At 62.6% G+C, this 57,671-nt stretch carries 47 protein-coding genes, 3 tRNA genes, 1 other RNA gene and 2 pseudogenes (1 of these 53 running past the window's edge); 10 read left to right on the plus strand and 43 right to left on the minus strand.

Annotation, left to right across the window (positions count from 1 at the left end):
• Positions 1-128: 128 nt before the first annotated feature.
• The 10 genes and pseudogenes from GJE22_RS03665 to GJE22_RS03710 all read right to left on the minus strand — a co-directional run.
• A pseudogene (locus tag GJE22_RS03665) lies at positions 129-278 on the minus strand (rRNA adenine N-6-methyltransferase family protein); the annotation flags it as partial.
• A gap of 134 nt (positions 279-412) precedes the next feature.
• Positions 413-3,118, minus strand: coding sequence for a valine--tRNA ligase (locus GJE22_RS03670; RefSeq protein ID WP_144688169.1), 2,706 nt, complete (start codon positions 3,116-3,118; stop codon positions 413-415).
• 160 nt (positions 3,119-3,278) lie between these two features.
• Complete coding sequence (locus GJE22_RS03675) at positions 3,279-4,751, minus strand: arylsulfatase (protein WP_144688168.1); 1,473 nt, start codon at positions 4,749-4,751, stop codon at positions 3,279-3,281.
• 105 nt (positions 4,752-4,856) lie between these two features.
• Positions 4,857-5,327, minus strand: coding sequence for a hypothetical protein (locus GJE22_RS03680; RefSeq protein WP_144688167.1), 471 nt, complete (start codon positions 5,325-5,327; stop codon positions 4,857-4,859).
• A 5-nt stretch (positions 5,328-5,332) separates the two neighbouring features.
• Positions 5,333-5,956, minus strand: coding sequence for a hypothetical protein (locus tag GJE22_RS03685; protein WP_144688166.1), 624 nt, complete (start codon positions 5,954-5,956; stop codon positions 5,333-5,335).
• 87 nt (positions 5,957-6,043) lie between these two features.
• The gene (locus GJE22_RS03690) at positions 6,044-7,561 is read right to left on the minus strand and encodes a sulfatase (RefSeq protein ID WP_144688165.1); all 1,518 of its coding nucleotides are present in this window, start codon (positions 7,559-7,561) and stop codon (positions 6,044-6,046) included.
• Positions 7,562-7,707: 146 nt separating this feature from the next.
• Positions 7,708-8,535 carry a PTS system mannose/fructose/sorbose family transporter subunit IID gene (locus GJE22_RS03695; protein WP_144688164.1) on the minus strand — a complete coding sequence of 276 codons (828 nt, stop codon included), beginning with the start codon at positions 8,533-8,535 and terminating at the stop codon, positions 7,708-7,710.
• Complete coding sequence (locus GJE22_RS03700) at positions 8,535-9,347, minus strand: PTS mannose/fructose/sorbose/N-acetylgalactosamine transporter subunit IIC (RefSeq protein ID WP_144688163.1); 813 nt, start codon at positions 9,345-9,347, stop codon at positions 8,535-8,537. Before GJE22_RS03700 ends, GJE22_RS03695 begins: the two co-directional genes overlap by 1 nt.
• A gap of 91 nt (positions 9,348-9,438) precedes the next feature.
• Entirely contained in the window at positions 9,439-9,918 is a 480-nt protein-coding gene (locus GJE22_RS03705) for a PTS system mannose/fructose/N-acetylgalactosamine-transporter subunit IIB (protein WP_144688162.1), read from the minus strand.
• Positions 9,919-9,933: 15 nt separating this feature from the next.
• Positions 9,934-10,362, minus strand: a complete 429-nt coding sequence (locus GJE22_RS03710) for a PTS sugar transporter subunit IIA (RefSeq protein ID WP_235895809.1) — start codon at positions 10,360-10,362, stop codon at positions 9,934-9,936.
• Between the two features lie 342 nt (positions 10,363-10,704).
• Here GJE22_RS03710 and GJE22_RS03715 point away from each other — a divergent pair, with 342 nt between their 5' ends.
• Positions 10,705-11,463 (plus strand): DeoR/GlpR family DNA-binding transcription regulator, encoded by a 759-nt coding sequence (locus GJE22_RS03715; protein WP_186297408.1) that lies wholly within the window; start codon positions 10,705-10,707, stop codon positions 11,461-11,463.
• Between the two features lie 201 nt (positions 11,464-11,664).
• On the opposite strand, the gene lacB is transcribed toward GJE22_RS03715, so the two are convergent.
• From lacB to GJE22_RS03730, 3 genes are all read right to left on the minus strand, one after another.
• Entirely contained in the window at positions 11,665-12,183 is a 519-nt protein-coding gene (gene lacB / locus GJE22_RS03720; protein ID WP_144688159.1) for a galactose-6-phosphate isomerase subunit LacB, read from the minus strand.
• A gap of 46 nt (positions 12,184-12,229) precedes the next feature.
• Entirely contained in the window at positions 12,230-12,658 is a 429-nt protein-coding gene (lacA, locus tag GJE22_RS03725) for a galactose-6-phosphate isomerase subunit LacA (RefSeq protein WP_144688158.1), read from the minus strand.
• A gap of 68 nt (positions 12,659-12,726) precedes the next feature.
• Positions 12,727-13,497, minus strand: coding sequence for a DeoR/GlpR family DNA-binding transcription regulator (locus tag GJE22_RS03730; RefSeq protein WP_144688157.1), 771 nt, complete (start codon positions 13,495-13,497; stop codon positions 12,727-12,729).
• Between the two features lie 254 nt (positions 13,498-13,751).
• Between GJE22_RS03730 and GJE22_RS03735 the strand changes: the two genes are divergently transcribed.
• A complete protein-coding gene (locus GJE22_RS03735; RefSeq protein WP_154324090.1) occupies positions 13,752-14,792 on the plus strand; it encodes a radical SAM/SPASM domain-containing protein in 1,041 nt (346 codons plus the stop codon).
• A 60-nt stretch (positions 14,793-14,852) separates the two neighbouring features.
• Here the strand turns inward: GJE22_RS03735 and GJE22_RS03740 are convergent, their stop codons facing one another.
• The 9 genes from GJE22_RS03740 to GJE22_RS03780 all read right to left on the minus strand — a co-directional run bounded on the left by GJE22_RS03740 (position 14,853) and on the right by GJE22_RS03780 (position 26,072).
• Complete coding sequence (locus tag GJE22_RS03740) at positions 14,853-16,298, minus strand: chloride channel protein (protein WP_235895808.1); 1,446 nt, start codon at positions 16,296-16,298, stop codon at positions 14,853-14,855.
• Between the two features lie 10 nt (positions 16,299-16,308).
• Entirely contained in the window at positions 16,309-17,121 is an 813-nt protein-coding gene (locus GJE22_RS03745) for a sulfite exporter TauE/SafE family protein (protein WP_235895807.1), read from the minus strand.
• A gap of 96 nt (positions 17,122-17,217) precedes the next feature.
• Entirely contained in the window at positions 17,218-18,675 is a 1,458-nt protein-coding gene (gene clpX / locus GJE22_RS03750; protein WP_144688155.1) for an ATP-dependent Clp protease ATP-binding subunit ClpX, read from the minus strand.
• Entirely contained in the window at positions 18,675-19,301 is a 627-nt protein-coding gene (locus GJE22_RS03755) for an ATP-dependent Clp protease proteolytic subunit (protein ID WP_019128206.1), read from the minus strand. Before GJE22_RS03755 ends, clpX begins: the two co-directional genes overlap by 1 nt.
• 175 nt (positions 19,302-19,476) lie before the next feature.
• A complete protein-coding gene (gene tig, locus GJE22_RS03760) occupies positions 19,477-20,811 on the minus strand; it encodes a trigger factor (protein WP_154324091.1) in 1,335 nt (444 codons plus the stop codon).
• Positions 20,812-20,910: 99 nt separating this feature from the next.
• Positions 20,911-20,994, minus strand: a tRNA-Leu gene (locus tag GJE22_RS03765).
• Positions 20,995-21,224: 230 nt separating this feature from the next.
• The gene (locus GJE22_RS03770) at positions 21,225-21,815 is read right to left on the minus strand and encodes a metallophosphoesterase family protein (protein ID WP_144688153.1); all 591 of its coding nucleotides are present in this window, start codon (positions 21,813-21,815) and stop codon (positions 21,225-21,227) included.
• Complete coding sequence (locus GJE22_RS03775) at positions 21,812-23,770, minus strand: BMP family ABC transporter substrate-binding protein (RefSeq protein WP_144688152.1); 1,959 nt, start codon at positions 23,768-23,770, stop codon at positions 21,812-21,814. Before GJE22_RS03775 ends, GJE22_RS03770 begins: the two co-directional genes overlap by 4 nt.
• 106 nt (positions 23,771-23,876) lie before the next feature.
• Positions 23,877-26,072: an alpha-galactosidase gene (locus GJE22_RS03780; RefSeq protein ID WP_144688151.1), complete on the minus strand. Its 2,196-nt coding sequence runs from the start codon at positions 26,070-26,072 to the stop codon at positions 23,877-23,879.
• Positions 26,073-26,619: 547 nt separating this feature from the next.
• Here GJE22_RS03780 and GJE22_RS03785 point away from each other — a divergent pair.
• From GJE22_RS03785 to GJE22_RS03800, 4 genes are read left to right on the plus strand one after another with little or no spacing between them, the layout of a single operon-like run.
• Positions 26,620-27,684, plus strand: coding sequence for a LacI family DNA-binding transcriptional regulator (locus tag GJE22_RS03785; RefSeq protein WP_144688150.1), 1,065 nt, complete (start codon positions 26,620-26,622; stop codon positions 27,682-27,684).
• 18 nt (positions 27,685-27,702) lie between these two features.
• Positions 27,703-29,256 carry a 4-alpha-glucanotransferase gene (malQ, locus tag GJE22_RS03790; RefSeq protein ID WP_144688149.1) on the plus strand — a complete coding sequence of 518 codons (1,554 nt, stop codon included), beginning with the start codon at positions 27,703-27,705 and terminating at the stop codon, positions 29,254-29,256.
• A 1-nt stretch (position 29,257) separates the two neighbouring features.
• A complete protein-coding gene (locus tag GJE22_RS03795) occupies positions 29,258-31,522 on the plus strand; it encodes a glycogen/starch/alpha-glucan phosphorylase (protein WP_144688148.1) in 2,265 nt (754 codons plus the stop codon).
• A gap of 36 nt (positions 31,523-31,558) precedes the next feature.
• Positions 31,559-33,262 carry a glycoside hydrolase family 13 protein gene (locus GJE22_RS03800; RefSeq protein ID WP_144688147.1) on the plus strand — a complete coding sequence of 568 codons (1,704 nt, stop codon included), beginning with the start codon at positions 31,559-31,561 and terminating at the stop codon, positions 33,260-33,262.
• A gap of 173 nt (positions 33,263-33,435) precedes the next feature.
• Here the strand turns inward: GJE22_RS03800 and GJE22_RS03805 are convergent, their stop codons facing one another.
• The 4 genes from GJE22_RS03805 to GJE22_RS03820 are packed head-to-tail and all read right to left on the minus strand — an operon-like array spanning position 33,436 to position 37,577.
• On the minus strand, positions 33,436-34,281 hold the full coding sequence (locus tag GJE22_RS03805) for a carbohydrate ABC transporter permease (protein WP_019128197.1): 846 nt from the start codon (positions 34,279-34,281) through the stop codon (positions 33,436-33,438).
• Positions 34,281-35,150 carry a carbohydrate ABC transporter permease gene (locus GJE22_RS03810; protein ID WP_144688146.1) on the minus strand — a complete coding sequence of 290 codons (870 nt, stop codon included), beginning with the start codon at positions 35,148-35,150 and terminating at the stop codon, positions 34,281-34,283. The genes GJE22_RS03805 and GJE22_RS03810 overlap by 1 nt, the downstream gene beginning before the upstream one ends.
• 12 nt (positions 35,151-35,162) lie before the next feature.
• Positions 35,163-36,446: an ABC transporter substrate-binding protein gene (locus GJE22_RS03815; RefSeq protein WP_087185666.1), complete on the minus strand. Its 1,284-nt coding sequence runs from the start codon at positions 36,444-36,446 to the stop codon at positions 35,163-35,165.
• A gap of 21 nt (positions 36,447-36,467) precedes the next feature.
• Positions 36,468-37,577, minus strand: a complete 1,110-nt coding sequence (locus GJE22_RS03820) for an ABC transporter ATP-binding protein (protein ID WP_022350051.1) — start codon at positions 37,575-37,577, stop codon at positions 36,468-36,470.
• Between the two features lie 416 nt (positions 37,578-37,993).
• Here GJE22_RS03820 and GJE22_RS10225 point away from each other — a divergent pair, with 416 nt between their 5' ends.
• A complete protein-coding gene (locus GJE22_RS10225) occupies positions 37,994-38,848 on the plus strand; it encodes an AraC family transcriptional regulator (protein WP_144688145.1) in 855 nt (284 codons plus the stop codon).
• Between the two features lie 95 nt (positions 38,849-38,943).
• Here GJE22_RS10225 and GJE22_RS03830 read toward each other — a convergent pair whose 3' ends face one another.
• From GJE22_RS03830 to GJE22_RS03850, 5 genes are all read right to left on the minus strand, one after another.
• Positions 38,944-40,887, minus strand: a complete 1,944-nt coding sequence (locus tag GJE22_RS03830) for an amylosucrase (protein ID WP_235895806.1) — start codon at positions 40,885-40,887, stop codon at positions 38,944-38,946.
• 112 nt (positions 40,888-40,999) lie between these two features.
• Positions 41,000-41,260: a hypothetical protein gene (locus GJE22_RS03835; RefSeq protein ID WP_144688144.1), complete on the minus strand. Its 261-nt coding sequence runs from the start codon at positions 41,258-41,260 to the stop codon at positions 41,000-41,002.
• 210 nt (positions 41,261-41,470) lie between these two features.
• Complete coding sequence (gene gdhA, locus GJE22_RS03840; protein WP_144688143.1) at positions 41,471-42,826, minus strand: NADP-specific glutamate dehydrogenase; 1,356 nt, start codon at positions 42,824-42,826, stop codon at positions 41,471-41,473.
• Positions 42,827-43,108: 282 nt separating this feature from the next.
• A tRNA-Gly gene (locus GJE22_RS03845) sits at positions 43,109-43,182 on the minus strand.
• A 4-nt stretch (positions 43,183-43,186) separates the two neighbouring features.
• Positions 43,187-43,263 (minus strand) — tRNA-Pro (locus GJE22_RS03850).
• A 155-nt stretch (positions 43,264-43,418) separates the two neighbouring features.
• Between GJE22_RS03850 and GJE22_RS03855 the strand changes: the two genes are divergently transcribed.
• Positions 43,419-44,531, plus strand: coding sequence for a diacylglycerol/lipid kinase family protein (locus GJE22_RS03855; protein ID WP_144688142.1), 1,113 nt, complete (start codon positions 43,419-43,421; stop codon positions 44,529-44,531).
• Positions 44,532-44,678: 147 nt separating this feature from the next.
• Here the strand turns inward: GJE22_RS03855 and GJE22_RS03860 are convergent.
• From GJE22_RS03860 to GJE22_RS03870, 3 genes and pseudogenes are all read right to left on the minus strand, one after another.
• Positions 44,679-45,152, minus strand: a pseudogene (locus GJE22_RS03860) (xanthine phosphoribosyltransferase); the annotation flags it as partial.
• A 171-nt stretch (positions 45,153-45,323) separates the two neighbouring features.
• Complete coding sequence (locus GJE22_RS03865; RefSeq protein ID WP_144688141.1) at positions 45,324-46,298, minus strand: alpha/beta fold hydrolase; 975 nt, start codon at positions 46,296-46,298, stop codon at positions 45,324-45,326.
• A gap of 30 nt (positions 46,299-46,328) precedes the next feature.
• Positions 46,329-47,612: an O-acetylhomoserine aminocarboxypropyltransferase/cysteine synthase family protein gene (locus GJE22_RS03870; protein ID WP_144688140.1), complete on the minus strand. Its 1,284-nt coding sequence runs from the start codon at positions 47,610-47,612 to the stop codon at positions 46,329-46,331.
• 237 nt (positions 47,613-47,849) lie between these two features.
• Between GJE22_RS03870 and GJE22_RS03875 the strand changes: the two genes are divergently transcribed.
• Entirely contained in the window at positions 47,850-48,314 is a 465-nt protein-coding gene (locus GJE22_RS03875; RefSeq protein ID WP_144688139.1) for a C-GCAxxG-C-C family protein, read from the plus strand.
• Between the two features lie 7 nt (positions 48,315-48,321).
• Here GJE22_RS03875 and GJE22_RS03880 read toward each other — a convergent pair whose 3' ends face one another.
• From GJE22_RS03880 to fucO, 6 genes are all read right to left on the minus strand, one after another.
• Positions 48,322-48,957 (minus strand): IMPACT family protein, encoded by a 636-nt coding sequence (locus GJE22_RS03880; protein WP_144688138.1) that lies wholly within the window; start codon positions 48,955-48,957, stop codon positions 48,322-48,324.
• 127 nt (positions 48,958-49,084) lie between these two features.
• Complete coding sequence (locus tag GJE22_RS03885; RefSeq protein WP_019128183.1) at positions 49,085-49,708, minus strand: DUF47 domain-containing protein; 624 nt, start codon at positions 49,706-49,708, stop codon at positions 49,085-49,087.
• 112 nt (positions 49,709-49,820) lie between these two features.
• Complete coding sequence (locus tag GJE22_RS03890; protein ID WP_019128182.1) at positions 49,821-50,873, minus strand: inorganic phosphate transporter; 1,053 nt, start codon at positions 50,871-50,873, stop codon at positions 49,821-49,823.
• Between the two features lie 362 nt (positions 50,874-51,235).
• Positions 51,236-51,603: RNase P RNA component class A (gene rnpB / locus GJE22_RS03895), an RNA gene on the minus strand.
• A 109-nt stretch (positions 51,604-51,712) separates the two neighbouring features.
• On the minus strand, positions 51,713-52,339 hold the full coding sequence (locus GJE22_RS03900; protein ID WP_144688177.1) for an HAD family hydrolase: 627 nt from the start codon (positions 52,337-52,339) through the stop codon (positions 51,713-51,715).
• A gap of 757 nt (positions 52,340-53,096) precedes the next feature.
• The gene (fucO, locus tag GJE22_RS03905) at positions 53,097-54,257 is read right to left on the minus strand and encodes a lactaldehyde reductase (RefSeq protein ID WP_022350062.1); all 1,161 of its coding nucleotides are present in this window, start codon (positions 54,255-54,257) and stop codon (positions 53,097-53,099) included.
• Between the two features lie 171 nt (positions 54,258-54,428).
• Here fucO and GJE22_RS03910 point away from each other — a divergent pair, with 171 nt between their 5' ends.
• On the plus strand, positions 54,429-54,965 hold the full coding sequence (locus tag GJE22_RS03910; protein ID WP_144688137.1) for a nitroreductase family protein: 537 nt from the start codon (positions 54,429-54,431) through the stop codon (positions 54,963-54,965).
• 64 nt (positions 54,966-55,029) lie between these two features.
• Here GJE22_RS03910 and GJE22_RS03915 read toward each other — a convergent pair whose 3' ends face one another.
• The 3 genes from GJE22_RS03915 to GJE22_RS03925 form a co-directional block, all read right to left on the minus strand.
• Entirely contained in the window at positions 55,030-55,710 is a 681-nt protein-coding gene (locus tag GJE22_RS03915; protein ID WP_144688136.1) for a PspA/IM30 family protein, read from the minus strand.
• A gap of 105 nt (positions 55,711-55,815) precedes the next feature.
• Positions 55,816-56,880: a hypothetical protein gene (locus GJE22_RS03920; RefSeq protein WP_144688135.1), complete on the minus strand. Its 1,065-nt coding sequence runs from the start codon at positions 56,878-56,880 to the stop codon at positions 55,816-55,818.
• Positions 56,881-57,096: 216 nt separating this feature from the next.
• Positions 57,097-57,671, minus strand: partial view of a DivIVA domain-containing protein gene (locus GJE22_RS03925; protein WP_144688134.1) — the 3' portion only. It continues 106 nt past the right edge of the window; 575 of the gene's 681 nt are visible here — the last part of the coding sequence; the start codon falls outside the window, past its right edge — the gene reads right to left on this strand; the stop codon is at positions 57,097-57,099.

Consider the following 57,671-nt stretch of genomic DNA (forward strand, 5'->3'; position numbering starts at 1 on the left):
TGGTACCGGGAGGGCCGGCTCAAGGCCTTCCGCGAGGGGGGCCTCACCGTGTACGATACGATCAGGGGCCGCAGGGAGCGGCTCGGGCTGGCCGCCTAGGCCCGTCCAAAGAAATGTCCGAGCCCCCAATGCCCTTTACCTGTTCCAATTTCGTAAACGGTATCGGTTTCTTTTAAATTCAATTGTTTTATTATTTGGTTGAGTACTTTTTCACTCGTTAAAAAGTTTTGAGAATATTTTATATTAAAGTTTTGAGAATATTTTATATTTTTGTTCATGTAATCACTCCTTCTTAATTACAAATTTTTAGCATCTAATTTCTAGTGTGATAAACCCGGCCCGGCTGACTTTACCACCAGATGGGTCATTTTGAACACGTCCCAAAATGGCTCATGAGGGACCGCTTAGCATGCTACGCGAAGTCGGCGAGCTGTGCGGCGAGTGCCCCGATCTCGGCCTTGAGCTCCTCGGCACGCTCGCGCTTCTTCGCCACGACCTCGGGCGCCGCCTTGGCGATGAAGCCTTCGTTGGCAAGCGTCTTCTCCGCACCGGCAAGCTCCTTCTCGGCCTTGGCGATAGCCTTCTCGATGCGAGCGCGCTCGGCAGCGAAGTCGACGAGGTCGCCAACGAGGATGTAGGCATCGAAGTCGGCGCCGGCGAGCACGATAGAGCCTTCGGGCTTTTCCGCCACTTCCTCCGTCGTGATGTCAAGCGGGCTCACGCGCGCGAACGCGCAGATGAACTCCGCCATGCCGCGGATGGCCTCGGCGACCTCATCCGAGTTGGCGCGAACGTCCACGCCAAGCTGCTCCTTGGGGCTGATGCGATAGCGGGCGCGCGTGGAGCGCACATCGGTCACCACGGCGCGGGTAAGCTCGAAGGCGCGCTCTGCGGGCTCGTTTATCCAGCGCTCGTACGCCGCCGGCTCGGGCCAATCGGCGACCATGAGCGCCTCGGCGCGCTCGCCGTCCGCATCCAGCCAGCTCGCGGGCATGGTTTCCCAAATGGCCTCGGTCGCGAACGGCATGAGCGGATGCATGAGGCGCAAGCTCGTATCGAGCACGAAGATGAGGTTGCGCTGCGCCTGCAGGCGCGCCTCGGCATCTGAGAGACGGGTCTTCGTGACCTCGATGTACCAGTCGCAGACCTCGTTCCAGAAGAAGCTCTGCAGGCTGCGCGCCACATCGCCAAACGCGTACGATTCAATGCCCTCGGTAACCTGCCCCACCGTCTTTGCGAGGCGGCTGAACATCCAAGCATCTGCCGCGGTCTCGGCGACCGGCTCACCCGGCGTGTAGCCCTCCATATTCATGAGCAAAAAGCGGCTCGCGTTCCAAATCTTGGTGAGGAAGGCCTTTGCCTGCTCGGTGCGGGCGCTCCCCAGGAAGTTCTTCTGCTTGTCGAAATCTGCGTCGAAGCGAACGTCTTGGTTGTTCGTGAAGAGGCTCAGCAGGTTGAAGCGCATGGCGTCGGCACCGTATTTGTCCATGAGGTCCATGGGGTCAACGCCGTTGCCCTTCGACTTGCTCATGCGGCTGCCGTCCTTGGCGAGCACGGTGGGATAGATCACCACGTCGTGGAAGGGAATCTCGTCCAGGAAGTAGAGCGAGCTCATGATCATGCGCGCCACCCAAAGAGCGATGATGTCGCGCGCCGTCACGAGCGCCGTGGTGGGATGATGCCCCTCGAGCTGCTCGGGGTGCTGCGGCCAGCCCTGCGTAGCGAAGGTCCACAGCTGCGAGCTGAACCAGGTGTCGAGCACGTTCTCGTCCTGGTGCACATGGTGCCCGCCGCACTTGGGGCACACGTCGACGTCCTCCATGAGGGCGTCTTCCCAGCCGCAATCTTCGCAGTAGAAGACGGGGATGCGATGGCCCCACCACAGCTGACGGCTGATGCACCAGTCTTTCAGGTTCTCCATCCAGGTGAGGTAGGACTGCTTCCAGCGCTCGGCGTTGAAGCGGACCTTGCCCGAGGTCACCGCCTCCATAGCCGGCCCCTTGAGCTTGTCCACGGCGACGAACCACTGCTCGGAAAGCCAGGGCTCGAGCGTGGAGTCGCAGCGGTAGCAATGCATGACGGAGTGGTCGTGCTCCTCGATGTGATCGAGCAAGCCGTGCTCCTCGAACCAGGCGACGACCTTCTCACGGCACTCGTCGCGCGTGAGCCCAGAGAACTCACCGTAGCCATCAACCACCACGGCATGCTCATCGAAAATATTGATCTTCTCGAGACCGTGCGCCTCGCCCATGGCGTAGTCGTTGGGGTCGTGAGCCGGCGTGACCTTCACGAAGCCCGAGCCGAAGCCCGCATCCACGTGCCAGTCCTCGAAGATGGGGATCTCGCGGTCCACGATGGGGAGCTTCACCGTCTTACCCACGAAGGCAGCCTTCTCCGGATCCTTGGGGCTCACGGCCACGCCCGTGTCGCCGAGCATGGTCTCGGGACGCGTGGTGGCGACAACGATGTACTCCTGGCCATTCACCGGCTCGGTGAGCGGATAGCGCAGGTGCCAGAGGTGACCTTTCTCGTCCTTATACTCCGCCTCGTCATCCGAGATGGCCGTGGTGCAGCTGGGGCACCAGTTGACGATGCGCTTGCCGCGGTAGATGAGCCCGTCGTGGTACCAGTCGCAGAAGACGCGGCGCACGGCTTCGGCGTAATCGGGGTCCATGGTGAAGCGTTCGTCCTCGAAGTCGATGGAGCAGCCCATACGACGAATCTGCTGCTGGATGATGCCACCGTACTCGTGGGTCCAGTCCCAGCACGCATCGATGAACGCCTCGCGGCCCATCTCAAGGCGGTTCTTGCCTTCTTCCTTGAGCTTCTTGTCCACCTTGGTCTGCGTGGCGATGCCGGCATGGTCGGTGCCGAAGATCCAGCGCGTGGAGCGGCCGCGCATGCGCGCCTGGCGCACGATAGCGTCTTGGATGGAATCGTCGAGCGCGTGGCCCATATGGAGCTTGCCCGTGACGTTCGGCGGCGGGATGACGACCGTGCAGTCGCCGGCGCCCGGGCGCTTCTCGGGCCCGCGCTGGTAGTAACCGCCGTTGAGCCACTTGTCCAGCATCTTGGGCTCAGTGACCTGCGGATCGTATGTCTTGGGCATCTCTTCCATGAGAGGTCCTCTCTATATCGCGATATACGATTCAAGAGGATAGCACAGGCAGCCCATCCTGCGGGGACCCGGCACGCGAAGAGCAGGTTTGCACATGCAAGGGGCGAGCACAGCGGCTCGCCCCTCCCCTAGCATGATGTCACACGGTGCCCGCGCCCCGCTAAGCCGAATGCTCGAGCATATTCGTGAGCGGACGGCCCGGCACGAGGCGCCCGTCACACACGAAACCCTCCTCACGGCCCGCGAGCTCGGCCACGAGCGCGGCGCGCAGCTCGGCCACACGGTCGGCATACACAGGATCGGCGATGGCATCGTGCTCCTCGCGCGGGTCGACAGCAAGGTCAAAATACTGTTCACGACCCGTCTGCGAGAACCAGATGTACTTGTCGTGCGGCGTCACGATGTAGTGGTTCGACTGCTCCACGTCGCGCGCGTGCTCGCCGTGGACGTAGGCGCGCTCGATGGCTGGCCCGCCGAGCACCTCCCCGGCCAGCGAGGAGCCGTCCACCGTGTCCGGCACGGAGGCGCCGGCAAGCTCGAGCAGTGTGGGCATAACGTCCATGAGCTCCACTACGCTCTGGGAGCGCTGGCCCACGCAGTCCGGACCGGCGCCGTGCGCGGCGCGCAGCTGCTTGCCCACGCGCACGATGAGCGGGATGTGCGCGGAGCCCTCGTACGGGAGCACCTTGCGGAAGAGCGAGTGGTCGAAGAGCATCTCGCCGTGATCGGCCGTGAACACCACGACCGTGTTGCCGTAGGTGCCATCGTTCTCAAGGGCTGTGATGAGGCGGCCCACCTGATGGTCAATATGCGTGATGCAGGCGTAGTACCCCGCCATGGCCTGGTGGCGCAGTTCGACATCGCGGCAGCCGTGCACGCTGTCGAGCACCATGCCGTCGCGCTCGGTCGCCTCGGTGTCGTCCCAGTCGCCCGACGCAGGCTGCCGCAAGTCGCGCCCGGGGTAGAGGTCGTAGTAGCTCTGCGGCGCATCGAAAGGCGGATGGGGCCGCACGAAGCTCGCCGTCAGGAAGAAGGGCCGCGTGCGGTCGCGTGTCTCCAAGAAGCGAATGGACTCGTCCACCACCCAGTTGGTGGGATGGTAGCGTTCCTCGTAGATCCACGGGTGCGTGATCCAGGAGTTATTCTCCACACCCGACCCGTTCACATCGAAGGACGCGCCCAAGCGGTCGCGCATGTCGCGCATGTAGTCGTCCGAGACCGCCTGATGGTGCCAGTACGGCGTGTCCGCATGGCGATAGTGGCCGATGTAGCCGTCATGCAGGCGAAGCGTCTGGTATCCGCAGGCGAGACGGGGCGGGTGCACGTGCATCTTGCCCACGCAGGCAGTCTGGTAGCCCGCGCTTCCCAGCTCCTCGGCCAGGTAATGGTTATAGGACCAATCCACGCCGTCCTGATAACCCACGCGCCCGTGTGACGAGGGAGCCCGGCCTGTGAGCAGGCCGGCGCGGGCCGGGATGCAGCTCGGGCAGGCCGAGTAGGCATGCTCGAACAGCGTGCCCTCGGCAGCGAGCGTATCCAGATACGGCGTCTTGACATCCGGATGACCGGCCGCGCCCAGGCAATCGCCTCGCAGCTGGTCGCAGACGATCAAAACGATATTTGGCTGAGCCATGGTTGCACCTCATACTCTGCAGCAGCGCCGGTTGAACACCCGGCACCCATCACAGCTTCGCACGATTCCAAAGCGGCGGGCGACAGATGCGCTCTCCGCCCGCCCCTATCCGTGAATGGCGCTCATGTCGCGCAGGAATTCCTCGACAGCGGCGCGGTCGGCATCGGGCAGGTCCATCATGCGCTCGTTGCCCCGCGATGTGAAGTACACCCGCACGACGCCGGCAGCATCCTCCACCCGCGTGCACTCGATGCGCGACCACGGGATGCGAAAGCCCTCGGCGTAGATGCCGCGGCTCCCCATGCCGGCGCGCACGGCGGCAAGCGACACGCCTACCGCTACGAGCACACAGGCGGTCACGAGGTCGCGCGGCTGCATGCCCCTGCCAACATAGGACCCGATGCCAAGCACGGCGAGCACCGCCGCAATCACGAAAGTCGCCGGTTGTCGGGACGCCATGAACCGCATCGAGGTCCGCTGGTCGACCGCAAGGTGGATGCTATAGCAGAACAGCAGGACGCCAGCGATGAGGATCGTCCACTCGAAGACGCCGAGCCCCTGGAATACCTCAGGCATGCCGGTCACCTCCCCTGAGAAGCCTTGGCCATCGGAGCGGCCATGTCGCGCTCCGAGCGCTTAAGATAGCGCTCGCTCGCCGCGTGGTCACCCTTGTTCTCGTACTGCAGCGCAAGTAGCAGCTCCAAGAAGCCGCGGTCGATGCCCGACAACGTGGGCAGACGGCGCTCCATGTCGCCGATATAGCCCCAGCCCTTCTTGATGTAGATGTCGTGCATCATGCGGGCCTCGGTGATAGCATCCTCGTCGTCCCAGGTCTCGATCTCGGCGAGGAGCTTGGTCGCACCCGCCTCGTTCCCGCGCTCGAGGTAGTAGTTGAAGGCCTTGCCCACGAGCTCATGGCGCTGTTTGGCGTTCTGGCGCATTCCCAGCATCCGCTCGATAACGGCATCGGCCTGGCTGTAGGCGTCGAGAGCAAGGTAGCCGTTGAGCTGCATGAAGCAACGGTTCCACGCGGGAAAGATGAACTTCACGAGCGGCTTGTCGAGCAGTGCCAGGTAGGCCTTGGCATCCGCCTGCTCGAGCAACTGGGTCAAGCGCTGCACGTAGGCACGCTTTGCCACCTCAAGAATCACCAGCAGCGCGGTCGCTGCCAGCAAGATCGCGACACCGATGAGTCGCATATCCATGGGTCCTCCTTCGCAACGAACCTGGCTACACTGAGGCGCGCCGCCGACGGGGAGGGTCGGCGGCGCGCTGCGATACGGTGTGGCAGGTTATCGAGCATCTTCCACGGGCTCGAGCCCCAGGCGATCGAACTGCTCGCGCGGCGCCTCATGCTCGATGAGACCACGGCGCAGCAGGGCCACCATGTGCTCTTCGGCCGCAGCGTCCTCGCCCACCAGGTTGTGGGTCTGGCCGTAATCCTCGGCAAGGTCGAAGAGGAGCGAGTCGTGCACCTCTTCCAGGCAGTCCTCGCGCTGGTCGATGTTCGCCGGCTTGCGACAGGGAATCTTGTAGACCGGGTAGTTGGTGCGCGCCAGGAATCGGCCGCACTCAATCTCGTCCGGGCACTCCGTACCCATCTTGTGGCGGATGGTATGCGGAATCGCCGCGTATTCGAAACAAGGCTGGTTGCCCGGCACCGGCGCGCGGAAATAGGTGTAGCGGCCATCGGTCACGTTCACCGTCATGGCGTGCACGCCGAAAAGCCCATAGTCGCGCGTAGGCGCCTCCGCATCTGTGACGAGCGGCATGAGCGATGCGCCGCAGACCTCGGGCGGCACGGGGCATCCATGCGCCTCGAGTACCGTGGGCATGATGTCGATAGCCTGCGTGAGCTGGCCGGCGCGCTCGCCTGCGCGCGCCCCGCCCGGGAAGTGCACGATAAACGGCAGGTGCGCGAGCTCGTTGTACAGGTGCATGTAGTTCTTGCCCAGGTAGTCGCGCTCACCGAGGAAGTAGCCGTGATCGGTGGTGACCAGAACCATGGTGTCCTCGTAGATGCCGCGCTCCTTGAGCTTATCAACGAGCGTGCCGAACCAGTGGTCCGTCATGGTGACGAGCGCCTTGTAGCGACGCTGCACATAGTCCACGGCAGAATCCGGGATGTCGGTGTCGCTCACACGCTTGTAGGGCGGGATCTCGAAGTAGTCACGGTCGAGCCCGTCGCTGCCACCGTAGAGCTCCATGTACGTGTCGGGCACGTCGAAGGGCTCATGCGGATCGAAGGCCTCCACCATGAGGAAGAAATCATCGTCTTGGGCGTTCTCGTCGATGAAGTCGCACGCGGCGCGGAAGGTGCGCGGGCTCGGCATGTCCTCCTCGCGCGGCCAGCGGCCGCGGTTCTTCTGGTACTGCTCACGCACGCGGCCGTAGAAGGTCTCGGGCATGTTGTTCGGCTCGTCGATGCGGCTCACCCAGGGGTCGCCCTCCTGGCCGCGGAAGAGCTCCCAGGTGTTGAAGAGCTGCAGGTAGCCCTCGCCGCCGGTACGGGCGTAGTGACAGTGGTCCGTGGCGATGTGCGTGTAGGTGCCGCCGGCACGCAGGCCGTCCACCAAGGTCACGTCGAAGGGCTCGACGGGGCCCCAGGGCCGCTCCAAAAAGTTATAGCGGCCGCACATGATGTCGCGGCGGGCGGGCATGCACGGCGCCGAGCCGATCCAGTGGTTGTCAAAGACCACGGAATCCTGGGCGAAGGCGTCAAGACAAGGGGTCTGCGCTGCGCCCTCGGGGTTGTAGCATCCCAGTGCGTCGCGGCGCAAGGTGTCCATCAGGACGAGTACGGTTCTCATGCGGGTACCCTTCCTCGTGAAATGGGTATAAGGACTCATGTTCCACAAGATGCCAGGGATCGCGATGAAGCCCGGGCATGTTGGGAAACACGGGTGCCTGGACCCGCCGTGCGGCAAACCGACGGGTCCAGGCCGGCTTTGTTCGCTTACGCGAAGATCTTGATGCCCGTGTAGTAGCCGAAGGCGGCGAACACGAGCGCGAACACGATGAGGCCGATGATGACCTGGGCCGTGTTCTTACCGTTGCCCTTCTTGATGAGCTTGTAGCACACCAGGGTGAGGATCACCGGGAGCATGTAGGGCATGACGGCGTCAAGCTGGTTCTGGATGACCAGCGGGTCGCCCTCTTCGAAGGCGAACTGCAGGCCGGTGGTGAGCTTGACCGTCTGCGGGATGAGGCAGCCCACGACGATGACTCCGAGGACGTTGGCCAGGTTGCCTAGGCGCTCGATGAGGGCCAGGCCGCCCTTCTCGATGAGCTCCATACCCTTGCTGTAACCCATGTGCACACCGAAGTACTTCATGGGCCAGTACAGCAGGTTGATGAGCAGGAACATCACGATGGGGCCGATGAGCGAACCGTTGTCCACGCAGAGCGAAGCACCGATGGAGCCCGCGATGGGATACCAGGTGAGGTTGAGCATGGAGTCGCCCAGGCCGGCGAAGGGACCCATAAGCGAGGTCTTGACGCCGGTGACGGCATCCTTGTGGTCCTCGTCCGTGCTCTCCTCGAGAGCGGCGCAGATGCCGAGGATCAGCGGGATCGCCAGCGGATGCGTGTTGAAGTACTCAAGATAGCGCTTGAGTGCGGTGACGCGCTCCTCCTTGGGACGGTCCTTGTAGAGCTCCTCGAGCACGGGCGAGAAGCAGTAGGTGAGCGAGAGCGACTGCATACGCTCGTAGTTGTGCGCAAACTGGCAGCCCTGGGTGCGCAGCAGAACCTTGTTCAGGGCATGCTTGCTAACGTGAGCCATTACAGATCATACTCCTCTCCATCATCGTCGCCTGCAGCGGTGGCGATGGCCGGAGCGGCCTGCGCGCCCTTCTGGCCCTCGATGACGAGGTCATAGAAGCCAGCGATGGCGGCGGCGAGGATCGCGCAACCGAGCGTCGGGATGCCCATGTAGGCGTTCAGGACGAAGCCAATGAGCAGGAAGATCCACATGTTCTTCTTCATCATCATGGTGAGCAGCATGGCGAGGCCCACGGCGGGCATCATGCCACCGGCCGTGCTGAAGCCGGACAGCACCCACGGCACATCGTTCTGCAGGAAGGCCATAATGCCCTCGATGACGTAGGAACCAATACCGGTGGCGATGAACACCGGCACGGCACGCGTCAGGAAGAAGCAGATGGCGCCGCCCCAGAAGTACTTGTTGATGGAGCTGAACTTACCGGACTCCGCAGCCTTATCGGCTCCGTGCAGGAAGGTCACGTTGGTGGTCATGACCAGGATGTTGAGCTGCTGCACCAGGGTGGCGGTGGGCACGCCGATGGCGACGGCAAGCGCCGTAGCCTCGGTCACGCTACCGCCGGACATGATGCCCAGCGAGGCACCCACGATGGTGCCGGAGATGACATCGGGCGGAACGTACGCGCCGATGTTGTTGACGCCGAGCCACATGAGCTCCATGGTGGCGCCGATGATGATGGCAGTCGTCATGTCGCCCAAGATGAGGCCGACGCCCACCGAGGCCAGAAGCGGCTTGCGGAAACCGAGATGGGGTCCCAGCTGATCCCACTCGCACAGGCCGGCCCACAGGGCAAGGAGCAGTGCTTGAAGCATTCCTTTTCCTCCTTTTCCGTTTCTATCTTTGCCTCCCGCTTGCGCGGTCGGCGTTGCCGCTGAACTGAAGCTCCGGATGAACCGGAGACGCCTACTGGACCTTGGCGAGCAGGTCCATCACGCGCGCCTTCTCGTCGCGCGTGGTCGGCTGCATCCACAGCTCGACGCCCATCGCGTCGAGTTCCTTGAACGCCTCACGCTCTTCGGGCGTGACGGACATGTTCTTGTGGACGCGGGTGCGCTGGTCGTTGAAGCGCATGCCGGAGACGTTGAGATAATCGAAATCGAGCCCGTTCTTACGAAGCTTGAGGGCGTCGATGGGGTTGCCCACGATGACGAGGGTGGTCTTCTTGAGGGTGGTCTTCGTGAGCACGTCGATGAACTTGTCGACGGTGAAGACGGAAACCTTGATTCCGGGAGCGGCGAGGCCGGCGACCGAGCGCTGCACGGGGTCGTTCGCACACTCGTCGTTGGCGATGATGACCGATTCGATACCCAGATCGGGAATCCACGTGCTGGCGATCTGGCCGTGGATCAGGCGATCATCGATGTCGATAAGCTTGAGTGCCATGGTTGTTGCTCCTTCCTAGAGGTCGAGGTCGTCCTCGTCCTCTGCTGCTAACTCCACTTTGATTTCCTGGACCGACGTCGCGGCCTGCTCGGCGACATGAGCGCGCACCTCGTCGGGCGTGAGGTCGCCCGAGAACAGGAGGTCGATCACGATGGGCAGGTTCACGCCAGTGAACGCGGTGAGCTGCTTGCCCGAGAGCTTGGCGCGCGACGTCACGTTGAACGGCGTGCCGCCGTAGATGTCGCACAGCACCACCACGTGGTCGTATGCTGCGGCAAACTCGTCATAGGCCTCATTGAACTCGGCTTCGAACTGGGCGACGCTCTTGTTCTCCGTCAGCGCGAGCGCACGGGCGCGCTCCTGCTTGCCAGCGAGCATCTCGGCACCCTCGAGCAGTGCGCAGCCAATCTGCGCATGCGTCGCGAGGATCACACCAAACGACATCTCGGTCCTCCAACCACATCGATTTGCCCGGCACGGCGCTTCATCCTGCCTGCTGGGCCCTCCCCTAGCCATCCTGACAAACTTGTACCTACAGATGTTCTTATTTGTTCGTTTCTGAACATTGCTGAGTCGGATAGCGAACACTGTGCTGCATGCATCTCGTTCTACATTGTGCGAGATAAACCAAGGTGTTCAGCACGCTGATATGATAGCAAGAGTTGCGACAGTTTGTGCTGAAGTGTGGAAATTTTTCCGTTCAGCGACAAATACTGACCGTCTGCGAGATTTATTGTTTTCTTTTGTTCTTTTATGTTATTTTTAAGCTGGCGAAGGGAGGCCGGAATGCTCAAAGTTCAGCGCCAGGAAGAACTCGTCCGCTTATGCAACACCACGGGACTCCTCACGGTCAACGAGGCCGCGGAGATTCTGGGCACCTCGCCCATGACCATTCGCCGCGATATGGAGGAGCTAGCGAAGGACGGGCGCATCGAGCGCGTGCGTGGCGGCGCCCGAAGCATCGTGCCGATGGCGCAGGCGGAGCGCGAGTACCCGCACGAGAAGAAGCGCTCACAGCACTCCTCCGAGAAGCAGCATATCGCCCAGATCGCCGCCGGCCTCATCAACGAGGGCGACGCCGTGTTCCTGGGCGCCGGTACGACCTGCGAGCTCATCACCCAATACCTGGGCGAGAAATCCCTCAGCGTGGTGACGAACAGCCTGTCCGCCTTTGAGCTGCTGAAGAGCAACCCCAACATCGAGCTCTACCTGCTGGGCGGACTTTATCGCCCCAAGACGAGCGTGCTGTACGGACACCTCACTGAGGAAGCCCTCTCGTCACTCAGCGTGGACAAGGTGTTCTTCGGCGTGAACGGCATCTGCGCGCCGGACGTGATGGGCCATAACGTGGACATCTCCAACCTGCAGCGCATGGCGCTCGATAAGGGCCGTAAGCGCTACATCCTGGCCGACTCCTCGAAGTTCTTCCGGCGCGACCTCTTCACCTTCTACAGCCTGGAGCAGATCGATGCCGTAATCACCGATCCCGGCATCACCCCCGAGCAGCGCGCCGCCTGCGAGGAATACACGCAGGTCATGTGCTAGCGCAGGAATGCTGGCACCGGCCCGCGAGGAAAGGCGATCGGCCCGCTCCCCTATTTCCGCTAACAAGAAGCCGCCCGTCTGCTGCTATGCAGACGGGCGGCTCTTTGCTTCGCCGACTGGATGCGTGGCGGGCTCCCCCGGGCACGGCTGTCGCAGGAACTGGGCGGCAGGGCGCGTTACAGGTGTCCGCTGGAGCACGTGCTAGTCGTGGTACTCCCCGCGGTCCCACTTCTCCAGGAACTCGTCGAAGAAGTGCGGGTCGGCCTGCGCCTCGGGATCGGCCTGGTTCACGGCGTCGAGCTTGGCGACGAGGGCGTCGTGCTCGGGCGTGGGCTCATACGAGGCATTGATAAAGGCGAGCATGGTGTCAGCCATAAGGAACTCGCCGGTGATCTTGCCGCCGAATCCGACGACGTTGGCGTTGAGGACGCGACGGGCATAGAGCGCGCTCGTCATGTCACGGACGAGGGCGCAGCGGGCACCGGGCACCTTGTTGACGGCGTTGGTGATGCCGATACCGGTGCCGCAGAGCACCACACCCAGGTCGGCGCGGCCGCTCGCCACGGCCTCGCCCACGGCCTTACCGTAGATGGGGTAATGGGTTCGCGTGTGGCTGTACGGGCCGAGGTCCAGCACGGTATGGCCGGCCTCCTCGAGGCGGTCGTGCAGATAGGTCTTCTCATCGGTCACGATGTGGTCGCAGCCCAGTGCGATGATCATAGTTCCCTCCTTGGGATTCAAGCAGACAGGGTGCCTGCGGGCGGTCTTAGGCCATCTTGTTGAGCATGTCCACGCGGATCTGGTGGCGTCCGGCGGCATAATCCGCCGCCAAAAACTCGTCCACGATGCGCAGGGCAAGCTCGGGGCCGACCACCTTGGGGCCCATGCAGACCATACGGGCGTTGTTGTGCTCGCGCGTCATGTAAGCGCTGCGCTCGTCGGAGATATTCGCGGCGACCATGCCCTTCACGCGCGTGGCGGCCATGTAGCTGCCCACGCCGTAGCCGTCGAAGGCAAAGCCCTGGGAGCCATCGTGCTCCAGCAGGTCATGCGCCACCGCGGTCGCGGAATCGACGAAGTCCGCGGCGGGCTCGGGGCTCAGGTCCACGACCTCGTGCCCCAGCTCGACCAGATGGGCGGCCACGAGCTCTTTGAGCTCCATGCCTGCGGCATCGGATCCAAGTACAACCCTCATGCTCGTTCCTTTCTCCTTGATGCGGGCTATTCCCGCTATCTCCTGCGCTTGCGCGCTGGTCCACAGAGTTATCGCTCGACGCGCGTATACTGCTCGAGCTCGAAGCGCTGCTCGCCGGTCAGTGCAGCATCGGTGAAGATCGCGTCGATATTGCCGAGGTCGAAGAAGCCGTAGAAGTCGCGGCGCCCCACCTTGCTGGAATCGGCGAGCAGATAGCGCTCGTTGGCCTTCCCGAAAACCAGGCGCTGGAAACGCCCCTCTTCGGCGTTGGAAGTGAAGATGGAGCCGTCGGTCACGCCGTTCGCGCCGATGAACGCCTTATCAATACCGAGCGATGCAATGGCGTCTTCGGCCATAGGGCCGACGAAGGCATGGGTCCGGGTCCGGTACGTGCCGCCCACAAGGCACAGGTCGCATCCCTCGCGCTGCTCGAGCAGGCTAAATACTGCCAAGCTGTTGGTGACGATGCGGAAGGGAACCTCGGGCAGCGCGGACACCATCTGCTCGATGGTGGTGCCGGCGCCGAGGAAGACCGTGTCACGCGGTTCGATAAGCGCCGCGGCGCGACGAGCGATATCGCGCTTCTCGACGGCATGAAGGCGCGCCTTCTCACCGTGGGTAAACTCGCGTTCCACGAGTGAGCCATGCTTCGCAGTGCCATGGCGCAGACGTGCTCCGCCGTAGACCCGCTCGACCACACCGCGCTCGGCAAGTTCCTCGAAGTCGCGACGGACCGTCATCTCGGACACCGCGAGCTGCTCGGCAACCGACCGCACCGATGCGGTGTGTTCATCACCCAGCAACTCTAGGATGCGTTCCTGGCGCTCTGCCTTGAGCATAGGGCTCCCTCCTCCGCGCATGCACCGCTCTACTACGTAGGGTATGTTTGAATCTGTTTGATTTTGGAGCTATATGTTATAGTACATCATAATCGCACAATATCAAACAGATTACTTGTTATATTTTGAGCGATACACACGCCGTACGCATGCCATAGACGGTGTACCATCGTAAGAGTTACCGAGCGACCATATCGGGGGCAGCCGTGAAGCATATCGGGTTCCTTATCAAACCTGCGTCAGCATCGTGCAACATGCGTTGCCGGTACTGCTTCTATGCCGATGTGGCAGAGCACCGTTCTGTACCGTCTCACGGCGTCATGGGCGAGGACGTCATGGATGCGCTCATCGACCGCGCGCTTGCCGTGGGCGCCGATGCGAGCGTGACCTTCGCTTTTCAGGGCGGCGAGCCTACGCTTGCAGGCCTGGAGTTCTTCCAGCGCTTCACAGATCTTGTTGAAAGCAAACGCAACCAGCAGCAAATCCATTACGCCATCCAGACCAACGGCTACCTCGTGGACGATGCCTGGGCGGAGTTCTTCCACGTGCATCGGTTCCTGGTGGGGATCTCGCTCGACGGCGACCGCGAGCTGCACGACTGGCTCCGGCCGGATGCTCAGGGAGCGGGCACCTACCAGCGCGTGATGGATGCCATCGGTTTGCTTAGGACCCATCAGGTCGAGTTCAACGTACTCACCGTGCTCACCGGACAGCTTGCCCGGCATCCGCAGCGCCTGTACCGCTTCTACCGCAGCAACCATCTGGACTACGTGCAGCTCATCCCCTGCCTGCCGGGCCTGGACGATAACGTTGACGAGTTCTCGCTTACGCCCGAGGCGTTCGCGTCGTTCTATAAGACCTTCTTCCGGATGTGGGTCGAAGACTTCAGGCGCGGCGAGCGGTTTTCGGTAACGCTCTTCGACAACGTCATCCCCCTCTTCGCCGGCATTCCGCCGCAGCAATGCGGCATGCTGGGACGCTGTGCCCCTCAGTTCGTGGTCGAGAGCTCGGGCGACGTATATCCATGCGACTTCTACGTACTCGACCGCTACCGGTTGGGTAACGTGCTCTCTGACAGCCTTGAGCAGATGGCGACGAGCAACACGCTGCACGCCTTCCTCGCCGAACCACGACGCGCTTGCTCCGCATGCGCCGACTGCCCCTTTGAGCGCATCTGCCACCGCAACTGCAAGCGCTTAAACATCGCATACTATCGCGAGAGCTACTGCGGCTACCGTGACTTCCTCGAGTACGCCGCGCCGCAGATGGCCGCCATCGCGCGCACGTTGCGCTAGGAAGCCTTAGCTCGCACGTAATCGGACAGCGTATCCCGGCGCCTTACGGCCGCTCCAAGGCTACGCTCCCTGCTCGCCCTCCCCATCGCGCACACCGGCGTCATGGTGCTCGATGGCGTCTGCCACGGTGAAGCCCTGGTCCTCGCCGAGCGAGCGCCACTTGGGCGTCACGATGCGCTGCGCCGGGTACACGCCGCGGTGCCCCGCCACCAGATAGCTCACAAACGAAACAATAACGAAGTACGGAGCCGCCAAACCCCCGAAGAGGTCCACGCCGAGCAAGATCGTCGTCATGGGCACGTTGAGCGCCGAGCCGAAGACGCCCACCATACCGAGTGCCGCGCCGAACGCCGGCGTAACGCCGAGCGAATAGCCAAGCGCCGCGCCGAGCCAACCACCGAGCGAGGCCCCTATGCCGAAGATGGGCGTGACCTCGCCGCCCTGAAAGCCCGCCCCCAGCGTAAGCGCCGTCATGGCGAGCTTGAGCAACGCGTCGACGGGCGTCGCGGTCCCCGTGAACCCTGCCTCCACAAGCCACGAAGAAAGTCCACCGTAATCGTATAAGCCAAAGACCACATAGGTCCCGAGCACCACGAAAGCGCCAACCAGCGCCGCAACCACGTAGTTCGTGATATGGGCGGCATAGAATCGCTTGACGACGCGAATCGCCCCCGAGAACATGCGCGCCGCAATACCAAAGACCACCGCGGCCAGCACCGCGAACGCAAGCGAGGAAGGCACGAGCTGCGGAACCATGCCGATGTCGTAGCTCTCGCGCGGGGCTCCGAGCGCCGTCGTCACGGCATCGCCGACAAACGAGGCGAGCAAACAGTACACGCCAGCGCGATATTGCAGCTTGCCCACGAAGCACATCTCCATACCGAAGAAAGCACCCGCAAGCGGCGTGCCGAACACCCCGCCGAACGCAGCGGAGATGCCCGCCATGAGGAGATCTTGGTGATCGTATTCATCAAGCTTGAAGAGACGCGAAACGGCATCGGCAATCGTCCCGCCGATCTGGACCGCCGTGCCCTCTCGGCCCGCCGAACCGCCGGCAAGATGCGTGGCAACCGAGCACACAAAGGTGAACGGTGCCATAACGGGCGGAATGTGCCTGCCAGAGACCGTGCAATCAATCACCAGGTTATTGCCGCGCGCAGCATCCTTGCCGTACCTGCGATAGAGCCACGCCGTGAAGACGCCAACCGCCGGCAGCAGCGCGAAGCAGATGAGATGGGCTTCGCGAAAACCCGTAACCGCGTCAAGGCACGTGAGAAACGCCCAAGCAGCAACGCCCATGAGCGCTGCGACAAGCGCGACGAGCGAGAAGAGACGCAGGCTCTGCCATGCGTTACGAGCCCCTCGAATCGTATCCTCGGCGAACACATGCTCGCGAGCTCGCAGGTAGCCACCGATAGCGGCAGATGTCCGAGCAGGTGCCCCGGCTCCGTCGAGCTCAGAGACGGATCGCTCTTCCATACCGACCGCGGTGTCGCTCTCCTTCATTGAAGCACCCCTAGAAAACGAGGTGCTTGGCTGCGTTGTACACGCAGATGAGCACGATGACGACCATGAGCCCGCTGAAGAGCTTGTCCACATGACGTTCATCGATGTGCTTGTTAATGGCGCGCCCGCAGATACCGCCCAAGATGCCGCAGCAGATCATGCCCGCGATGAGCAAGGGATCGATGACAGAGAAATCGACGGTAGGAATGCTCGTGACGGTGCTCGTCGCCTGCGAGCACAGGATGATGAAGAGCGAGTTCTGCGCCGCCTGCTTGGTGCCCATGCTGAAAAAGAAGTAGAGCACGACGAGGTTGATGGGGCCTCCACCGATGCCAAGGAACGACGACATGACACCGAGCGCGAAACCAATAATCACGCAGGCGACCGCGCCCGAGATGCTGAGCGTGGAGATACGGCTCTTGTTGAGGTTATAGACGAGCGTCCCGATCGTGATGATGCCGAGGGCGACTGCTTGAACGGCGCCCGCGAGCTCGGGCGTAGGAAACAGTCCCTCCACAATATCGAAGAGCTGCTTGCCCGCGAGGCCGCCCACCGCCGCACCGATGGCGAGCGGCACCGCCGTCTTGCCCTCGATGGAAGTTGCGCCCGAGAGGCGGTTACGCAGCACCGAATAACAGGTCATGGCCAAGACCGTGCAGCCCGAGAGGAAGTTGATGGTACCGGGCAAGAGCGCACCCGAGGCATCGAGCACGGGCTTGATGATCACGCCGCCGCCGATGCCGCAGATAGCCCCGATGATCGAGGCGCCGAAGCTGATGATGAAGAACAGGGCGTACATGAAACCTCCCGTTACCCGAGCCATACGGTTTCCCAGTATAGCGCGGATAACGGGAGGTCCAGAAACTTCGTCCTACGCAAAATGAGGACAGAGGAGATTTTACCCGAGCAGACCAGCTACCTATGCGGCGCGGTAAACGCGGCGTGGCTGCTCCTCGCCGCGGACGGCGGCGGCGGTCACCACGACCTTGGCCACGCCCTGCTCGCTCGGCAGGTCGAACATCGTGCGCTGCAGGACATCCTCGCAGATGGAACGCAGGCCGCGGGCACCGGTCTTCCGCTCGAGCGCGAGCTTGGCCACGGCGCGCAACGCTTCGGGCTCAAACTCGAGCTCGCAGTCCTCGAGCTGGAACATCCGGCGGTACTGCTTCACGATGGCGTTCTTGGGCTCGGTGAGAATCGAGACCAAATCGTCTTCGTCAAGCGCCTCGGTGTGCGTGATCACCGGCGTGCGTCCGATGAACTCCGGAATCATGCCGAAGCTGTTGAGGTCCTGCGGCAGAACCTGGCTCAAGAGGTCGTTCTCGTCGGTGGAGGTGGGACCGGCGAGCTCGGAGTTGAAACCGATGCCCTTGTTGCCCACGCGGTCCGCGATGATCTTGTCGAGCCCCACGAACGCGCCGCCGCAGATGAAGAGGATGTTCGTGGTATCGATCTCCAGGAGCTCCTGCTGCGGGTGCTTGCGCCCGCCCTGGGGCGGCACACTCGCCACGGTACCCTCGAGGATCTTGAGGAGCGCCTGCTGCACGCCCTCGCCGGACACGTCGCGCGTGATAGAGAGGTTCTCCGCCTTGCGCGCCACCTTGTCGATCTCGTCGATGTAGATGATGCCCACCTGGGCGCGCTCGATGTCGCCGTCGGCTGCGGTGATGAGCTTCAGGAGGATGTTCTCCACGTCCTCGCCCACATAGCCTGCCTCGGTGAGCGCTGTGGCGTCCGCGATGGCAAAGGGCACCTCGAGGATGCGCGCGAGCGTCTGCGCTAAAAGTGTCTTGCCCGTACCCGTGGGGCCCAGAAGCAGGATGTTCGACTTGGCGAGCTCGACATCGGCCAGATCGTCCGCCGGAGCAGCATGCTTTCCGAGCGGCGCCTGGGGGCTGCGCCCGTCGCTCGAGTCGAACGCCCCCTCGGCAGCCCCGCCCTCGAGCACGCGGCGGTAGTGGTTATAGACCGCTACCGACATGGCGCGCTTCGCGTCCTCCTGGCCCATCACGTACTGCGAGAGCTCATCGTAGATCTCGTGCGGGGTGGGCACGCGGGTGATAACCTGACGGCCCGAGCCCTCCGCCTCCTCATCAACCGCCTCAACCTCAGGCGTAGCGAAGGCATCCGCGCCGAAGGCGTTCTCCCCCATCATGTAGGGATAGCCGGGATTCTGCTGCATGAAATCGTGGGCAAGCGATTCCTCGAGGATCTCGACGCATGCCGAGACGCACTCATCGCAGATAAAGGTGTTGTTGGGCCCCTTCACGAGCTTGCGCACCTGCCCCTGCTCCTTCCCACAGAAGGAGCAACGGATGGTGCCGCCTTGCGATTCGCCCTGGTTGCCGGTCATGCCGGAGCGGGGATCCATGGCCATTATTCTGCACCCTTCGCAGCCTCGGAGCGGTTCGCGATAATCCGGTCAACGAGGCCGTACTCGAGGGCGTCGGTGGCGCGCAGGTAATGGTCGCGCTCGGTGTCCTGCTTGACCTTGTCGAACGGCTGACCGGTAGCATCGGCAAGAATCTGGTTCAAGTTCTTGCGGATGCTCTTGATCTCCTCAGCCGCAATCTCGATCTCGGTCTGCTGCCCCTGAGCGCCGCCGCTCGGCTGGTGAATCATCACCATGGAATTCGGCAGGCAGAAGCGCTTGCCCTTGGCGCCGCACGCGAGCAGCACCGCCGCCATGGAGGCGGCCATGCCCACGCAGATGGTGGAGACGTCGGGCTTGATGAAGTTCATGGTGTCGAGAATGGCGAGACCGGAGTACACCTCGCCGCCGGGAGAGTTGATGTAGAGCGAGATGTCCTTCTCGGCATCCTGGCTCTCCAGGTGCAAAAGCTGGGCGATCACGAGGTTCGCGGTCACGGAGTTGATCTCTTCGCCCAGAAAGACGATACGGTCGTTCAAAAGGCGGGAATAGATGTCGTAGCTGCGCTCGCCGCGCGGGGTCTGCTCGATGACATAGGGCACGAGCGCGGAATCGGTTCGAAGTAGCGCCATGGGGCTCCTTTCTTCATGCGTTTCAAAGACGTACGGTGCCCGGCCTGCTTGCGGGCCTGGCACCGTACGGAAGACGCCGGTTTACCGGTATGATACTGTACCCAGAACACGGGCGGCTACACCAACGGGCGGCTCGCCGAAAAACATCGGCAAACGCCCCGGCAGCGGAAGCGAGCTACTCGGCAGCGCTCTCGGACTCGTCGGCGGTATCGCCCTCGTCCTGCTTCGCGCTCTCGTCGACCTCGGTAACCTGGGCGTTCTCGACCAGCCAGTCGCAAGCCTTGGAGCGACGGATGGAGTCGCGGATGGCGGGCATGCGGCCCTCGGCGATGAAGCTCGCCTTCGAGGCCTCCACATCCTCGACGCCGGCGTTCTCGAACTCCTTGTCCACGTCCTCGTCGGTGACCTCGACCTTGAGCTCGCGGGCGAGAGCGTCGAGCGCGAGGGACTCGCGGGCCACGTCGTTAGCCTGACGATGCAGGTCGGCGATGAACTGGTCGGAGGTGATCTGCGAGGCCTGGAGCCACTGGTCAAGGCTCATGCCGCGCTGGGCAAGGTTGTTCAGGAAGGTCTGGCCGAGCTCCTGGAAGACGGACTGCTCGTAGTCGGCGTCCATCTCCTCGAGCTCAAGGCGCTCGGCGAGCGCGGCAACGGCGCGGTTCTCCTTGAGGGACGGCAGGCGGGAAGCCTTGTCCTGCTCGATCTCGATCTTCACGGCATCGCGCATGGCGGCGATGTCATCGAAACCGAACGCGCTCTTGGCGAGCTCGTCGGTGAGCTCGGGCACCACGCGGGCCTTGATGTTCTTGACGGTGAACTCGGCGCTGGCCTCCTCGGGCTCCTCATCGCCCTCGGCCTCAGGCGTCCAGCTGATCTCCTTGACCTCGTCAACCTTCATGCCCTTGAGGGCCTCCTCGACAGCCTCGGGAAGCACGCCGGAGCCCATGGCGAACATGCGGTCATCGCCGGCAAGCTTCTCGGCACCCTTCACGTCCTTGACGGAGAGGGTGATGAAGTCCTCGGCATCGATGCCGCGGTCCTCGACGTCCTCGAAGCGGGTCTGATAGCCCATGAGCATCTCGACCTGCGCGTCGATCTCGGACTCGGTGACCTCCGCCGGGGGCATCTCGATCGCAACGGGCTCATAGGAGCTGAGCGCGGGCGTGGGACGGAGCGCGTACTCAACGGAGAAGGTGTACTCCTCGCCGTCCTTCACGATCTCCTCGACCTTGAAGTCGCCGTCCTTGACGGGCACGATATCGAGCTCGTTCAGGATGGCGGGAGCTGCCTCGTTCACAACGGCCTCGGTGGCGTTGGCCAGGGCAAACTGCGCGCCAAGCGTACTGTCGATGACGGGGCGCGGGGCCTTGCCCTTGCGGAAGCCCGGGAAGCGATACTGCTTGGCAGCTTCCTTGTACGCCTGCTTGATCGCGCGGTCGACGTCTTCAGCGGCGATGGTGACCGTAGCGGTGAGCTTGCCGTTCTCGACATCAGATGCAGAGATGTTCAACGTTCCTCCTCTTACCTTGCCAGCGTATCGTTGGGTGCTGGAAACCCTGGTATACCTAAAATAAGCCGCCTGCGGCCAAAGCGCGGAGCGCCTGCGCGCTGGTGCGGGCGAAAGGACTCGAACCTTCACGGGAAGCCCACTGGAACCTAAATCCAGCGCGTCTACCAATTCCGCCACGCCCGCAATGTGCGCACAGCCTTAGCATGATACCAGATAACGCCTGCTTGCAACTGATGAACGTGAAGCTGCACAAATGAGACGGTTGCGGGGCGCGCGTTCAACCGCCGCTCCCCCGTTCGGGCGCCCTTCACGCATGTTCGCCGCATGTTTCGGCCCTAGATGCGTAAGAGCGCCCGAACGCAGGGACGTATCACACAAGAGCTTCCACACGGGGGCATACCGCTGGCACAGCGCTACAGGTCGAACATATAGGAGCCGCACGCGTTGACGATACGCGTGCCGGCAGGATGCTCGATCACGCGATCGATGCGCCCGTACTCCATATGGATGTGCCCGTGAACGAGATAAGCCGGCCGCAGAATCTCGATCGCGGCGTTGAAGGCATCGAAACCGGTGTGCGCGTAATCGTCCATGTCGCCATAGCCATACGGCGGCGCATGGGTCACCACGATATCCACGCCGCCGGTGAGCTTCGCCTGAAACGCAAGGCGTATCACCCTCCGGCGCATCTCCTGTTCGGTAAACCCGTAGACGCGCTCGTTATAGCGCATGGACCCGCCGAACCCCATGATGCGCACGCCCGCCACCTCGCGAATGCGACCGTCGATGCCATCGCAGCCCTCGGGCGCGTGCGAACGATAGGCGGTATCATGATTTCCCGGTACGTAGAGAAGCGGGAGATTGGCCATCGTGACCACATGCTCGAGGTATCGTGCCGGCAAATCGCCGCATGAAAGGATCATGTTCACGCCGCGCAGGCGCTCCGGGTCAAAGCCCGTCGTCAGCCAGCTCTGCTCAACATCTGCGATGGCGAGGATCTTCATGCGAGCGTTCCCTTATGCGGCAGCTTCGCGATATCGACGGGGATGAGCCCGCTGACCTCGACCTTCTCCAAGCCTTCCTCGGAAAGCTCTCGTTGCTCGGGCAAGCGGCCCACCACATTCGCATTGAGCCAGCTCATGCGCACGATCTCTTCGCTCGAAAGGCGGCCCGCCTCGGCGGCCTTCACCGGGCCCTCCTGGCTTGCAAGCTCGCCGGCAAAAGGATCGATGCGCCGCGTGAGCACCGACTGCCGCAGCACCTCGATGAGCGCCCGCTGACCATAGGGCAGCCCGTCCGAGAGCCCCACATCGAGCACGCCAGAAGACATTCCCCACCAGTAATTGAGCGCAAGGCCCGAAAGCTCGCTCTGTTCCTTGTGCCACGTCTCGCTGCGGATAGACTGCACGATGAGCTGGTAGTAGCGCCCCCATTTCAGCACGGGCTCGGCAAGGTGCGTGGTCGCTCCGTCTTCCTCCACGCGGTAGAGCCCCCATGCCTCGTCCGGGTCCGCCGGGCTGGGATAGTCTCGCGCCGAGACGATCCGCACCTCGTCCTCGGCAAGCTCACGCTTCCAATCGTAATCCTTCGCCGAGAACCACTTGAGATAGACGGTCACGAGCGGGTCGACCATGGCCGCGCCGATGGCGAAGGCGTTGATCTCAGACACGCTGCCGAAGACCGGGGTCTCGGCAACATACCCGACCTTATGGTTTTCCGCCATGCTCGCTGCGAGCGCTCCGAGCAGGAACTTCGCCTCGTACAAGCGGATGCTGAACGTGCGCACCGCGCTATGCGAGAGGCTCACCGAGCAGTTGATGAACGTGCATTCCGGATGCGCCACCGCGGCACGCAGGCTGTCGCGCATCTGGGTGGGCGCGATGGTCACGATGAGATCGGACCCCTCGGCCAGTGCGTCGTCCACGGCAAGGTCGAAATCGGTCGCATCGACGCAATCGCGGTAGGCTCGGGTCGAGATGGTCGCCCCCAGGCGCCGCTCAAGCTCGAAGCGCCCCTGCTCATGGAGGGCCGTCCAGCCGTCAACGAGCGGGTTTTCCCCGTAGATGAACGAAGCCCGGAACGGCTTCGAGCACACCGCCTCACGGTACAGGTTCTTGAGCTCGGGAATGATGGCAGCGCGGCTCGAGCGCGGGTCTTCCAGATAGGCCACCTTGCCGCCGTCGCGCTTGACGACGAACTCGCCCCACATGCGCTTGACGTGCCGATCGACCTCGCTCGGCAGCGCGCGCACCGCCTCGTCGTAGCCGAAGACGCCAAGGTAGGCAAGGAAGGCCTCCCCCGCCGTGAGCCCCAGATGCTCGCCCCCGCGCTTGCGGAAGGCACCGAGGAACGTCTCGAACGCGGAGCGGAAATCGCGCACGACCTCCTGCGGCCAGGCATGCTCGAGGTCCTGCCCCGCAAATGCCGCCAGCCGCACGTAGTCGCCCTCGCGGGTGAACACGATGCCGTAGATGGGCGCTACGCTGAAGAAGCGCATGAACTCCTGGTAGATGCGATAGGCCTCGGTATCGGAGGGCATGGGCACCACGCGCGTAACGGACGCGAGGATCGTCGGCTGCCCCAGATAGCGCAAAACGGAAACGCGCTTGTTGCCCTCCTGCACGTAGAAGCGCTGCATGAACTCATAGACGACGATGGGGTCGCGTATACCCTCAGCGCGCTGCGAGTCGATGAGGTCGCTCCACTTCATCGAGAACTCGGAGCCGCTCTCGGGCAGAGGCATGAAGTTCGTCGCGAAGGTGTTCTGACGCCCGCGCGTGCGCGTGCCCGCGATGAGGTCGATATCGATCTCCATCGTGCCCATAGGGACCTCGCCTTGGTACCCCTCGCCCTTGAGGATATCGTCGAGGGCGGGCAGGTACGGGTAGCGGCCCGCAGAAACGTCCGTCTGAAGCTGCTTATGGCCGAGCTTGCGCGCACGGCGATAATCGTCGAGCATCTTCCCCACCTCACTCGTTTCGCGGTCCGGCATCACCGGCGGCAGCGCCCCCACCGATTAGCGCGCTCGAACAGCCCGCAGGCAGACGGCGCGCAACCATCCCCTGCTAGGCGTCGACACGCTCGAAGCGATACATCACCGCAGCATTCGCGTCGAGCCCCACCGGCAAGGGGAATCCAGCATCCATGAGGGCGTCGGCCGGGTAGACCACGCCCGTGTCCAGATTCCGATAGAGCGCTCCCGGGGTGAGGCCGCGCGGAACGACATAGTTCGCTACGCCGTACCCGTTAACCGAGAGCAGCACTGCGCTCACCACGGCACGTGACCCATCCTCGGCAACGTACTCCCACGCGCACACGGCATCCGTAAGCGGTGAGCTCAGACGATAGAACAGCCCCTCGCGCACCAGGTCCTCGACCTCGTGATAACGCTTCACCTGATTGCGGATGTGCTCGCAGGCGCGCTCGGGCAGCTTGAGCAGATCGAGCTCGTAGCCGAAGCCGCCCCCCTGCATGGCAACGATGCCGCGCGTCGTGATGGGCGTCTCGCGCCCGTTGACCTCGTTGGGGCATGCCGAGACGTGCGCGCCCATGGCAGACGCCGGGAACCCGAACGAGGTGCCGTACTGGATGGTCAGGCGATTGATGGCATCAGTGTTGTCACTCGTCCAGATCTGCGGCGTGTAGTAGAGCATGCCCGCATCGAACCGGCCGCCGCCCGCAGAGCAGCCCTCGAAGAGAATCCGGGGATAGCGCTGGACGAGACGCTCGAGCAGGTCGTACAGGCCGAGCATGTAGTCGTAGAGCACCTTGCCCTGATCGTTCGATGCGCGGGAATAGGTGTCCACGATGCTGCGGTTGTAATCCCACTTCACGTACTCGATGTTGGCCTGATCGAGCACGGCGCAAAGCTGCGCATAGAGGTTGTCGCGCACCTCCTCGCGCGAGAGGTCGAGCACGAGCTGGTCGCGGCCGAGCACGGGACCCTTCCCCGGCACCGCAAGCACCCAGTCGGGATGTTCGCGGTAGAGCTCGCTGTCCTCGCTCACCATCTCCGGCTCCACCCAGATGCCGAACTTGAGCCCCAGGGCGTTCACGCGGTCAACGAGCTCCTTCAGGGTGCCGCCGAGCTTCCCCTCATTCACCGTCCAGTCGCCGAGCGCCCGGAAATCATCGCGCCGCGTGGAGAACCAACCGTCGTCCATGACGAGCATCTCGATACCCAGGCTTGCGGCCTGTTCGGCGAGGCGTACCAGGCTCTCGCCCGTGAAATCGAAATAGAAGGCCTCCCAGCTGTTGAGCAGCACCGGACGCGGACGGTCGCGCCACGTACCGCGGCATACGTGCTTGCGGATGCAGCGGTGGAAGTTTTGGGAGACGCGCTCGATGCCCGCATTCGAGTAGGTCATGATGACCTCGGGCGCGACCAGCTGCTCGCCCGGAGCAAGCGGATAGGAGAACCGATCGTCGGAAAGGCCCATCTGCATGCGCGTCTGGTTGTACTGCTCGCATGTGACCTCGGCCTCGAACCCACCGCTATAGACGAAGTTCATGCCCCAAGCACGGCCCGTAGATTCCGTTGCCCGCTCATCGCAGAGCACCATCACCGGGCTGTACTGGTTGGAGGACATGCCGCGACGGCTTCCCACCGAGAAGGTCCCATGGCCAACATGGTGGCGGTCCGGGGTGCGCTCCATGGCATGGCGTCCATAGAAGGAGATCACGTCGAACTTACCGTGCACGAAGTCGAGGCATGCCGTCTGGGCGCGGTCGACCGTTACGACGCCGGTGCCTTCGTTCTTGATGACCGCGGCGCGCGTGATGATGTCTATCTCGGGGAGCACGCCGTATAGCAACTCGACGGTAATGCCCACACGCTCGTCGGAAAGACGGATCACGAGCGTCTCGGCTCCATCCGCCTCATCCTCGCTATAGACCGCGGGAAGCCCGGGAAGACCATACTTGCCGGGGCGAATCTCGTAGTCGCGGTAGCGAAGGTCGCAGCCGAAGGCGCCGTGGTCGTCGCGAACGACCAGCAAGGGGCTCCTCATGTCGCCCGCGCCCTGGAAGGGGTACTCCTGGGGCAACACGTCGAGCGAGTACGTGCGGTCGTGCACGTCGTAGGGGCAGCCGCACATTCCGCTCCGGTCGGCGTAGGTCACCAAATAGGCCATATAGCCGTCCGTGCGCGCTCCATAGTACAGATGCAGCAAAAAGCCGTACGAATCGGCCTGCATCTGGTACGTCGAGTTCTTGGTATTGATGGTGAAGATCTTTGTCTCTTCGTCAACGACGATCGGCATGACCCCTCCCCTGTATATGATGCTCACGCGATGCGGGCGCCCAAGGGGAGACAGCCGCAGCCGCCACCCGAACGACACCTCGGTCAAGCAGGCAAAACCCTGCCCGTTGCATTATAAACGCGCATACCTCGCAATAAATCGCAGAGTAAACCACCACAAGCTTAGCAAACTTATCGGTGCTGGCGCGGCCCGACGTTCGGCGAGAGGTGACTTGGAGGGCGGCGAGAACCGGCGCAATGAGGACATAAAAGGCCCGAGAGACAGCGCTCGAGCGGGCTGGGCGCACGAACGGAGTATGGATGGTCGGCACGGGCGTGGGCCCGGCAAGACCAAGCTCGATCAAATCGTGGAAATGCAGCGCGAGGGCAGCGCTTGACAACGTGCGGAAAGTCGCGGGTCGCGGCGTGGCAATTCAGTCCCGCCACTCGATATGTAATGAAACTGTGACTAAGTTATGGAACCGTTTCCATTGGCTATCTACCAACGTTATTTAGCCTATAGTACGGATTCATGGAACCGTTTCCATACCACAGGTATAAGGAGGGGCATGAACATCAGGGACATCGCGGAGCGTGCCGGCTACGGCGTCAGCACGGTCTCGCGCGTCATCAACGGCCAATCCAACGTGAGCGACCAAGCACGCGAGCGCATCCTCGCCGTGATGGACGCCTGCGGGTACGAGCCCAACACCAATGCGCGCTACCTCAAGATGCGCTCGCCCTCCCCTGTCGCCGTCTTCGTCATGGGAACGAGCAACCGGCTCTTCGGCGACATCCTCGCCCGCATCCAGGCGCGATTCTGGGCCCTGGGCGAAGAGGTAGCCGTCACGCACCTGGAAGACGATGCCAACGAGGTCCAGTTCGCCATCAGCTACCAGCAGACGCGCCATCCCAAGGCGATGCTGTTCCTTGGTGGCGAGCGCACCTACTTCCGCGAGGCCTTCGGCCAGATTACGGTTCCGAGCGTTCTCATCACCAACACCGCAGAAGGCCTGGGCTTCGAGAATCTCTCGAGCGTTACGATCGATAACGAGGCAGCCGCCGCGCGCGCGATCGATTACCTCCATGCCGCCGGCCACCGCCGCATCGGCATCCTCGGCGGCACGCGCTCCCCGGAACAGATCGGCGGACGCCGTCTCGGGGGCGCGGAGAGCGCGCTCATGGCCCACGGCATCGTCTTCAGCCGCGACCAGGATTATGAGCCCTGCGACTTCACCGAAGAGGCGGGATACCGCGCCATCGGAAGGCTTCTCTGGCGCTCCCCGGACCTTACCGCCGTCCTCGCGCTTGGAGACGTCATCGCCTTTGGCGCCATTCGCTCCATCTACGACCGAGGGGGCAGCGTTCCCGACACCCTCTCCATCATGGGCTTCGACGGCACCGCGCTCTCGCGCTACTCCGTCCCTCGCATCACCACCGTGCGGCAGGATACCGATGCCCTCGCAGACCGCAGCGTGGACCTGCTCCTCCAGGGCATGCAGGGGCCCGCGCAAGCCCTGCACGAACTTGCCCCCTTCAACATCCTCGAGCAGGAGAGCGTGGGCGCGCCCAACACCAGCGGCGTCGCGGACCTTCTTGCCGCCGCTCACGATACGCACCGGCCGCACTGCTAGGAGAAGGGAACCGTCCTCATGAGAAAAGCCGGAATCCTCATGCCCATCACCGCGCTTCCCTCGCCATGGGGCGTGGGCACCATGGGTGCAGAAGCGCGCTCGTTCATCGACTTCCTCGCCGAGGCAGGCGTATCGGTCTGGCAGGTTCTGCCCATCGTGCCCACGAGCTTCGGAGATTCGCCCTACCAATCGTTTTCCACGTATGCGGGCAACCCCTACCTCATCGACCTCGACGACCTCGCCGCCGAGGGGCTTCTCGACCGCGCGGAGTACGCCGGCCGCACCTGGAGCTCCCAGGCCGACCGCGTGGACTACGGCGCGCTGTACGAGGCGCGATTCGATGTGCTCGCCTGCGCAGCGCGGCGGCTTACCAGCATGCACCCCGACGAGTTCTGCGCCTTCTGCAAGCGCGAGGCCTCCTGGCTGGATGACTATGCCCTCTTCATGGCCCTCAAGGAAGCCCATGGCGGCGCCTCGTGGAACACCTGGGAGGCAGCGCTCCGCCATCGCCAGCCCGTCGAGCTCGCTCGCGCGCGCATGGAGCTCGCCGACCGCGTGCGATTCTGGCAGGCGGTCCAGTGCCTGTTCTTCCGCCAGTGGGAGAGCCTGCGCATCTACGCCAGGACTGCAGGCATCCGCATCATGGGAGACCTCCCCTTCTATGTAGCCCTCGACAGTGCGGACGTCTGGGCGCACCCCGAGCAGTTCCAACTCGACGAAGAGCTGCGCCCCACCGAGATCGCCGGCGTTCCCCCCGACGGGTTCTCGGCCATTGGGCAGATCTGGGGGAACCCGCTCTTCGCATGGGACCGTATGAAAGCGGAAGGCTACGCTTGGTGGATCGACCGAATCTCGTTCCAGCTGCGCCTCTACGACATCCTGCGCATCGACCATTTCCGCGGCTTCGACTCCTATTTCGCCATCCCCACCGGGGCGGCAACCGCTGCGAGAGGACGTTGGCGGAAAGGCCCGGGCAAGGCGCTCTTCCAAGCGCTGCGGTTTGCCGTGGGCGATGTGAGCATCGTGGCGGAAGACCTGGGATACCTCACCCCGTCGGTGCGCCAACTCCTTGACGACACCGGGTTCCCCGGCATGAAGGTGCTCGAATTCGCCTTCGACACGCGCGATTCCGAGGCCGGAGACGACACCTATCTTCCGTTCGCGTATCCCGAAAACAGCGTAGCCTACGTTGGAACCCACGATAACGACACCGCGCTCGGATGGCTCGCCAACGCGCCCGCGCCCGATACCCGCACGGCACGCGAGTACCTCCGTCTCGACGACCGCGAGGGCGAGGGCTGGGGCATGATGCGCGGCATCTGGGCGAGCGCCTCGGAACTCGCCGTCGTGCAGATGCAAGACGTGCTGGAACTCGGCAGCGAGGCGCGCATCAACACCCCTTCAACCCTTGGAGGCAATTGGACTTGGCGGGCGCGCCCCGGCTTTGCGAGCAGATCGCTCGCAGCGCGCCTGCGCCACCAGCTTCACCTCTACCACCGCATTCCCGCTGATGAGGCGCGCGTGGCAACCGCCGCAAACGGCGCCGCAGAACCCACGAGCAAGGAGGACTGACATGAACCTCGAAACCAGCCTGGCAAGCACGCTCGAAGCCATGGGGACGAACCTCGACCAAGCAAGCCCGGAACAGCTGTTTTGCGCGCTTCTGCGCGTTACCCGCGACGTCGAGCTCAAGCAGAAACCGGCGCAGGGCGACCGAAAGCTCTACTACTTCTCCGCCGAGTTCCTCATCGGCAGGCTCCTCCGGGCCAACCTGCAGAACCTCGGCTTGCTCGACGATGCCGAGCGCATACTCGCCGAGCACGGGACCTCACTTGCCGAGGTCGAGGACCGCGAGCCCGAGCCCTCGCTCGGCAACGGCGGGCTGGGGCGCCTTGCGGCATGCTTTCTCGACTCCATCGCCTCTCTGGGCCTTCCCGGCGACGGCGTGGGGCTCAACTACCACTTCGGCCTCTTCCGCCAGGATCTTTCGCAGGGCGTGCAGCTCGAGAAGCCGAATCCCTGGATCGAGCCGGATTCCTGGCTCATCGAGACGGGCTCCTCGTTCACGGTGCCCTTCGGCTCGGGCGACCTTTCGGCCCGTATGTTCGACATCCAAATCCCCGGCTACAAGAACGGCGTGTGCAACCGCCTGCATCTCTTCGATGTCATCGACCCTGCGCCCGCACCCGAAAACGGCATCGCGTTCGACGCATCCGATGTGGCGCATCAGCTCACATCGTTCCTCTACCCCGACGATTCCACCGAGGAAGGGCGTCTTCTGCGCATATACCAGCAGTACTTCATGGTCTCGGCGGGGGCGCAGCTCATATTGAGCGAGCTTGCGGAGCGCGGGCACCAGCCTTCGGAACTCGACCGCTACGTGGCAATCCACATCAACGACACGCACCCCTCGATGGTCATCCCCGAGATGATCAGGCTCCTCATGGAAGACGGCATGCCATTCGACCAGGCGGCCGATGTGGTCGAGCGCACCTGCGCCTACACGAACCACACCATCCTCGCCGAGGCGCTCGAAACATGGCCCATGCGCTTCATCGAGCAGGTTGCCCCCGGTATCGCGCCCATCATCCGCAAGCTCGATGAGCGCGCTCGATCCCGCAGCAACGACGAGCGCGTTGCCGTCATCGATTCGAGCGACTGCGTGCACATGGCCCATATGGACGTTCACTTCTGTCATGCGGTGAACGGCGTGGCGGCGCTCCACACCCATATCCTCACGAGCTCCGAGATGCGCCCCTTCGCAGAGCTCTATCCCAGCAAGTTCTCCAACAAGACCAACGGCATCACCTTCCGGCGTTGGCTCCTCGACGCCAACCCCGCACTCGCCCGCTGCATCACCGAGCGAATCGGCGATGGCTGGGTAACTGACGCCCAGCAGCTGAGCGACCTGCTCTCGGTTGCCGATGCCGACGCGCTCACCGGCGAGCTCGAAGCGATCAAGCAGCACAACAAGCGCGCGCTCGCATCCTGGCTGCAGCGGACGCAGGGCATTAAGGTCGATCCCGAATCCGTCTTCGATATCCAGATCAAGCGCATGCATCAGTACAAGCGCCAGCAGATGAACGCCCTCTATGCCATCTGGAAGTATCTGCACATCAAGCGTGGAAACGTTCCCGCGCGCCCCGTCACCATGATCTTCGCTGCGAAGGCCGCACCCGCCTACGAGCTCGCCAAAGACACCATCGCGCTGCTGCTCGCACTCTCGCGCCTCATCGAGCAAGACCCCGCGGTCTCGCCCTGGCTGCGCCTTGTGATGGTCGAGAACTACAACGTCACCGCTGCCGAGCACCTCATCCCTGCCGCAGACATCTCCGAGCAGATCTCGCTCGCGTCGAAGGAGGCCAGCGGAACCTCGAACATGAAGTTCATGGCAAACGGCGCCGTAACGCTCGGCACGCTCGACGGCGCGAACGTCGAGATCGCCAACCTCGTGGGCGCAGAGAACATCTATCTCTTCGGTCGCTCGTCCGAAGAGGTCATCAAGCTCTACGAGACGGACGGCTACCACCCATGGGACCTCTGGCAACACGATCCCGAGATGGCCGAGGCGATCGACTTCATCGTCTCGCCTGAGCTTCTCGCATGCGGCAATGCCGCCGCGCTCGCTCGCGTGTACAGAGACTTCGTGGCGAAGGACTACTTCATGGCCCTGCTCGATGCGCGGGACTACGTAGCCACCAAGGAGCGCTGCCTCGCCGACTACGAAGACCGAGCGGCATGGGGGCGCAAGATGCTCATGAACATCGCGACATCCGGTTTCTTCTCGTCGGACCGAACGATTCGCGAATACAACGACGAGATCTGGCATCTGGGTTAGCCGGGGCGTGCGCCCAACGGTTGAAAGGAGTTTTTCATGACCAACGCACATGCTGATTGGTGGAAGCAGGCGGTAGTGTACCAGGTGTACCCGCGCAGCTTCTACGATGCCAACGGGGACGGCCTGGGCGACATCGCGGGCGCCACGGCAAAGATCGATTACCTGGCCGCTCTTGGCGTCGATGCCATCTGGCTCTCGCCGTTCTACCCGTCTCCCCTTATCGATGGCGGATATGATGTGGCGGACTACCGCGACGTAGACCCGCGCCTGGGCACGCTCGAAGACTTCGACAAGATGGCTGCAGCCGCCCACGCCGCCGGCATGAAGGTGATCGTGGACATCGTGCCCAACCATACGTCTACCGAGCACGAATGGTTCCGCGCAGCGCTCGCAGCGGGCCCCGGCTCTCCGGAGCGCGACCGCTACATCTTCCGCCCGGGCCGGGGCGAGCACGGGGAGCTGCCCCCCAACGGCTGGAAGTCGACCTTCGGCGGCCCGGCGTGGGAGCCGGTTGGCGACGGCGAATGGTATCTGCACCTCTTCGCTGTAGAGCAGGCCGACCTCAACTGGAAGAACCCCGAGGTCCACGAGGACTTCAAAACCACTCTGCGCTTCTGGAGCGACCGCGGCGCCGACGGCTTCCGCATCGATGTGGCCCATGCGCTTGCCAAGGATATCGACAGCCGCCCGCTTGAGGACTGGCCCGACGACCCCGGCCAATCGAGCCTTGCTCAGAGCGGCAGCGGCGACGAGAACCCGCTCTGGGATCGCCCGGAGGTCCACGACATCTACCGCGAGTGGCGCCAGGTGTTCAACGAGTACGAGCCGGCGCGCTTTGCCGTCGGCGAAGCATGGGTGGCGCCCGAACATCAGTGGATGTACGCCTCCACCGATGAGCTTGGCCAGGTCTTCAACTTCGAATTCGCCAAGAAGAACTGGTTCGCCGCCGACTTCCGGCTCGCCATCGAGGAGGGCCTCGATGCTGCCGAGCGCTCGAAGTCGACGACCACATGGGTCCTCTCCAACCACGATGTCCCGCGCCACGCAACCCGGTTCGCCCTTCCGCAGGTGCCTTCGAGCACCCACCACCAGATTGCAACCGACTGGCTGCTGCGCGACGGCACGACCTACTACGAGGATCGCGAGGCGGGCACCCGGCGCTCTCGCGCGGCACTCCTCATGGAGCTCGGGCTCCCTGGATCGGTCTATCTCTATCAGGGCGAGGAGCTCGGCCTCTTTGAGGTTGCTGATATCCCGTGGGGGGCGCTCGAGGACCCGCAGGCGCAGATGACCGCCCACGGCGACGCCATCAAGGGCCGCGACGGATGCCGCGTCCCGCTCCCGTGGACATCGCTCGATGCGACAGGCGACTTCGGCTTCTCCGGCCCTGCCGACCACGCCGCCCCGCACCTTCCGCAACCGGCGTGGTTCGCCCAGTTCGCCGTCGACGTCGAAGAGGGCGACGAGGCTTCGATGCTCAGCTTCTACCGCGCCGCCCTCGCGCTTCGTCGCGCGTTGATCGTGCCCACGGGCGATACATCGCTCGCGTGGGACGAAGCCAACGCAGGCGACGTGGTTGCCTACCAGCGCCCGCTTGCCGACGGCCGCACACTCGTGAGCATGACGAACTTCGGAGCGGCGCCGGCAGCACTGCCCGCAGGAGAGGTGCTCATCGCCTCCGCTGAGCTCGTCGACGGCAAGCTCCCCCAAGACGCTTCCGCTTGGATCGCCTGCGCCTAGAGACGCAGACGATACGCCGCGCGCCGGCAGGCATAGCACAGGCGCGCTCAACCCCGGGCTGCAAGCCGCTATCCATATGGCTCGCAGCCCGGTTTTTTCTGCCCAACGCAAAGCGCGCCCGCAGCTTCTCGGAGCTGCGGGCGCGCTGCATGAAGCGAGCGAATCTGTAAGCGCTACTTCACGGCACCGTTGGTGACGCCGCCGATGATCTGCTTCTGCGCCACGATGTAGAAGATGATCATGGGGAGCATGGCGAGCAGGTACGAGGCGAACGCGAGGTTGTAGTTCGTCGCGAACGCGGTCTGGAAGTTCATCTGCGCGAGCGGCAGGGTGTTCACGCCCGAGCCGCCCATGATGACGAGCGGGGTCATGACGTCGTTCCACACGGCCAGTCCGGTGATAACGGCGACGGTCGCATGCATGGGCTTCATGAGCGGGAAGATGATCTTCCAGTACGTCGTCCAGGTGCTCGCACCGTCCACGCGCGCGGCCTCCTCGAGCGCCACGGGGACGTTACGCAGGTAGCCCGTGTAGAGCATCATGTTCATGGGCATGTAGAAGACCACGTAGAGCACCATGACGCCCACCATGTTGTCGAGGTGCATCACGGCGGTCTGCTTGACGAGCGGCATCATGAGGATCGCGAACGGCACGTACATGCCGGCGATGATGAAGTAGTAGGAAACCTTGAAGATCTTCTTGCGATCCATATTGCGCCCGATGGCGTATGCCGCGAGGCTGTGCACGAGAATCGACACGACCACGGCCGCAACCGTGATGATGAGCGAGTTCATGAACGACCGGAAGAAGTCGGTGACCCGCATGGCCTCGATGAAGTTGTCGAGGCTCCACGTGCTCGGCAGCGACAGGATGCCCGCGATGTCGTTGGTCATCTCGGACGGGTCCTTGAACGCGATGACGACCGCCATGTACAGCGGGAAGACGATGGTGATGAGACCCACGATGAGCAGGATGGTCACAGGCCAGTTGACCCGCTCCTTGACTTTTGCCTTTGCCATTAGAGCTGCTCCTCCTTACTGTTCAAGAACTTGGTCTGCAGGATCGAGACCACAGCGATGAGGATGAAGAAGATCACCGCGTTGGCGCACTGGAACCCGAACTGGCTGTTGTTGAGACCGTTCTGGTAGATAAGGTACGAGATGGACTCGGTGGACTGCGCCGGGCCGCCGGAGGTCATGGACACGATCTGGTCGAACACCATGAGCATGTCCTTCATGACGAGCACCATGTTGGTGGTGATGGAGGGCATGATGAGCGGGAACGTGATGTAGCGGAACTTATCCCAGCCGGTCGCGCCGTCAAGCGCGCCCGCCTCGTACACGTCTTCGGGCACTGAGGAGAGGCCGGTGATGTAGATGATCGTGGTCTGCGCGCACGCCTGCCACACCAGCACGACCACGATCGCGACCCAGGCCCACTCGGTGCTCGCGAGCATCGACGTGGTACCGGTGAGGGCCGGCAGGATGTATGTGAAGAAGTAGCTGAAGACGTAGCCCACGACCAAGCCACCGAGAATGCGGGGCACGAAGTACACGCCGCGGAGCGCGCTCTTGAACTTGATCTTGCTCGAGAGGCCTATCGCGAGCGTCAGGCTGATCACGTTCGTGAGGATCGTGGCCACGATAGCGACCTTGAACGTGAAGAGATACGAGTTGAGCACGCGCGTATCGGTGAACAGGTCGATGTAGTTCTGGATGCCCACGATGCTGAACGAGCCATAGCCCTTGGAGTCCGTGAAGCTGTAGAAGAAGCCCGTGATGAGCGGGATCGTATTGAAGAGAACGAAGATCACCAAGACGGGGATGAGAATCGCCATGAACGTGCGATTGCGCGCCGACCCGATCTTGGCCTTTGCGGTTTGAGCCATGTGTATACCCCCTTACTCCTGCGCGGCTTCCTGCACCTTGCGGATGACCGTCTTGTTGTAGCGCTGCCACAGCGAGTCCCAGTTCTCCAGGAACGCGTCCACGTCGCCGTCCATGAGGAAGGCCTGGAGCCGTGCGTCGCACGCCATGCCGGAGGGATACGAGTGGTCGGGATAGTCGATGACCTTGCCCGCATCGAGGAACTCCTGGATGTCGTCGAAGAGCGGGTCAAGTGTGAAATCGCCCTCGATGCAGGGGATGGCCTTCTGGTCGTCGCAATAGGTCTGGAGGTTGTCGGGCTCGTTCAAGAAGTCGATGACCTCATAGACCAGCTCGCGGTGATCCTCGTTCGCCACCGTCATGTTCCAGCATAGGTCCACGCCGGAAACGACGAGACGGTCCTCGGGATCGTCGGCGGCGGGCATGGCGAAGAGGCCCACGTTCATGTCGGGGTTGGCCGAGAGAATCTGCGGCACCGCGAACGAGCCGCAGGGGAACATGGCGCTCTGGCCGCGCGCGAACGCGGTGCAGGCGTCCTCATAGCTGTAGGCGAACGGGCCTTCCTCACCATACTGCAGCAGCTGGTAGAGCTTCTCAGCGGGCTCGCGATAGTAGTCGGCGAACTTCGCCTCGCCAGCGTTCACCTTGCGGATATGGTCTTGCGGCACCAGGTCGACCAAGATGGAGTTCCACGGCGAGAGGATGGTCCACGTATCGAGGAATCCGAGATACAGCGGCAGCACCTCGCCCTCCGCCTTGATCTCTTCGCACAGCGCGATGAACTCGTCCCAGGTCTCGGGGATGTCCCAGCCTTTCTCGGCGAACATGTCCTTGTTGTAGAGCATGCCCGCGGCGTTGGCGATGTAGGGCACGCCGTAGATGCCGTCCATGGGAACGTAGGTGACGCTCTTCATGATGTCCTGATAGGCCTGCTGCACCTGCGCCATGCCCGGATACTCGGTCATGTCGGCCAGGATGTTCGAGTCCACGAAGTCGGCGTACGAGGCGTCGCCGCCGATGGCCACCACGTCGGGGTAGTCCTCGCGCACGAAGCGCGTCTTCATGATGGTCACGGCATCGTTGGGGCTGGTGAAGTTGAGATAGATATGGTCGTTCGACTCGTTGAACTCCGCCATGAGCGCCTCGAAGATGCTGACCGCCTCGCGCTTGTACGAGACGAATTCAACCTCGGTCTTGCCGTCCGAGCGCGTCTCGGAACAGCCGCCGAGCATGAGCGACGCCGCCCCCGCAGCCGAGAGCCCCAGGAGCGAGCGGCGCGAAATTGGCTTGGTAAGCATGCTTTGCCCTCCTCCTGAATGCTAGTGAACGATGGCGAGCTCGGTGTCCTTGTCGAACACGTGCAGCTTATCGACATCGAAGGCGACCTTGATGCGGCTACCGGTGCGAACGGGGTTGGTCGCAGAGATGTGCGCGGACACCTGGCCGCCGTCCACATCGCCGTAGATCATGGCCTCGGAGCCCAGGAGCTCGTAGACGGTCACCGTCGCATCGATCTGCTCGGAGAGCGCCTTGCCCTCGGCATACTCGTGCTCCTCCACCACATCCTCCGGACGGATGCCCATGACGACGACCTTGCCCACATACGGCTTGAGCGCGGCTGCCTTGGCATCGGGCAGGGTGACAGCGTTCGATCCAAAGGCAAGGGCCACCGCGCCGTCCTTCTCGACCACCGTGGCATCGATGAAGTTCATCTGGGGCGACCCGATGAAGCCGGCCACGAACAGGTTGCAGGGCTCGCTATACAGCTTGGACGGGGTGTCGACCTGTTGCATCACGCCGTCCTTCATCACGACGATGCGGGTGCCGAGCGTCATGGCCTCGGTCTGGTCGTGCGTGACGTAGATGATGGTGGCGCCCAGGCGATCATGCAGCTTCGAGATCTCGGCGCGCATCTGCACGCGGAGCTTCGCATCGAGGTTGGAGAGCGGCTCGTCCATGAGGTAAACCTTGGGGCGACGCACGATGGCGCGGCCCATGGCGACGCGCTGGCGCTGGCCGCCGGAAAGCGCAGACGGCTTGCGGTCGAGAAGCTTCTCGAGGTCAAGGATGCGCGCGGCCTCGTGCACGGCCTTGTCGATGTCGGCCTGCGGGACCTTGCGGAGCTTCAACGGGAACGCCATGTTGTCGTAGACCGTCATATGCGGGTAAAGCGCGTAGGTCTGGAAGACCATGGCGATGTCTCGGTCGGCCGGCTCAACGTCGTTCACGACCCTGCCATCAATCTTCAGCGTGCCGGAGGTGATGTCTTCCAGGCCGGCAATCATGCGCAGCGTCGTGGATTTGCCGCAGCCCGACGGACCGACGAAGATGATAAACTCCTTGTCCTCGATCTCGAGATTGAAGTCCTTCACCCCCTCAAAGCCATTTGGGTACGTCTTGCCAATGTGTTCGAGCGAAAGTCCAGCCATCGAGCGACCCCTTCCATCGCAAGTCCTTGCTTTGTACATGGCGACAGACAAAGCGTTCCATGCAGCATGGTAAAAAAATATCTTTTTGCTAGGAAGTCCATGTATTTAGGTATATTTGTATACAATCTTATTGTTCGCGCAGGTATATCGCACTAAATAATTGTTGACAATATGCTAAGTTTTCGTTAAGTGGTAGCTATTATTACGTGAACGGCATAGCAGAAAGATTTGGCGCAAAGAATTGCCGCAGGTTATCTATCCTATCGAGATAAAACCGTCTATGATGGGGACGGAGTATCTCAATATAAGTCCGTATACCAAAGAACAGTTTATATTGCGATATTATATATCATAATACGCACTGTATAGCATTATGATATGTTACTAAGCAAGACCGTGAGCCAGGAGGCGAGACCGTGAGAGCACATGAAGTCGAGTTCTCGACGTTTGAAGGCGGTATTTTTACCGATCTCGTCCCGTATCAGTACGGACGCGAAGTATGCGAACCCGGCCACGCCTTCGGTCCCGCGCGCCGGAGTCACTATCTCTTTCATTACATCATCCAAGGATCCGGCTCGCTTACCGCAATCAACGAATCGGGGAGCCAGGCATTCTATGACATCAAAGCCGGTGAAGGGTTCCTTATCTTTCCCGGGCAGACCACGACCTACGTTGCCGACCTCATCGACCCTTGGGAATACATCTGGATTGAATTTGACGGCTCGCATGTAAAAGCTTCGCTCGACCACATCGGGTTCTCCCCTACGGGCCCCATCTATCGAATGGCCGACCCAGCGGCTCGCGACGAGATGCTCGGCGCCATGAGGCGCATACTCGAGCACAGAAACGACTCGCCCCTATATCTCGTGGGGTACACATACCTCTTCTTCGACGCATTCTTGCGGTCCGCAGAGTCGCATCGCATCCCTCAAACCACCAAGTTGCATGGCTTCTATATCGACAGCGCTCTTTCCTTTATCGAGAAGAACTACCAGTCAGATGTGAGTATCGAAGACATCGCCCGGTATATCGGGCTCAATCGAAGCTACTTCGGCAAGGTCTTCAAAGAGGGCATGGGCGTGTCGCCGCAGCAGTTCCTCATCGGATACCGCATGGAAAAAGCATGCGAGCTCCTTAAGCTCTCATCGCTTTCCATCGGAGAGGTCGGGCGCTCTGTGGGCTATCCGAACCAGCTGCACTTCTCGCGGGCGTTCCGCAACACCTACGGCACATCCCCGCGCACCTGGCGCCAGCAGCACACCGTTCGCTAAGGTGTAATTCCCTCTGTCCTGATTTGCAAAATTCCCTCTGTCCTGATTTCACATGGCGGGGCGAGAGAAGACCTCTCGCCCCCGCTGCGTGCTGCCTACTGGCGCTCGTACCAGGCAAACCCCCAGGCGGGAAGCTCGAATGTCTCGAGTTCCGCCTGTTCGCCGGATATGAGGTTCCTATACCGCGCGCGCTCGGGCATCCAGATGGTCTTGCTCGCACCACTGAAGTTGAACACGGCATGGAGCGTTTCCTCGCCGCACTCGCGCACAATCCAAAGTACCGCCGGATCGCTATAGTCCTTCGGATACCATGCTGCCTCAGACCCGAAGACGGGGTCCTCGCGCCGGATGCGTTCGAGCTCGTCGAGCCCGGCGAAGATTTGGCTCTGAACCGTTCCCGCCTGCTCGATGTTCGCAACCAGCTCCCACGAAAACTGTCCGCGATGGATATAGCGCGAATCATCCGCTTTCTCGGGATCGTCCCGATAAGCATAGTCGTTGACCTGGCCGACCTCGTCTCCGCTGTAGATGATCGGCAAACCCGATTGCGTGAACATATAGGCATGGAGCATGAGGTCCTTGCGCACGGCAACCTCCATAGCCTCGGCATTGCCCTCGAAGCCCGCGGCCTCGATGCCGCACATGGAAGCCGTCGTGGCGCAGAAGCGCGCGTCCCCCGTAACCGGATCGGCGTTGTAGAGTGCCCCACGGCTCGGGCTTCCGGGGATGTTGCCCAAGAAGTAGTCGTTCAGGTACCGCTTATGCGGCACCTCCTCTTGGCCCCAACCTCTAAGCGTCTGGTAATCGAGGCCCCACCCTATGTCGTCGTGACAGCGCAGGTAGTTAAGGAAGGTGTACTCCTTGGGCAGGGTGCAGACCGCATCGAGCTGCTGGCGCAGGAGGCGCGTATCTTCTGTGGCTACGGTATGCCAGGTAGTCGCCATGGTCGTCACGTTGTACAGCATGTGGCACTCAGGCTTTTCAACGGTACCGAAGTACGGAACAACCTCGACAGGAGCCATCACGACCTCGCCCAACAACGCAACCCCGGGGCACACGACCTCTCCGATCATACGCATCATGCGCACGAGCGTATGGACCTGCGGAAGGTTGCGGCAGTTGGTGCCAAGCTGCTTCCAGATATAGGGAACCGCATCGAGGCGCATGATATCGATGCCCTGATTCGCCAGATACAGGAAGTTGTACATCATCTCGTTGAAGACGCGGGGGTTCCTGTAGTTGAGGTCCCATTGGTACGGGTAGAACTGCGTCATGACGCATTGCCCGAGCTCAGGCAGATAGGTCCAGTGACCCGGCGCCGTGGTGGGGAACACCTGCGGCACATCGCGAGAGTACTGGTCAATCACCTCTTGATTGGATTCGAAGAAGTACCTGCTCATGTACTCGCCCTCGCCCGCCCGCGCGCGGCGGGCCCATTCGTGCTCTTCGGACGTATGGTTCATCACGAAGTCCATGCACAGGCTCATGCCCCGCTCATGACAGGCGGAGGCGAGGTGCGCGAGCTCGTCCATCGTGCCGAGCCCCGGCTGCACGCGGCGGAAATCCTTTACCGCATAGCCGCCATCGGAACGGCTTTTGTCGGACGGGGTATCGAGGAACGGCATGAGGTGGATGTAGTTCACATGACAGCGCTCGAGATAGGGAAGCTTTTCCTCGACGCCCTTGATGGTGCCGGCGAAGTTGTCGATATACATCTGCATGCCGAGCATGTCCTGGCTCCGATACCACGCGCCCTCCTGTTCGCGCGCGATATCGAGCTTCCGGAGCGCTTCTGAGCGCTCGTCCGAGAAGCGTCGCATACGGTCGATGAGCTCAGCGAACATGTCGCCGTTGTCGTAAAGCTCCATGTAGAGCCAGCGAAGCTCATCATGGTGGCGCGCGAGCCGGGATTCGAACGAGGAATCGCGCGCGGGCCGCGCGGGCGACTTCGTGGGCGCCGCCTTGCCGCGTGCGGCGGGCGCATTCGATGCGGTCATGGATTTCGGTGCGGCAATGGATTTCTTCGATGATGACGACATACGCTCCCTCGAAAACGAGACAGGGCGGCCTGAGCGTGCCGCCGGTTACAACGTCGAAGCGGTTCGAGCTTTCGAACGCGTATGTTTGTCGCCGCTAATTACTATAGCGCCCTTAGCCCGCGGCAAGCAAGATGATTTGCCCAACGAGATAGACGACGGGCGTAAGAAGGCACAGGACCACTCCGGCGATGGACGCCACCGTTCCGATGGAGCACGTCAGGTCGCGCCGATAGTCCTCTCGCCGCGCCTCCCGCGCGAGCCGGAATCCGACAACGGCGGCAACGGCACCGATGAGCTGGATCGGAATGAACGGGCAAAAGGAGACGGCCATCGCGGCAACTCCGATAACGATCGAGGCGATATCTTTTCGCATAGCTACCTTCCTCTGTGCCGAACCGAGCGCGATCGGAGCAGGCAAACGAGCGAACGCATGGCCCATTATACGACGCGAGGCCCAGATTGGGGCATGTCCGTCATAACCGCTGCTCGCTTTGCCTCCCCGGATGCGAGGTGCCGAAGAAAAAGGCTGGCACCCCTTTCGAGGTGCCAGCCGAGACGAAAAGCGTGTCGAAAACCTAGGCCTTTAGCACACGCCCTGGGCCATCATGGCATCGGCAACCTTCATGAAGCCGGCGATGTTGGCACCCATCACGAAGTTGCCCTCATGGCCGTATTCACGTGCCGTGTCGTCCACGTTGTGGAACATACCGCGCATGAGCTCCTCGAGCTTGCCATCGACCTCGTCGAACGTCCAGGAAAGATGCTCTGCGTTCTGGCTCATCTCGAGGCCAGACACGAGCACGCCGCCGGCGTTCGCCGCCTTACCGGGCATGAAGGCAACGCCGTGCTCCATGAGGTAGATGGTCGCATCCGGCGTGGTGGGCATGTTGGCGCCCTCGCCCACAACCTTGCAGCCATTCGCCGCGAGCGCCTGAGCGTCCTCGAGCGTCAGGGTGTTCTCGCGAGCGCACGGCAGAGCGACGTCGCACGGAAGCTGCCATACGCCGCGACCTTCTCCCTCGTGCCAGGTGGCACCAGGACGCTGGTCGACGTACATGGCAAGGCTCACGCCCTGATCATGGCCGGAACGCTTGGCGTTGTAGATGTCTTCAAGCACCTTGTAGTCGATGCCCTCGGGATCCTCGACCCAACCCTTGGTATCGGAGCATGCAATGGTCTTGCCACCAAGCTGGGCGACCTTCTGGATTGCATAGATGGCGACGTTGCCAGAACCATGAACGACAACGCTCTTGCCCTCAAACGAATCGCCCTGGCTCTTCAGATACTCATCCACGAAGTAGACCAGGCCGTAACCCGTGGCCTCGGTGCGCGCGAGCGAGCCGCCGAACGTCAGACCCTTGCCGGTCAGCACGCCCGACCACTCGTTGCGAAGGCGCTTGTACTGCCCGAACAGGTAACCGATCTCGCGACCGCCCACGCCAAGGTCGCCAGCAGGAACGTCGGTGTTGGGACCGATGTGGCGGAAAAGCTCGGTCATGAAGGACTGGCAGAACGCCATGATCTCGCGGTTGGATTTACCCTTGGGGTCGAAATCCGAACCGCCCTTGCCGCCACCCATGGGCAGCGTGGTGAGCGCGTTCTTGAAAATCTGCTCGAAGCCCAGGAATTTAAGCATGCCGACGGTCACCGTTGGGTTGAAGCGCAGACCGCCCTTGTAGGGCCCGATCGCAGAGCTGAACTCGACGCGATAGCCGCGGTTGACCTGCACCTTGCCCGCATCATCGACCCACGGTACGCGGAACATGATGACGCGCTCGGGCTCGACCAAGCGGTCAAGCAGGCTCGCCTCCTCGAACTCGGGATGCGCCTCGACGGCAGGCTCGATGGTCTCGAGCACCTCGATCGCAGCCTGCAGAAACTCGGGCTGGTCGGCATAGCGCTCGCGCAGCTCGTCGATCACACGCTGGGTATAGCTCATGCGATTCTCCTATCGATGTGTTTCCCTCGCTACCGTTGGAAGCAACGGCAACGTTGTGGCCGCAGGAATTGTACTTCAACCGGGTTGCCGTACGGTCAATGCGCTGAATCGTAACGTGTCCGCAACACGCTCAGCACCGACACGAACCGGGCGCCCTTCTACTTTTCGTACAGCAACGAAAGCAAAGCAGGAAACAAAGGCCGCACGCCGTTCATCAAGAATCCACGAAGGCGACGAAAAAACGAGGCCGGCACCAAAAAGATGCCGGGCTCGAACGATTGCTGGAGCGGGCGACGGGAATCGAACCCGCGTCATCAGCTTGGAAGGCTGGGGTTCTACCATTGAACTACGCCCGCGATATGGTCGGGACGACAGGATTCGAACCTGCGGCATCGTGCTCCCAAAGCACGCGCGCTACCAGACTGCGCCACGTCCCGACGTCCAGAGCAAGCATTATAGAGGTTTCTCTTCATCTGGGCAACGCCCAGTTCGCGCTACCCCAAGGAACGCACGCGGTGTACATGAGTCGCTCGGACGTATACTGTGAATGCAACCAACCCCGAGACCGCCTACCGCGCGGCTAAGGAGCACCATGAGCGAACACGACAGCAACCGTCGGAACGCGCCGGGAGCGGCGCTCGGCCGCACGCTCATCATCGCCAACCCCGTCGCGCAATCTGGCGCGGGAAAGCGCATCGCTGGCCAGCTGCAGCGTTTCCTCGCACTCTATCACCACGACAGTGCCTCGTTCGAGCTCGTGTATACCGAGCACATGGGCCATGCCGTCGAGCTTGCTGAGGCGGCACGGGGCTACGACTCGGTGCTCGCTCTCGGCGGTGACGGCGTGGTGCACGAGGTCGCAAACGGCATCATGCGCATCGGCGCGGAGCATCGGCCCGCGCTTGGCGTGGTGCCCGTGGGCTCGGGCAACGATTTCGCGCGAACGCTCGGCCTCGACGATTATGGCGGAAAGGATTTCGCTCGCCTTCTCACATGCGAGCGCATCTCCCTCGACGTGGGACGCGTAACCTACATTCCGGCAACGGGAAATGAAGGCGCCGAGCCCCAGGGCTGCGGGCAAGCAGGGCAGCATTGCACCCCCAACCCAGCCGAAAGCTCCCCAGCGCCCATACCGTCGGACATCCTACCTGCGGGAGAAATCACAGGCACCGCCAACGATACGGTGACCGAATACTTCGTCCAAACGCTCTCTTTCGGACTCGACGCGGCGGTCGCGATCGGTACCGTCGACCTGCGAGCCACGGTGGCGCTCACCGGGGCGCCGCTCTACCTCATGAGCGGCGCGGGCGTTTTCCTTCGTTCCTTCAAGTCCTACCCCGCCCGCGTGTCCATCGACGGAGGAGCAGCCCAGGAGCTATGCACGTTCCTCATGGCCATACAGCTAGGGCCCACCTATGGCTCGGGCTTCCTCATCTGCCCTGAGGCAGATCCTACAGACGGACGCTTCGATCTTTGCTACGCCAGCGGCAAGGCCACCCGCGCGCATGCACTCGCCCTGCTTCTGCGCGCGAAGAACGGCCACCACCTGAGCTCTCCCCTCATCCACACCGCCACTGCCCGGCATCTCGAACTCGCATTCGAGCGCGACGACTACCCCATCCAAGCCGACGGGGAACGCATACGCGCTCGCAGCATGACGGTCGACCTTCTCCCCGGAGAGCTCACGGTGCTGCGGCCGCTCTAGGCGGCACCCTCCGCGATCAACGTGCCAAGAATGCCATCTTATGCGGGAAGGAACTCTATCGTTCCGGCACCGGCATCCATCGACCCCACGCGCGAGCGATTCGACACGGTAGCCGCGGGCGCGTAGGCGGTCTCCCCCGCCCTGAAACGCCTTCTCGATCGCGATGCCAATGCCCTGCACCTGGGCCCCTGCGAGCTCGCAGATTTCAAGCAGGCCCTCGAGCGCTTTGCCGTTGGCAAGAAAGTCATCGAGAATGAGCACACGGTCCTTGGGCCCGAGGAAGCGCTTCCCCACGATAACGGGAAACTCGCGCTGCTTGGTGAAGGAGTAGATCGATGTTGCGTACTGCTCGCCATCAAGATTGATTGACTGCGCCTTCTTGGCGAACACCACCGGCACGCTCCCAAAGTGGCGTGCCGCAACGCACGCGATGCCGATACCCGAAGCCTCGATGGTCAAGATCTTGTTTACAGGAACCCCCATGAAGCGCTGTGCCCACTCGGCGCCCATGGCGTCGAAGAGCTCGACATCGCATTGGTGGTTCAAGAACGCATCAACCTTGAGAACATCACCATCCTTGATGATGCCGTCGCGGCGAATACGCTCCTCCAGCTCCTTCATGGCGCCTCCTTGCCCTTGGTACGTTCGAGTACATCCATCCTACCGCATGCCGCACGCGAGGCGGCGAACACGCGTAGGTGGCCTATCGCGCACCGATGCGCGCTCGGGGATCATTCCACCTCGTGCGCGAGGCAGACCCCAGCGCCGGTCGCACCGATGCGCGCTCGGAGATCATCGCGAGCCGTCGGCATTGCCCAGCACGGCATCGAACCACGCGAGCACGTCGCGATAGACCTGCGCGCGGCCGGGCTCGTTGAGAACCTCATGGCGCATGCCCTGGTAGATCATCTCATCCACATGAACCATGCCAAGATCGCGGTACTGCTTTACGGCCGCGCGCACGCCGCGCCCGCAATCCCCCACCGGATCGTTTGAGCCCGCGATGAAAAGGAGCGGCAACTCATGCGGAATCATACGAGCAAGGTTGCGCTGCTGCGATGTTGCGGCAAGCTCCGTCACCGCCGCGTAGCCGCCCACGGTAAACATCTGGCCGCAGAGCGGGTCGCGCCGGTACGCCTCGACCACCGCAGGATAGGTCGAGAGCCAGTCATACGGCGTACGGGCGCCCTTGATCGCTCGGCCATATGCACCCACCACGAGCTCGTGGATAAGGCGGCTTCTGAAATGCTCGCCCCGCAGGCGCGCAAGCACACGGCAGAGCGCGTTGCCCGCCCGGGCGAGCGCCGGCGGCTGCTGGCCCGTTCCACAGATGACGGCCGCAGAGACGCCCTCCGCGTGCTGGGTGAGGTACACGCGAACGATAAAGCTCCCGAGCGAGTGGCCAAAGAGGATGTACGGAATGCGGGCAGAAACGCCCTGCGCATGCAGGCGCCCGATGACGCGGCTACGCAGGGCGTGGACATCGGCAAGCAGGATGTCCACGCCGTCTGCGAGCGGAATGTGGCCGAGGTCGCAAGCGGTGGCGGTGCGCCCATGACCCACATGGTCGTTCGCGCAGACGAGGTATCCCGCCGCGCAGAGCGCCTCGGCAAAGGGCGCATAGCGCTCGGCGTGCTCGGACATGCCGTGCACGAGCTGCACCACGCCTCGCGGCGCGGCGCTGCCGGAAAACGCGGGCGCCCAGACAAGCGCCCGAACGGTCGAGCACCCATCTGCACTCGGATAGGTCAACGTCTCCGTGCGCACCGCGCCCCCTTCCCCAAGTATCAAGCGGCGCTACTGCAGCGCGTCAAGGGCCTGGGCCACATCGGCGATCAGGTCGTCGGTATCCTCGATGCCGCAAGATAGGCGCACCATATCGGGTGCGATGCCCGCAGCGACGAGCTCCTCATCCGTCATCTGGCGATGGGTGGCGTTGGCTGGGTGCAGCACGCAGGTGCGGGCATCGGCCACGTGCGTCGCAATCTGCGCCACATGGAGGCTCTTCATGAACTGCTCCGCCGCCGCTCGGCCACCGGTAAAGCCGAAGCTCACCACACCGCAGCAGCCATTCGGCAGATATTTCTGGGCGAGCTCATGCCACGGGTCGTCGGGGAGGCCCGGATACTTCACAAAGCGAACCTTGGGATGATCATGCAGGAACTCCGCCATGGCCTGGCCGTTCTTCACATGCTGCGGCATGCGAACGTGCAGGCTCTCGAGGCCGAGGTTGAGCAAGAAGGCGTTCTGCGGGCTCTGGATGCAGCCCAGGTCGCGCATGAGCTGGGAGGTCGCCTTCGTGATGTAGGCCGCGCCCTGGCCGAACTTCTGGGTGTAGACGACCCCGTGATACGTCTCATCCGGCGTGGTGAGGTCGGGGAACTTGTCCGCATGCGCCTCCCAGTCAAAGTTGCCGGAGTCCACGATGGCACCGCCCACCGCAGCTCCGTGACCGTCCATGTATTTGGTGGTGGAGTGCGTCACGATATCGGCCCCCCACTCGAAGGGGCGGCAGAGCACGGGCGTCGGGAAGGTGTTGTCCACGATGAGCGGCACGCCATGGGCATGGGCGGCCGAAGCGAAGCGCTCGATATCGAGCACGTCGAGCGCAGGGTTGGCAACGGTCTCCCCGAACACCGCCTTCGTGTTGGGACGGAACGCCGCCTCGAGCTCCTCATCGGTGCAATCGGGCGAGACGAACGTGCTCTCGATGCCCATGCGCCCCATGGTGTGGGCGATAAGGTTGTACGTGCCTCCATAGATGGCGGAGCTTGCCACCACATGGTCGCCCGCACCGACGATGTTGAAGAGCGCAAAGAAGTTGGCAGCCTGGCCGGAGCTCGTAAGCATGGCGGCGGTACCGCCCTCGAGCTCGCAGATCTTCGCCGCCACGGCGTCGTTCGTGGGGTTTTGCAGGCGCGTGTAGAAATAGCCCGACTCGTCGAGGTCGAAGAGCCGCCCCATGTGCTCGGACGTATCGTATTTCCATGTCGTCGACTGATAGATGGGGACCTGGCGCGGTTCCGCATCACCGGGACGATAGCCGCCCTGGACGCAGGTGGTGCCGAGATGCTCTGCCATATGAAGCTCCTTTGCACGTTCGTTTCGATGGGCGCGAAACGCCGCTGGGCGCCGCGCATACGTTCATAAGCTTACTCGCCTTCGCGCTCCCGCGTATGCCTGCATCTAGTTTTTACAGAGAGTCAGCAGGCGCGCTCCGGCGGGGCAGCGCTATCATGAGGGCGAAAGCCAGCGCCCGACTCCGCACGCTCGCACCCAGCAGCGAACGCTCGCAGGCGCCCGAGAGAAAGGAACCCCATGCCTTCCTGCGACCTCACAACCCTGTCTGACGAGCTCGCTGCCCGCGCGGTCGCACTGCGCGCCGAGCTCGGCTACAACTGCGCCCAGGCGGTCGCATGCGCGCTCGCCCCAGAGATCGGCGCGGACACGGAAGCCTGCTACGTGCTTTCCGAGGGGTTCGGCGGCGGCATGGGAGGCCATACGGAGACCTGCGGCGCCATCTCGGGCGGCGTCATGGCGCTCGGCCAGGTGAGCAGCGGGGGCACGGCGCTTTCTGGAACCACGAAGAAGCGCACCTACGAACTAACCCGGGAGCTCGTCGAGCGCTTCGGCGCAAAAAACGGCTCCACCATCTGCTGTGAGTTGAAGGGTGCGGGATGCGAGCACGGACCGCTCCGCAGCTGCCCGGGATGCATCGAGGACGCGGTGAAGATCACGGCCGAGATCATCGCGCGCCAAAGCGCTCCGGAAAACGCCGCATAAACGCCGCTTAAAACTCATCGAACCGCGGGCCCGAGACCTCCACGCGCTCCCGCCCGGCCAAGCGCTCACGAAGCGCGGTGAGAAACGGCTGCTCATCCCCCGCCTTAAACACGATCGAAAGAGCAACCTCGTCGGTATACGCGGTGTCGGAAACCTTTCCGCCCGCCTGTTCGACCATATGAAGAACCTGCTCGTACTGGGGGTACGCGACGGTCACGACAACCGAGACGACTGAAGTCATCTCCACCAGCTTGCCCGCCTCGCGCGCCGCATCGATCGCAGCCTGCACCGCCGCACCGTAGGCGCGCACCAGGCCGCCGGGGCCCAAGAGCGTACCGCCGAAATAGCGAGTGGTCACGCAGCACACATCGCGCAGGTTGGCACCGCGCAGCACCTCAAGGGAAGGCATGCCGCTTGTGCGCTGCGGCTCGCCGTCATCGCTCGCCCGCTCGCGGCCGTCGGCCAGAATCCAAGCTGGCACGTTGTGGCGCGCATCGAAGTGACGCGAGCGAACCGCCGCGATGTGTTCCGCGGCATCTTCCTCACACTCCACATGCACGAGTTGCGCGATGAAACAGCTCTTGCGATCGACGACCTCGCCAACCGCCTCCTCGCCCGCGCGCACCGTACGATAGCTCTCCATGCTCGCCTGCCCTATGCCATCTTGCCATTCGCTTCCAGGCTATCCTATCAGGAATACAACGAGCGCGCCCGCCTGCAGCAAGGAGCTGCGTCGGCGGGCGCGCTAAGAGAACGAAGATACCGTGCGCTTACGAGTTCTTCATCACGATCGTGTCGATCGTGTCGGCAACCTGCTCGCAATAGTCGACGCAGTACTCGAGGAACGAGTAGGTTTCGTGCCACGTGAAGACAACGATCGGGTCCGTACAGGTCGTATGCAGGTTGCGCATGGACCTCATGTAGCAGTCGTCGGCCTCCTGCTCGATGGTGTTGAGCTCAACGACGTACTGGCGCAGCTTCTTCGACTTCTTGAACTGGGAGAGCTCGCCCACGAGCGAGCGCATGAGCTCGCAGCTGCGGACCACGATGTCCACAAGCTCGAGCGCATCTGGGCGCATCTCGCGAATGTTGTTGAAGTACAGCCGATGCAGCACGCCCTCGATACGGTCGGTCACGGTGTCCAGGTACTCGCTGAGCTCAGCGATGTCCTCGCGCTCGATGGGCGTCACGAACGCCGTCACCAGCGCGTCGAGCACCTCGTGGCGCCGCTCGTCGGCCGCCTGCTCGATAGCGTGCATCTCATCGATCGCCTCTTCCAGGCGGTCGGGATCGAAATTGTGCATGATCTTCGAGAGCAGCTGCGCCGCCTGATACGAATAGTCCGCGCTTGCGCAGAACGCTTCGAAGTAGAACGCGTCGTTTTTCCTTGCCATGGAATCCTCCGATTCTCGTTGTGCATCGCGTTTGCGATCTCAGCGCGGAACCAGCCGCGCGATCATACCGAACACCCTGGCTGCGCCGAGGGGTGCAGCCGTCAAACGGCCGCTAGAACACCATCATGAAAACCTTCGCCATCACGAAGCTGATGAGGCCGCAACCGGGGAACGTAAACACCCATGTGAGCATCATGTCCTTCACCACCGAGAAGTTGATGGCGGACAGACGCTTGACCGCGCCGACACCCATGATGGCGCTCGTCTTGGTATGCGTCGTGGAAACGGGAATGCCCGTGAGGGTCGAAAGCAGGATGCACACCGCACCGGCGAGGTCGGCCGAGAAGCCCTGGAAGGTCTCGAGCTTGACCATATCCATGCCGACGGACTTGATGATCTTCTCGCCGCCCACGCTCGTGCCGACGCCCATGGTGATGCTGCAGAGCATCATGAGCCAGATGGGGATGGCGGCGTTCACGAGATCGGGTTGGCCATTGCAGAAGGCCACGCCCAGCAGCAGCACGCCGATGAATTTCTGACCGTCTTGGGCGCCGTGCATGAAGCTCATGGCGGCAGCACCGAAAATCTGTGCGTACTTGAATGCCTTGTTGGTGCGTCGCCGGTCCATATTCGCGCAGATGATGGTCAACGCCTTGCAGATGCCCCAGCCCAGCGCGAAACCGAGGGCGAGGCTGAGCACCAAGCCGTAGATGACCTTGATCCACTCCTGGCCGTTTACGCCGTCGAGGCCGCCCTGGACGGCAAGCGCAGCACCGGTGAGGCCCGCGATGAGGCTGTGGCTCTCACTGGTGGGGATGCCAAAGATCGAGGCGCCCACGCTGTAGACGACGATCGAGAAGAGCGCGGCGCACAGGGCGACGAGGGCCATCTGCGTGTCCGTACCGAAATCGACCATGTTCGAGATGGTCGACGCCACCGACGAATTGATCATCGTCATGAGTAGTACGCCCAAGAAGTTGAAGACGGCGCTCATGATGATGGCGGGGCGGATATTGATGCTTCGGGTCGTGACTGCCGTCGCGATCGCATTGGGGGCGTCGGTCCAGCCATTGACGAAAATGACGCCCAAGGTGAGCAGAACGGTAACGGCCAAGATGGGGTTCGAGACCACCTGCGCGACAAATTGCGCGAGCGAGACATCCAACAGAGTTCTCCCTATTCAGCTTCACAGGAACGCTCCAGCGGGCATCCCCGACACGTACGTCGCCATTTTACCGTTTCTTAACGGTTTCTTGATGCATTTATGCAGATTTATCAGCCTCGCGTAAACGAGCTTCATGCCGAGTACGCCTTTGAGCTGGCATTTTATATCTGGATGTAAAAAGACCTTACGTTAGCTTTACATTTCCCTGATACAGCGCTTGCGCCATGGACACAGGATGCACCTCATCGCGGGCGACGCGCTCAAAAGGCATCATCGGGACCGTAAGCCTCATAGGCGCCGTATCATCGTTGACAGGCACGACGGGAAGGAGCGTCCGCCGTCGCGAGCGCGCGAGAACAAAAGGGCGAAGCGGGCCTATAAGCCGGGTTCTGTCGCGGACGGTCATTTATCTTGGCACGCACGTCACCGTGCGGCTCCTCGCACGCTACCCGGGCGCAGGCCGGGCCGACCCATAGCGCCCCTATTTGCGCTTGCTCCGGATGGGGTTTACCAAGCCGCCGCGTTGCCGCGACGCTGGTGGTCTCTTACACCACCGTTTCAGCTTATCCCTTTACGCGCCGAGTCAGCACGCAGGTGGGAGTCTTCTTTTCTGCGGCACTTTCCGTCGGGTTGCCCCGCCTGGCCGTTAGCCAGCATCCTGCCCTGTGGAGCCCGGACTTTCCTCACGCCTGCGCCGGAGCGCAGGTCGCGCGACCGTCTGGCCCGCTTCGCGCGAGGTATTGTAGCATCTGACGCAAGCTGCGGCGCGCAGGCCTCAAATCCACACGAGGCAAGCGCGACCCGTCGAATGCGAAATTACCTCTGTCCTGATTTCTCACTCAGTCCTGGTTTTTCAAGATAGCGGTAAGCGAGGGGCCGTCGACGCATCGGGTGGCAGCCGCACGCGCAGCAGACGACCCGTTGAAAGCGATGCTTTTGCCCACCGCAGCGAAGAGCGGTAGATCCGAGCGGCTGTCCCCCACGGCGATGCACCGCGCGGGGTCGATGCCGCGCTCAGCGCAAACCCCAAGAGCGTAGTCGCGCTTATCGTATTCATCGAAAACGCGCTTCACCCGGCCGGTAAAGACACCATCTTCCTCTTCGAGCACCGGGCCACAGCACCCCGCGAACCCAAACCGGCGACAAAGATACTCCCCCACGACCGTCCAAGCCAGCGAAGCGAGATGCGGCTCCATACCAGCGCCGCGGCATGCGTCAACCGTTTCACGGATGCCCGCGATCAAAGGCAGCTCGTCTAGCCACGACTCGACCTCGGCACGGCGGTAACCGCGCCACGCGGCCGCATCGATCGCGCAAACCTCGCTGTTATCGATGCGCCCCTCCTCGTAGGCGCGCTCGGCAGCCGCCATCTGCTCGAGAGACCCCAAGCGCTTTGCGATAAACGAACCCGTGCTTGTATCCGGCACGAGCGTCCCGTCGATGTCGAAGAATATGAGCCGCTCCACCATCATGATCCTTCCAACCTTTACGCAAACATGCCCTGCCGAACGCATCAAAGCGCTGCAACCACCATAGCTCGAGTCTCGAATCGGCGCTTTTGTAAAAACTCAGCCCGGTATCTGAATTACTATACCCCCTGCATTCCTGCGGAAATGCTTTCAATGCGGGATGGTCTGCTCAACAGAACCAAAAAAGGCACTGATTCGAGGCTCAAGCTACCCCGTCGGCTTTTTTACTGCCGCATAGCAAGAATAGCCCAGTCACCGCGCGCAACTGCGCGCGCGAAGCCTTCGTTGCAGCTCGAAATATCCTCGTGATCTCTTAACCGGAACAAAACTTCCGTCAAAGGACTTGATTTTGGGATACCTTCTAACTATCCGCTCCAGACCCATCGCGTCTACCAGCAGTTTTCATGTTGCATCTAGCGGGAGTACTCGGAAGGTCTCCAAAAATTCGATCCTTTGACGCAAGTTTTGCCCTTGGCGCCGCGCGAGTGCGCCAATATCGCGAAATCCGCCGTCCCACACCCCCAACCCGCGCACAACCGGACGGGCATTCCATCCAGCCGCGGGAGCAAGAAACGAGCTGTGCGCTACGGCGGCGGCCCGCACGGCCACGCGTTACAGCAGCGGCAGCTCAATCAGTCACGCGCTACAGCGGCAACCCGCACAGCCACGCGCTACGGCACCACGCGCTACGGCAGCGGCAGCCCACACAAAAACGGGGCCGCTGCCAAAGCAACGGCCCCGCCCAAACGATGCGCTACATCAGCTTGCGGAAGAGGTTCTTGATATCCTCGACGCTCGCATCGCGCGGATTACCGGGTGCGCATGCGTCGGCATGAGCGGACTCGGAGAGGAAGTCGAGGTCCTCTTCCTTGAGGCCGTCCACCTTCGTGGGGATGCCCACATCCTGCCCGAGCTTGGCCACGGCAGCCACAGCGGCAGCGCGGTACTCGTCCTGCGACATGTCGTCAACGCCCGCAACGCCCATAGCGCGAGCGATCTCGCGATACTTCTCGCCCGTTTCGGAAGCGTTGTACTCCATCACGATGGGCAGCGCCATGGCGCAGGCAACACCGTGCGGCGTGTCGTAGACCGCGCCGAGGGTATGGGCCATGGAATGCGCGATGCCAAGCCCGACGTTGGAGAAGCCCATGCCCGCGATGTACTCGGCAAGGGCCATGCCCTCGCGGCCGCTGCCCGGCTCACCGCTCTTGGCCTCGGCCACGGCGTCGCGCAGGTTCTGAGCGATCAAGCGGATGGCCTCGAGGTGGAACATGTCCGTCATCGCCCATGCCGCCTTCGTGGTATAGCCCTCGATGGCGTGGGTGAGCGCGTCCATGCCGGTCGCAGCCGTAAGGCCTACAGGCATGGTGGCCATCATGTCGGGATCGACGACGGCAACCACGGGCATGTCATGCGGGTCAACGCAGACGAACTTGCGCTTGCGCTCAACGTCGGTGATGACGTAGTTGATCGTAACCTCGGCCGCGGTACCCGCCGTGGTGGGAACGGCAATGATCGGCGTGCACGGGTTCTTGGTGGGAGCAACACCCTCGAGCGAGCGCACGTCTTCGAACTCGGGGTTGGCGATGATGATACCGATGGCCTTCGAGGTGTCCATGGACGACCCGCCACCGATGGCGACGATGCAATCGGCACCCGAAGCTTTGAAGGCCTCGACGCCATGCTGAACGTTCTCGATCGTGGGGTTGGGCTTGATATCGGAGTAGACCTCATAAGGGACCTGGGCGGCATCGAGGAGGTCGGTCACCTTGGCCGTGATGCCGAACTTCACGAGGTCGGGGTCGGAGGCAACGAAGGCTTTCTTGAAGCCGCGGGCCGCAATCTCGTTCGGGATCTCGGCGATTGCGCCCGATCCGTGATACGACGTCTCGTTGAGCATGATGCGCTGAACCATTGGAGTCTCCTCTCTACGCCGACGTACGATGCGCCGCGCCGGCAAACCTCAGGGCGTACCCGCGCCCCGCACACGATTTCAATCTACCCGAACGCTCCTTTGCCTATTCCGCCGCGCCGGGCTACGAGCGCTACAATGAGGCCGTTGGAAACGCGTTCATAGGAGGTACCCATGTCCTTCGCCGACCTCACCCGCGCGCGCTATTCGTGCCGCTCCTACGAGGACCGCGCCATCGAGCCCGAGAAGCTCGCTGCAGTGGTGGAAGCGGGCCGCATCGCCCCTTCCGCCCACAACAACCACCCTACCCGTATCGTTATTTGCGACACTCCCGAGCTAAAGGAGAAGGCAGCGCACGCAGCTCACAGGTTCGCCAAAGACGGCAGCGTCTTCGGTGCGCCCGTGGTCATCCTCGCCTGCGCGCGCACCGAAGATGCCTGGGTACGCAGGAACGACGGCATGAACTCGTCGCTCATCGACACCTCGATCGTGGTCGACGAGATGATGATGCAGGCGACCGAGCTCGGCTTGGGAACCTGCTGGGTTTGCATATTCGATCCTGAGATCGCACGCCAGGAGTTCGGCCTTCCCGAAGGGGTCGAGCCAGTATCGATGCTCACCATGGGCTACCCAGCGGACGAAATCGCCGAACCCGAGAAGCGAGAAGCCCGTTGCATCTCCCTGGAGCAATTCTGCGACGTGACGCGCTAGCGCAGTCGAAGGCTGGCAGGGGGCCGGAGGAAACCGCCGGCACTCCGTCCCCCTGCCGGTGGGCCTAGAGCCCCATCTCTTCCTTAAGGCGGGCGAGCTCCGCGTCAACGGCTGCCGTCGATGCGGAATCGGCATACTTCTTCTCCAGCTCGGCGGCAGCGTCCGCCGGCTCCGAAGAGAGCTCGCTCATGGCGTTGGAGCGGTCGAGCATCTCATCGGCCTTCGCCTCCATGCGGTCGAACGCGCTCATGGCACCGGCCGCGCGGTCGCCTGCGGAGGACATCTTGTTGACCTTGTCCTGGGTCTTCGCCACGGCGACCTTCGCCTTGATGGCCTCGCGCCGGCTCTTCAACTGCTCGATATCCCCCACGAGTTTGTCATGCATCTCGCGCATCTTGGTTGCATTCTCGCGCGCGGCCTCCGCGGCAGCGCGCAGCCCCTCGCCCTTCGTTACGAGCTGCTGCTTCTTTGCCAAGAACGTTCGAGCATCGTCTTCATTGCCCGCCTCGAGCGCCGCGCGAGCGAGGCCGTCGTACTTCGAGATGTCGGCCTCGTTCTCCTTGACCTGCCGCTCGGTGCGCGCCTCCTCCGCCATGACGCCCGCAGTCTCCTGCTTGACCTCGGCAAGCGACTCGGTGAGGTCGCGGAGGTACTGGTCGACCATCTTGGATGGATCCTCAGCTCGGTCGAGCAAATCGTTCACATTTGCCTTGATGATATCGGTAAAGCGGTCGAGCATGCCCATGTGCACTCCTTTGACTCTTCGCCGGGCCCACCCCGGCGCTTCGGCGCCCATGGACGCCGTCTTGTACCTTCTACCCCCAGAGCGGGCACAGCATCACGCGCCGTCTCAGTCTTTCGGGTCCTGGTACTTCTTCTCCAAATCTTCGAGGTCCTGATCGCCGAACGTCTCGAGCGGTGTGTTGAGCACCTCTTCCATGCGCTTGGCTTCCCGTTCCTTCGAAGCGCGGTAGTTCTTCACCCCAAAGAACACGAGCCCGGCCACGATGACCACCGCTGCGCAAACGGCAACGTACACCATAGGCGATGTCGTGCGGCTCATGATGCGCGCTCCCGTGTCTTCGAAAGCCCGCGCGAAGATCTCGTCTTCGGATATCGAATAGTCTTGGTAGTACCTGTCGAGATAATCGGCGAGAATCCCGATCGCTTCGTCATCCATCACGGTCTTGGCTTGGCTGCCAACCGTATAGCCGCAATTGAATGACCCGCTGCCGTCGTCGCAGAACACGAGGAGGAAGCCCGCTTCGTCGTCGAAGACCTCGTCGTACAGCTCATCGGCGCGCTGAGAGAGCGCCTCGGTCGAGGTCTCGCTCCCATTGGGAAGGATCCACACGAACGGCTGCACGCCCGTCTCATCCTGGAAGGCGTCAAGCCCGCGCTCGATCGTACCCGAACTATAGATCCAGCCCCCATCTTCATCCCGATAATGCTGAGTAAGCTGGGTGGTAACCGCGCTTGCGGGCAGCGCCTCGCGATCAACCGTTGATGCGGAGATGTCTGCGCTCATGGCGGTAGACGTGCACGATGTCAAGCGAGTCGCAACGGTACCGAGTAGCGCCATGAGCACGACGGCTGCGAGCGCCGCCACGATGATCGAAGCGCAACCGCATCCCGGGCCACCCGAATCCCCGCCAGAGCCCCTCCCGGAGCCCCCGGAACCGCGCCCCATTCCGTAGCCGGCCATGAACGGCCAGAAGCTACCGCCACCGTAAGAGTGCGGGCCATGCCAACGCGGTGCGCCGAAACCGCCCCCGAATCCGCCGAAGTGAGGGCCGCCCGAACGACCGCTCCTGCCGTGACCGCCTCCCCCGGAGAAGCCTCCCGACGACCTGCCTCCGCCGGAGAACCCTCCGCTGCGGCCACCGCCTCCCGACCTGCCGCCAGACCTGCCCATACGCATCCCTTCGCCGTCGTTCTTCATGCAATGCCATTGGTTCCATTATGCCCAAAGGGAGCGGGAAGGGCGCAATCGAACGTGCATCCCTTTTGGCAGGCAAGCGCCCCTAGCCACGACATGGAACGCTCGCGCCCCGCGACATGAAAAAAGGCACCGTCCGATGGGCGGTGCCTTTCGTCTGCGAAGCGCTTACCTCGCAAGTTGAAGCATATGCTAGTCCAGATCGTCCACGCCGAAGTTGTCGAGCGGGGCGAAGGGATCGGCGACCGGGGTGACGGGCGCGGGCTCGGGAGCCGGGGTAACCACCGGGGCAGACTGAAGCGCCGGAGCGGCAGCAGCAGCGGAGCCAACGGGCAGCGAAGAAGCCATGAGCTCGGGTGGGAAGGAGTTCTGAGCATCGTCCATGAAGTGCTGGAGCAGCTTCAGGTACTCCTCCTTGAACTCCTCGCGGGAAGCCTTAAGACGATCGATCTCCTTCAGCTCCTCCTGCTTCTCCTGCAGGGCCTGGCGGATGACGTCGCGTGCCTTGGCATCGGCCTCGTTGCAGATGTGGTCGGCATTCTGCTGAGCCTCGGCAACGATGGCGTCCGCCGTCTGCTGAGCAGCGATGAGGGCTGCGGAAATCTGACGCTCGGAGGCGCCCATGCTCGACGGCTGCTGCACCGGCGCGGGCGCGGCGATCGTCTGGGCCTGCGCGTTCGCAAGCTGGTTCTGAGCATCGGCGAGCTGCTGCTCGGTCGCCGTCAGGCGATTCTTGAGATCGACGATCTTGGCAAGCATCGCGTCGA

The sequence above is a fragment of the Enorma shizhengliae genome (genome assembly GCF_009676995.1).
In the GTDB taxonomy this organism is placed as follows: domain Bacteria; phylum Actinomycetota; class Coriobacteriia; order Coriobacteriales; family Coriobacteriaceae; genus Enorma; species Enorma massiliensis.

What these genes read in the sequence shown, in the direction of transcription:
- GJE22_RS03910 (WP_144688137.1), top strand. Translation starts at nt 54,429, where the DNA reads ATGTCCTTCGCCGACCTCACCCGCGCGCGCTATTCGTGCCGCTCCTAC.
- GJE22_RS03695 (WP_144688164.1), bottom strand. Translation starts at nt 8,535, where the DNA reads ATGGCTCACGTTAGCAAGCATGCCCTGAACAAGGTTCTGCTGCGCACC.
- GJE22_RS03800 (WP_144688147.1), top strand. Translation starts at nt 31,559, where the DNA reads ATGACCAACGCACATGCTGATTGGTGGAAGCAGGCGGTAGTGTACCAG.
- GJE22_RS03780 (WP_144688151.1), bottom strand. Translation starts at nt 26,072, where the DNA reads ATGCCGATCGTCGTTGACGAAGAGACAAAGATCTTCACCATCAATACC.
- GJE22_RS03875 (WP_144688139.1), top strand. Translation starts at nt 47,850, where the DNA reads ATGCCTTCCTGCGACCTCACAACCCTGTCTGACGAGCTCGCTGCCCGC.
- GJE22_RS03710 (WP_235895809.1), bottom strand. Translation starts at nt 10,362, where the DNA reads ATGTCGTTTGGTGTGATCCTCGCGACGCATGCGCAGATTGGCTGCGCA.
- GJE22_RS03855 (WP_144688142.1), top strand. Translation starts at nt 43,419, where the DNA reads ATGAGCGAACACGACAGCAACCGTCGGAACGCGCCGGGAGCGGCGCTC.
- malQ (WP_144688149.1), top strand. Translation starts at nt 27,703, where the DNA reads ATGAGAAAAGCCGGAATCCTCATGCCCATCACCGCGCTTCCCTCGCCA.
- lacB (WP_144688159.1), bottom strand. Translation starts at nt 12,183, where the DNA reads ATGATCATCGCACTGGGCTGCGACCACATCGTGACCGATGAGAAGACC.
- GJE22_RS03685 (WP_144688166.1), bottom strand. Translation starts at nt 5,956, where the DNA reads ATGGATATGCGACTCATCGGTGTCGCGATCTTGCTGGCAGCGACCGCG.
- GJE22_RS03735 (WP_154324090.1), top strand. Translation starts at nt 13,752, where the DNA reads ATGCGTTGCCGGTACTGCTTCTATGCCGATGTGGCAGAGCACCGTTCT.
- GJE22_RS03680 (WP_144688167.1), bottom strand. Translation starts at nt 5,327, where the DNA reads ATGCCTGAGGTATTCCAGGGGCTCGGCGTCTTCGAGTGGACGATCCTC.
- GJE22_RS03675 (WP_144688168.1), bottom strand. Translation starts at nt 4,751, where the DNA reads ATGGCTCAGCCAAATATCGTTTTGATCGTCTGCGACCAGCTGCGAGGC.
- fucO (WP_022350062.1), bottom strand. Translation starts at nt 54,257, where the DNA reads ATGGTTCAGCGCATCATGCTCAACGAGACGTCGTATCACGGATCGGGC.
- GJE22_RS03730 (WP_144688157.1), bottom strand. Translation starts at nt 13,497, where the DNA reads ATGCTCAAGGCAGAGCGCCAGGAACGCATCCTAGAGTTGCTGGGTGAT.
- GJE22_RS03690 (WP_144688165.1), bottom strand. Translation starts at nt 7,561, where the DNA reads ATGAGAACCGTACTCGTCCTGATGGACACCTTGCGCCGCGACGCACTG.
- GJE22_RS03770 (WP_144688153.1), bottom strand. Translation starts at nt 21,815, where the DNA reads ATGAAGATCCTCGCCATCGCAGATGTTGAGCAGAGCTGGCTGACGACG.
- GJE22_RS03830 (WP_235895806.1), bottom strand. Translation starts at nt 40,887, where the DNA reads ATGTCGTCATCATCGAAGAAATCCATTGCCGCACCGAAATCCATGACC.
- gdhA (WP_144688143.1), bottom strand. Translation starts at nt 42,826, where the DNA reads ATGAGCTATACCCAGCGTGTGATCGACGAGCTGCGCGAGCGCTATGCC.
- GJE22_RS03820 (WP_022350051.1), bottom strand. Translation starts at nt 37,577, where the DNA reads ATGGCTGGACTTTCGCTCGAACACATTGGCAAGACGTACCCAAATGGC.
- GJE22_RS03740 (WP_235895808.1), bottom strand. Translation starts at nt 16,298, where the DNA reads ATGAAGGAGAGCGACACCGCGGTCGGTATGGAAGAGCGATCCGTCTCT.
- GJE22_RS03870 (WP_144688140.1), bottom strand. Translation starts at nt 47,612, where the DNA reads ATGGCAGAGCATCTCGGCACCACCTGCGTCCAGGGCGGCTATCGTCCC.
- GJE22_RS03745 (WP_235895807.1), bottom strand. Translation starts at nt 17,121, where the DNA reads ATGGCTCGGGTAACGGGAGGTTTCATGTACGCCCTGTTCTTCATCATC.
- GJE22_RS03880 (WP_144688138.1), bottom strand. Translation starts at nt 48,957, where the DNA reads ATGGAGAGCTATCGTACGGTGCGCGCGGGCGAGGAGGCGGTTGGCGAG.
- GJE22_RS03810 (WP_144688146.1), bottom strand. Translation starts at nt 35,150, where the DNA reads ATGGCTCAAACCGCAAAGGCCAAGATCGGGTCGGCGCGCAATCGCACG.
- GJE22_RS03700 (WP_144688163.1), bottom strand. Translation starts at nt 9,347, where the DNA reads ATGCTTCAAGCACTGCTCCTTGCCCTGTGGGCCGGCCTGTGCGAGTGG.
- GJE22_RS03815 (WP_087185666.1), bottom strand. Translation starts at nt 36,446, where the DNA reads ATGCTTACCAAGCCAATTTCGCGCCGCTCGCTCCTGGGGCTCTCGGCT.
- GJE22_RS03805 (WP_019128197.1), bottom strand. Translation starts at nt 34,281, where the DNA reads ATGGCAAAGGCAAAAGTCAAGGAGCGGGTCAACTGGCCTGTGACCATC.
- GJE22_RS03670 (WP_144688169.1), bottom strand. Translation starts at nt 3,118, where the DNA reads ATGGAAGAGATGCCCAAGACATACGATCCGCAGGTCACTGAGCCCAAG.
- GJE22_RS03915 (WP_144688136.1), bottom strand. Translation starts at nt 55,710, where the DNA reads ATGGGCATGCTCGACCGCTTTACCGATATCATCAAGGCAAATGTGAAC.
- GJE22_RS03715 (WP_186297408.1), top strand. Translation starts at nt 10,705, where the DNA reads ATGCTCAAAGTTCAGCGCCAGGAAGAACTCGTCCGCTTATGCAACACC.
- GJE22_RS03775 (WP_144688152.1), bottom strand. Translation starts at nt 23,770, where the DNA reads ATGCTCGACGATTATCGCCGTGCGCGCAAGCTCGGCCATAAGCAGCTT.
- GJE22_RS03835 (WP_144688144.1), bottom strand. Translation starts at nt 41,260, where the DNA reads ATGCGAAAAGATATCGCCTCGATCGTTATCGGAGTTGCCGCGATGGCC.
- GJE22_RS03785 (WP_144688150.1), top strand. Translation starts at nt 26,620, where the DNA reads ATGAACATCAGGGACATCGCGGAGCGTGCCGGCTACGGCGTCAGCACG.
- clpX (WP_144688155.1), bottom strand. Translation starts at nt 18,675, where the DNA reads ATGGCCATGGATCCCCGCTCCGGCATGACCGGCAACCAGGGCGAATCG.
- GJE22_RS03755 (WP_019128206.1), bottom strand. Translation starts at nt 19,301, where the DNA reads ATGGCGCTACTTCGAACCGATTCCGCGCTCGTGCCCTATGTCATCGAG.
- GJE22_RS03920 (WP_144688135.1), bottom strand. Translation starts at nt 56,880, where the DNA reads ATGGGCAGGTCTGGCGGCAGGTCGGGAGGCGGTGGCCGCAGCGGAGGG.
- GJE22_RS03795 (WP_144688148.1), top strand. Translation starts at nt 29,258, where the DNA reads ATGAACCTCGAAACCAGCCTGGCAAGCACGCTCGAAGCCATGGGGACG.
- GJE22_RS03885 (WP_019128183.1), bottom strand. Translation starts at nt 49,708, where the DNA reads ATGGCAAGGAAAAACGACGCGTTCTACTTCGAAGCGTTCTGCGCAAGC.
- lacA (WP_144688158.1), bottom strand. Translation starts at nt 12,658, where the DNA reads ATGAGGGTTGTACTTGGATCCGATGCCGCAGGCATGGAGCTCAAAGAG.
- GJE22_RS03705 (WP_144688162.1), bottom strand. Translation starts at nt 9,918, where the DNA reads ATGGCACTCAAGCTTATCGACATCGATGATCGCCTGATCCACGGCCAG.